Raw genomic sequence first — 57,413 nt, 5'->3', positions numbered from 1 at the left:
CCAGATCGACGCGGGTTGCGGTCCACTTCACTGCGCCAGTTTTACGCTCGACTATCTCATAAAGATTGCTGCCCGCAGGCTTCCAGTTGTAGGCCATGTCGGTGAGATTCACAAAGAAATCATTGGTTAACACACCCACTTTGTCGGTAAACACACCGTGACGCGTGCCGCCATAGTTAGTGCCTAACACCCGCATTCCCCCAATCAGCACCGTCATCTCATGGGCGGTTAACCCCATCAATTGAGTGCGATCGAGCATCATCTCCTCGGGCTGAACCACATAATCCTTTTTTTGCCAGTTACGATACGCATCGTGCAAGGGCTCGAGTACGGCAAAGGATTCCACATCTGTCATTTCCTGCGTCGCATCGCCACGACCGGGGATAAAGGGCACTGTGATTTTGACTCCCGCAGCGTGGGCGGCCTTTTCAATCGCTGCGGCGCCGCCCAGTACGATTAAGTCGGCAATGCTGACTTTTTTGCTTAGGCTTGCCTGCAGCTCAATCAATACTTTAAGCACTTTTTGCAGCCGCTCGGGTTCGTTGGCCTGCCAATCCTTTTGCGGTGCTAAGCGGATCCGCGCGCCATTGGCGCCACCACGGAAATCCGAGCCACGGAAGGTGCGGGCACTGTCCCACGCCGTTGCCACTAAATCGGATACGCTGAGCCCCGAGGCTAATAATTTCGCCTTCAGCTCAACAATCTCACTGGCATCTAAACGGTAATCGACGCTTGGGATCGGGTCTTGCCAAAGCAAATCCTCATTCGGCACTTCTGGCCCCAAGTAGCGACTCTTAGGCCCGAGATCGCGGTGGGTTAACTTAAACCAAGCACGGGCAAATACCTCGGAGAAATAGGCAGGGTCCTGATAAAACTTTTCGGAGATTTTGCGATACTCAGGATCCATCTTCATCGCCATATCCGCATCCGTCATGATGGGATTAAACTTGCGATTCGGATCGCCCACAGAAACAACTTTATCTTCCTCTTTGATATTAATGGGTTCCCACTGTGAGGCGCCCGCTGGGCTTTTTTTCAATTCCCAGTCGTAATTTAACAGTAGGTGAAAATAACCGTTATCCCACTGGGTGGGATGAGTTGTCCAAGCACCTTCGAGGCCACTGGTCACGGCATTCGCGCCTGTGCCCGGGCCTTTTTTGTTGAGCCAACCCAAACCTTGGGCCTCAAGTTCTTCGCCCTCTGGCTCGGGGCCAAGATCCTGCGCCTTACCATTACCATGGCACTTACCGACAGTATGGCCGCCGGCGGTTAAGGCCACGGTTTCTTCATCATTCATCGCCATTCGTGCAAAGGTGACACGCACATCTTGGGCGGTACGCAGGGGATCGGGTTTGCCATCAACCCCTTCTGGATTCACATAAATCAACCCCATCATCACGGCGGCCAAGGGGTTTTCAAGGTCGCGCTCGCCAGAGTAACGACTATTGGGATTTTCCGTCGGCGCTAACCATTGTTTTTCAGAGCCCCAATAAATGTCCTTCTCTGGGTGCCAGATATCCTCTCGGCCACCGGCGAATCCATAGGTTTTTAAACCCATAGACTCGTAGGCCACATTGCCCGCGAGGATCATTAAATCCGCCCATGAGAGTTTGTTGCCGTATTTTTTCTTGATCGGCCAGAGCAGGCGACGGGCTTTGTCGAGGTTGGCGTTATCAGGCCAGCTATTGAGTGGCGCAAAGCGTTGATTGCCCGTTCCCGCGCCACCACGTCCATCGGCAACTCTATAGGTCCCGGCCGAGTGCCATGCCATACGGATCATCAGGCCACCATAGTGACCCCAGTCGGCGGGCCACCAATCTTGGCTGTCGGTCATTAAGGCATTGAGGTCGCGCTTCACCGCGGCGAGATCTAAGCTGTTGAAGGCATCGCGATAGTTAAACTTAGGATCCATAGGATCCGTCTTCTTATCGTGCTGGTGCAAAATATCGAGATTAAGCGCCTTAGGCCACCAGTCCATATTGTTGCTGGCGACCGCTGAATTCGCCCCATGCATCACGGGGCATTTACCTTGGGAGCTTTGCGTCTTGTCCATTGAATATTCCTTTACTTAGCTTGCACTAACGGGAGTAGCGCGCCCTAAAACTCTTGCTAGACACACTACGGTCGAAACGAGAGCCTTCACAGTTTGCCAAGGCTTGTTGGCAATCTTGTGACAGCAAAAAAGACAAATTTGGTAACAAAGACAATGCCATCACTAGGGATTGGCCTAACCATTAACCCTAGGCTAGATTCAACAAAACACAATCGAAATCGGTCAAAAGTCGCTATTTTGTGAACCAGTTCAGGATTAAAAATTAGCCAATTGAGGATAACAAAAATAGTAACAATGAACAAAAAAGCCGCTAAATGAGTTAGCGGCTTAATTTGATTGAGCGCTTTGAACGATTAGTTGAGCGTCTCCAACTCGCCGTTACGCCAAGGTTCAATCACAACCTTAATATGTGGATTCGGTTTCATTAATTGCTTGAATGCCCCCGATACCCCATCCATCCCCACTTTTCCCGTGAGTAGCTTACGCCAAGGAATAGTGCCCTGTGCTAATTCCGCTAAACAGGCAGCGAATTCATCAGGCTGATAGTAGTAAGAGAAACGCATATCCAGCTCTTTCACTGTGGCATAGGCGTAGTTGATATTCGCTTCTGCGGTGTGAATACCGGTCACAACGATAGTTGCCTTAGCTGGCGCACGCTTCACAAAGCCTTCAATCAACTTGTGAATACCCACGCATTCGAAAATCACCACACGATGACCCTCGGCAACTTCGGCGGCATAGGCGACTTCGTCCTGCTCACCAGGGTTCACAGTGTGAGTCGCACCAAATTCACGGGCTAATTGCAGTTTTTCGCCCTGTAGGTCGGCCGCAATAATATTGCGCACACCACGTAGGTGAAGCGCAGAAATTGCCGCTAAACCGATAGGACCACAACCCACGACTAAGGCAGTGTCTTCAACGCCCACATCACCACGGTTTACTGCATGTAAACCCACAGCTAATGGCTCAGTCAGCGCAACCGCTTCTGGCGGCAGATGCTCTGGCACTGGCATTAACAGGGCTTCATCGAGAATGAAGTACTCAGAGTAAGCACCGTTTACACCAGGGGTAACACCGACACCAGCGCCATTTTGGCTCATCAGGATAGGTACTGAAGTTACGCGAGTGCCGACTGCTAATGTTTGTTGCGTTTGCGGACCGAATTCTACCACTTCAGCGCAGAACTCATGGCCAAGCATCACAGGTACATGGTCATCTACGCCTTCTGGCATAACGCCAAGCTTGCGGTAGAAGCTAAACACTTCACTGTAGTGGCGAGTAATGTGGATATCTGAACCACAGATACCACAGGCAAGGCTACGAACTAACACTTGGCCAACCTGTGGTTTAGGTAAATCGACTTGCTGCAGGGTGACTTCGCCGTCCTGCATCACGATTGCCTTCATGGTTTGGGCATTCATCATGCTCATAGCCAAATCCTTATTCTGCGTCGCTCATACGCGCTTGAGCACCTGGTTTGATGTAACGAGCAGTAAAGCCTTGCGCTTTAGCCGCAGCAACAACAGCTTGCTCAATCCAACCTGCATCCATAATAAACATAAAGTTACCATCGGCATCGAAGTTAACGTTCACCCCGGTAATCACCATCACACCATCGGCACCTTCGGAATCCGCTGGGCAATGGAACGTATGGATAGAACCGCCCGGCTCGTACAAGTAGCTGCCCGCGGTTTGCGGTTGGTCTGGGTATTCGAGATAGTTCCAGCGACCCGCTAAGGTATAGAAATGCACTACACCCGTGTGGAAATGCTTAGGTAAGGTAATACCCGGCTTAAACTTAGCGCGGATCACCCAGATACCGTTTTCAGGATCTAAAAATAACGGGTACACATCAACGCCCGGCAGCGCATCTTTGATGATCTGCTCCTCGTTGGTATTGAGGGTTAATAAAAAGTCTTGATGATTAATCACTTCGGGTAGAGCCATGTTTGCATTCCTCATTGTTGTTATTGTGTCGGGTCAAGCTTCCACTACCCCAGCAGTGGATATTTAAAGTTTTCAAAGCCGTCGGAGGCGTTCACTGTGCAGCCATTGATGCAGTTGGCCTCGTCACTAACCAGAAACGCCACCACATCGGCAATCTCATTCGGTTGGGTAAATTCTTGACGCATTTGCTCTTTACGAATGTGTTCCCACAACCCGAGCGCCTCGTATTGACGCAGCATAGGTGTGTCGACACGGCCCGGCGCCACGGCGCAAACCCGCACGCCAAGCGGCGCCAGTTCAAGCGCGGCGCATTTGGTCATCATGTCGACGGCGGCTTTACTGACGTTGTAGGTGAAAGTCATTTCTGAGGCGATCTGCGCGTAAACCGACGAAGTATTTAAAATCACGCCCCGAGAGCCTTGGGCTTGGAATTGACGGCCACCGGCAAGGATGCCGTGGTACACGCCTTTTTGGTTTACATTGGTGACAGGTTCAAAATCATTAATAGGATCATGCTGTAACAGCGGCTTAGCCAAGCCTATGCCGGCATTATTGATCAGAATATCGAGCTGACCGAACTGGTCAGCCGCATGCTTGACCATGGCTTCAACTTGCTTGTAGTCGGTCACATCGACGCTAAAAGTCACCAACTTATCGGCGGGAAAATCGTTAAATACTTTGAGCGCATCGGCCGACAGATCGGCAGCAACAACGCGAGCCCCTTCGGCGAGTAGTTTACGGATGATCGCTTGCCCTATGCCCCCGGCAGCCCCCGTCACCACCGCGGTTTTATTCAGTAAACGCATAGCTGTCCTCTTTTTATATTTATCAATTTCATTATTAAGACGTTGTTAATTTAGATGGTTAATTGCACATATTCTTGACTTATTACGAGCCAAATTTGATATATTGCGAGTCTTATAACAAAGTGAACTAAGCATCCCATGTACCTAGTCCGAAGTGGTGCCGTCGCTCAATTCGAGCAACTGGTCCTAGAATTGGGGGAAAACCCCATAGAAATGATCCATCAGGCTGGATTGCGTCAGGCGCAGTTTCGCGATCCCAACACCTATATCGCTTATCCGCGGCTAGCCGAGTTATTGGAAATTGCTGCGCAGCGCTGTCAGCACCCCTTGTTTGGCTTAATGCTGGCCCAGCGACAAACTTTGCATGTATTGGGTGATTTACCTATGCTGGTTTCCCGCGCGGCCACTGTGGCCGATGCGCTGGCCCGCGTGAATGACTATCTGTATCTGCACGCCTCAGGCGTATCATTACAACTGCAATCTCAGGGTGAAATTGTCCGCCTTGCACTATCGATGAATGTTCACAGCCCTAGGGGCATAGAACAACTGATGCAAATGAGCGTGGCGCAGCTGGCAATGTTTGTCTCGAGCCTGCTGAATATCAATATCAGCAACGTTCCTTTGTATTTATGCCAAAACAAACCCAGCGAACAGGAATCTCAGCGCCTTACCCACTCGGTGCGTTTTCGCGAGCCCTTTAATGGCGTAGTGGTCAAGGCCTCGCAACTGACGGGGCGTAACTATCACGATGAAGAGGCGCTTAATCGCCACCTCCAGTCGCACCTGCAATATTTACAGAGCCGCTACCCCGACAATCTTGCCGACCAAGCACGGGACTTAATCCATCGGCTGCTGCCCACGGGAGAATGCTGCATCGAAAGGGTATCGACGGCGCTGGGTTTACACGAACGCACCCTACAAACGAGGCTGCAAGAGACGGGGCAAAGCTATCGACAATTACTACAGGATGTTCGGCAAAATATCGCCCAACAGCAACTCAGCTACGGCACGCAAACCATCACCGAACTCGCACTGCAACTCGGTTATGCCGAAGTCGCCGTATTTAGTCGCCACTTTAAAACTTGGACAGGATTTTCCCCAAAACAATGGCAACAACAGTATCGTAAGGGGCGAATTGAGGATTGAAGGCTGATAAAAAAGCCCCGCTAAGTTGCCTTAGCGGGGCTTTATTCACTCTGTGTAGTCACTTTACGCGACTACACAACCACCATTAGCCGCGGCTAGCGCGCTTACGGTCGTTTTCAGTTAAGTGTTTCTTACGAACACGGATGCTCTTAGGTGTTACTTCAACTAATTCGTCATCATCGATAAACTCAAGTGCTTGCTCAAGAGTTAAGGTGATTGGCGTAGTCAGTACTTGAGCTTCGTCAGTACCAGAAGCACGCATGTTAGTCAGCTGCTTACCTTTCAGACAGTTAACTGTCAGGTCGTTAGAACGTGAGTGGATACCCACAACTTGACCTTCGTAAACTTCGGCAGCGTGGCCGATAAACAGACGACCGCGGTCCTGCAGACCGAACAGTGCGAATGTTAGCGCCTTACCGGTCGCGTTAGAGATCAATACGCCGTTCGCACGTTGACCAATGTCGCCACCTTTGTGCGGACCGTAGTGATCGAATGAGTGGTAAATCAGACCAGTACCAGAAGTTGCCGTTAAGAACTCAGTTTGGAAACCGATTAAGCCACGGCTTGGGATGATAAAGTCAACGCGCACGCGGCCTTTACCGTCAAGCTGCATGTCTTTCATCTCAGCCTTACGTACACCCAGCTTCTCGATGACTGTACCTTGATGTTCTTCTTCAACGTCAACGGTCAGCGTCTCGTATGGCTCACACAGTTCGCCATCGATGGTTTTTAAGATAACTTCTGGGCGAGAAACCGCTAATTCGTAACCTTCACGACGCATGTTTTCGATCAGGATAGATAAGTGTAATTCACCACGGCCAGATACCGCGAAACGGTCTGGGCTGTCGGTTTCTTCAACACGCAGTGCCACGTTGTGCACTAATTCTTGTTGCAGACGCTCAAGAATGTTACGTGAAGTCACGTACTTACCTTCTTTACCTGCGAAAGGTGAAGTGTTGACTTGGAAAGTCATGGTCAGTGTTGGTTCGTCAACAGACAGGGGTGGCAGCGCTTCAACATTACCTGCGGCACACACAGTGTCAGAAATCTTCAGCTCACCTAAACCAGTAATCGCTACGATGTCGCCAGCGTTTGCTACGTCAACTTCGGTACGCTCTAAGCCCATGTAACCTAATACTTGGCCCATTTTACCGTTACGAGTCTTACCATCGGCGCCGATCACGGTCACTTGTTGGTTAGTCTTGATGCTACCACGCTTGATGCGGCCAACACCGATAACCCCCACGTATGAGTTGTAATCGAGCTGAGAAATTTGCATCTGGAATGGACCTTCAGCGTCAGCTGCAGGTGAAGATACTTTTTCAACGATAGTTTGGAACAGTGGCGTCATGTCGGTGCCAACTTCGTCCGGATCTAAGGTTGCAAAGCCGTTTAACGCAGAAGCGTAAACCACTGGGAAATCTAATTGCTCGTCAGTCGCACCTAAGTTGTCGAACAGGTCGAATACTTGGTCGATAACCCAATCAGGGCGAGCACCAGGACGGTCAATCTTGTTGATAACAACGATTGGCTTTAAGCCTTGGGCGAACGCTTTCTTGGTTACGAAGCGAGTCTGTGGCATTGGACCGTCAACGGCGTCAACCAGCAGTAATACTGAGTCCACCATAGACAGCACGCGCTCAACCTCACCACCGAAGTCGGCGTGGCCTGGGGTGTCTACGATGTTAATGCGGTAGTCGTTCCACTTGATGGCAGTATTCTTTGCCAGAATCGTGATCCCACGTTCCTTTTCAAGATCGTTGGAGTCCATCACCCGCTCAGTAGCTTCTCCCCGGGTTGCAAGGGTTCCTGATTGCGACAGCAGCTTGTCAACCAGGGTCGTTTTGCCATGGTCAACGTGCGCAATAATGGCGATGTTACGTAAATTCTCTAGCACGGATAAACCTCTTACCATCAAACAAAAATAGGGATATTTCAATATTCGTTATAGCAATCTACGTTGAGTCGCCATAAAAAAGCGTGACATTCTACTCCAGAGCGGCCTCGCCGCACAGGATTATTTTTGAACACTTATAAAACAATTTTTTGAGCACAGTGCTCAAAAGCCACTCTCTTGCCCGAGTCAAATAGCCTAAATGCACCGTTAATGCGCAGGCGATTCGCCAGTTTATCTTGTTATCGACTAAGCTAAGCAGCTGAATTCACTGTTTTTCACTCAGTGCTACTTTTGCCGCTCGGCCCAAAGCCGCCATAAGTATAGTCAATCCACGCCATCAAGCCGTGACGCCCCAGAATGAGCAGCGAAATAAGCCCGGCTGGCGCCATTTAGCGATTTCAGCGGATAACTTTGGCCTCAGTTTCAACAAACTCTATTCCCCATTGCGAACAACAATTTTAATGTATTGATAATTAAGCATTACTCAATATATACCCCCATAACCGTCCCGCTAAAAACAGCTTAGGTTGCCACAGTTTTGTGACATTATTGCGTGCGATTGAAATAGTGAGCTTGCACGGTTATCTCGCCTCACTAATGTGCTAGATTCATTGTGCTTTGTTTGGTTTCGAAAGCTGTCAAAAGCCAGAATTGAGATATCAATCCGGCTTGTCCATGAGTTTAATGGGCCGACGAGTTCGGGATAAATGGGCGTGATGAGATTGCACTCAAATACCGTGCACTAAAATGGTGTTGTAACGGTGCGCACCAAAATGGATTAATGCACCAAAATGCCACATACAAACGCACCAATATAGTGCAGCGCAAAGTAAATTGTTGTGCACTAAAATATATAGCCTTTTATTATCAACACCTTAAATTGTTGGCATAGATATCGCTATATAGCTTGTAAGTTTGGCTCAAGCACGACTTGAGTTAAAAGATTATAGAAGGGACATCCCTTTACCCTACCGGAGACTTGAGAATGTCAGTTGAATCAGTTTTAAAGCAACTTGAAGAATTAGAAGTTAAGTTTGTTGATTTACGTTTTACCGACACCAAAGGTAAAGAGCAGCACGTATCTATTCCTGCTCATCAGGTAGACGCTGATTTCTTCGAAGACGGCAAAATGTTTGACGGTTCGTCAATCGCTGGCTGGAAAGGCATTAACGAATCAGACATGGTGCTGATGCCAGACCCAACCACGTTTGTATTAGACCCATTCACCGAAGAAACCACTGCACTGATCCGCTGTGACATTCTCGAGCCAGGCACTATGACTGGTTATGACCGTGACCCACGTTCTATCGCGAAAAAAGCGGAAGAATACTTACGCTCTACCGGTATCGCTGACACTGTATTAGTTGGACCAGAACCAGAATTCTTCCTGTTCGACGACGTACGTTTCGGTACTGACATGTCTGGTTGTTTCGTGAAAATCGACGCTAAAGAAGCGGCATGGAACTCTGGCACTAGCTACGAAGGTGGTAACACTGGTCACCGTCCATTCGTGAAAGGCGGTTACTTCCCAGTAGCTCCTGTTGACTCTTCACAAGACTTACGTAGCGCTATGTGTTTAGTGCTCGAAGAAATGGGTCAAGTAGTTGAAGCTCACCACCACGAAGTGGCGACTGCGGGTCAAAACGAAATCGCAACTCGCTTCAACACTCTGACTAAGAAAGCGGACGAAATCCAAATTCTGAAGTACGTAGTACACAACATGGCTCACGCCTACGGTAAGACTGCGACTTTCATGCCTAAGCCAATCGTTGGCGACAACGGTAGCGGTATGCACGTTCACCAATCTCTGTCTAAAGACGGTGTGAACCTGTTCGCTGGCGACAAATACGCTGGTTTAAGTGAAACTGCACTGTACTACATCGGTGGTATCATCAAGCACGCTCGCGCACTGAACGCCTTCACTAACCCAAGCACTAACTCTTACAAGCGTTTAGTACCACACTTTGAAGCGCCAGTGATGTTAGCTTACTCAGCACGTAACCGCAGCGCTTCAATCCGTATTCCAGTGGTACCAAGCCCTAAAGGCCGTCGTATCGAAACTCGCTTCCCAGATCCACATGCAAACCCATACTTAGGTTTCGCAGCGCTGCTGATGGCGGGTATCGACGGTATCCAAAACAAGATCCATCCAGGCGAAGCTATGGATAAAGACTTGTACGATCTGCCAGCGGAAGAAGCGGCTGAAATCCCACAAGTAGCGACTTCATTAGAAAACGCACTTGAGAACCTGCAAGCTGACCACGAGTTCTTAACTCGCGGCGGTGTATTCAGCGAAGATTTCATCCAATCTTACATTGCACTGAAATCTGCAGAAGCTGAGCGTGTAAGCCGTACAACTCACCCATTAGAGTTCGAGATGTACTACAGCCTGTAATGGCTAACGGCATCGATTAGCTGCACAACATCTAAAAGCCCCGACAGTCTTCTGTCGGGGCTTTTTTGTCTCTATCGTTCTGTGACTCCTAATTATTCCCCCTGCATATTCGACACCTCTACACACATAACCCCTGACCTCTCGTTGTTATTTACCCATTTGTTGTCATCGAGTGATTTACAACGTGTAAAAAAGTAAAGGCTTTGTAAATTCAATTAATAACAATTCTCAATTACAACTATAATAATGCGTCTTTTTTGGAGCCAAACACGGAATACTCTCCATTCACATTCAGTTAGCGCATTGAATTCAAATCATTAAAAACGCTTTCTGGGTCGCGAGAAAATGGCACCACAATGCTGTCCTTTTGGCTTCTCATGTACCTGTTGTTTTTGATGGAGAATGCTATGCCTAAGTCTATGGGGCCGATAAGCCTAGTCGCCGCCGCAGTTATCTGCCAACTGGGGCTTATTAATGTGGCGACAGCCGCTGAAAACGAGATGGAGCGCATGGTGGTCTCCGCCACCCGTTCACCTACCCAAATCAGCGATCTATCCAGCACAGTGTGGATCATTGATGAAGCCAGCATTCGCGAGCAAACCGATAGCGGCAAAGGGATTAAGGAAATGCTCGCCGCCTTAGTGCCGTCGATGGATGTGTCCAGCCAAGGGCGCACCAACTTTGGCCAGAATATTCGCGGTCGCGCCATGGTGGTATTAATCGATGGCGTGTCGATGAACACCTCTCGCAGCATCAGCCGTCAGCTAGACAGTATCGATCCATTCAATATTGCGCGCGTCGAGGTACTGGCTGGCGCGTCGGCTATCTATGGTGGTGGCGCACTGGGCGGTGCCATTAATATCGTCACTAAAAAAGCGGCTGACAGCAGTGATACCTTCGAGGCCGAAGCAGGATTTAAGTCCGGCTTTAATAGCAGTGATGATTTAGATTATCGCACCGCGCTGGCGGTTACCGGGGGCAGTGATTCGCTTAAGGGACGCTTCAGCGCCGCTTGGCAAGAAAACGGCCAGTGGTTTGATGGCAGTGACAATCCTGTGATGCTGGATATCTCGCAAACCGGAATGCAGTACACCCAAGGTTATGATTTGATGGCGAATATGGATTGGCAGCTTGCCAATGACGCCAGCCTCAGCGCCATGGCGCAATACTATCGCAATGGTTCAGACGAAGAACATGGCCTGTATATGGGTGAGAACTTCTCCGGTGTCACGGGCGATGCCTCAGTGCTGGAAACCCGTAAAGGATTGGACGCTGACCGCAGCCCCGCCACCGAGCGTACTTTACTGAATCTGTCCTACTCCCAGGATGAGTTTCTGGGTCAAACCCTGTATTTACAAGGCTTTTATCGCAAAGAGAATCTGGATTTCCACCCGTTCCCCTATGTCAATGAAACCAGTGGCGTCTACAACTTCTCTGCATCGGCCCAAAACACCAGCATCTATGGTTTGAAAGCGGTCGTAGAATCCAAACCCGTCGATAGCCTCACACTCACTTGGGGACTGGATTGGGATAAAGAAAGTTTTGATTCGAACCAAATGAGCTTCGACCTCAATGCCGCCAACCAACACGGCGGCTTAGTGATGCGCGAGCTGTTCACTACCGGCCGTTATGTCGACTTTACGGTCGAGTCTATTGCGGCATTTATCCAAAGCAGTTGGGAGATGAATAGCTTTTTGGTGCTAAACGCTGGCTATCGTTATCAACACATGGAAAACAGCGTTGATGATTTTATCGGTTATAACCAGCAGGTGGCGATCGCCTCCGGCAAGGCTAAGGGGGCCGATGCCATTAAAGGCGGCAGCACCGACTATAACATCGGCTTAGTCAACCTTGGCTTGGTGGCCAAGTTGAGCCAAGACCAACAACTCTGGCTTGCCTATTCCCAAGGCTTTGAGCTGCCAGACCTGTCGAAATACTATGGCCGCGGCACCTACAAGGCCGATGCCGATGGTTACTTACAGCTGCAAAATAGCATCAATATCAATGATACCCGTCTTGACGGGATCAAAACCGACTCCATGGAGCTGGGATGGCGTTATCTTGCAGACCGTTGGCAGGCGCAAGCCAGCGTCTACTATGCCGTGTCTGACAAGGTCATTGAGGTTAACAGCAAAGATCTGACCATCAATGTCAAAGACCAAGATAAGCGCAGCTATGGCCTAGAGGCACAGCTTAACTTTGATATCACCTCAGATTGGCAAGTCGGCACCAACCTGCATCTGGTACGCAGTGAAGTGAAGGATGAAGATCGCTGGAACGATGAAACCGTCACTTATGCCTCACCCTCTAAGGCCACTGCTTTTATTGGCTGGCGCGGCGAGACACAGAAGATCCGTTTACAGGCAGAGCACAGTTTTAGCGCCGAATCTGACTATCGCTTCAAAACCGACGATGGCCTAGCGAGTGAGCTTGATAGCTACACAACGCTGGATTTACTGGGCTCTATCGATTTACCCGTCGGTACCTTGAGCTACGGCATCGAAAACCTGCTCGATAAAGACTACAGCACCCTGTGGGGCCAAAGAGCTGTGTACTTCTACAGCCCAACCTACGGCCCTGAGTCTATGTTCGACTACCACGGCCGTGGCCGCACCTTTGCCCTCAATTATCAACTGAGTTGGTGATAACAGGCTAAAAGGCATCAATCACTTGTGTCAGCCTTCCCTTAAGGCAGGCTGAGCAAATGCCACAAACAAAAAACGGTCCCCAAGTGGACCGTTTTTTATGCCGATGCAAGCAGAATCAAGCTGATTATTTGCAACGACCAATGCGCGAACCCGTGCTCGTGACTTTGTCGCAATCTTTTTTGGTGACTTTCTTCTCGGCGCTGCTTGCCACCGTCGAATCGGTATCTGTGTCATTTACCGATGCGCAGCCACTCAAACCTAATACGGCAACGGGTAACAGTATCGCAATCCATTTTTTTAGCATTTTATTCATCCCTGATTAAATAGTAATTTTGGCCTTGGGTATTTGCATGCAACCCAGAGTGGTTAAGCTAATCAATAAACGAGTGTGGCACAACGCTACAAACGAGCCTAACTAGGTAAATACACCTTTTTACTGACGTGCACTCGCCGTGTGGCTAATACGTCTAAACAGAAGCTATCGCGTTAACCAGAGCCGTATCGTCCAAAATCGGATGAAGAAGAGACTCAAGCACGCTGGTTACCCGTGAACCCAAAACCCAAACCAACCCCAAGCCCAAGCCAAAGCCAAAGCCAAAGCCAAAGCCAAAAAACAGTTTATTTCCAATCCCTTCTTGCACTTATTTACATGACTCGCTAGCTTGAGCATGTCCATGCTGCATGATTGTTCCCTTTCATTTGGGCGCTCCTAATGACTCACCGAAACAATGATAAAAATAATAGGCGCTTAGCTATGTGGCAAAAACTCAAACCCTATCAAGACTCTATTGTGCTACTCAGCGCATTATTACTCGGCGGCATTATCGGCATCTATTGGCCATCCTTGGCACTCAAGCTCAAGCCATTAGGGCAAATCTTTCTGAATCTGTTGTTCATGATTATCGTGCCCTTGGTGGCGATCAGCGTGACCTCATCAATAGCCCGCATGACGGACTTAAAAAAGCTCGGGGCGATTTTAGCGTCGATTATGGGCGTCTCGATTCTGATGGCGATTATTCCCGCCGTCGGCATCACCTTACTAGCATTGGTGTTTGATCCAGCCCAAGGCGTGACCCTCGATCTTAATCAAACCGTTAGCGATACCTCGGGGAAGATGGATTTTGTGGCGCTGCTGACCACTAATGACTTTTCTGGATTACTCTCCAAATCCAATATCTTGGCGCTTATCATCATGTCGGTGATTGCCGGAATCGCCATAGGTCAATCGGGGGAAGATGGCCGTAAAGTTTCGGCACTGCTCGACAGTTTTAATACCGTGATCATGAAGATTGTCAGCATTATTATGCTGGCAGCCCCCGTCGGCCTTGGCGCTTACTTTGCCTCCACCATGGCGAGTCAAGATCCGCAGCTTGTGGTGACCTTTGCCCGCGCCGTAGGATTATTTTTAGTGGCCTGTTTTATCTACCTTACCGTCGGCTCCACCTTTTATGCCTGGCTTGGTGGTGGCATGCACGGGATTAGACAATTTTGGCGACACGCCCTCGAGCCCGCAGTGACTGCATTAGGTACTACCTCCTCCCTCGCGACCCTGCCCGTCACCTTAAGGGCGGCGCTGAAGATGGGGATAAAACCCGAAATAGCCGATATCAGCCTGCCGCTGCTGGTGAATTTAAATAAGGGCGGCGCATCCATTATCACCGCCTTGAAGATTGTATTTATTTACTCTCTGCTCGGTTTAGATTTTACGGTCGATGTGTTTATGGTGACCATACTCATCTCAGTCCTGTCCGCCTTCATCATTGGCGGCGTGCCGGGCGGCGCTTTTCTCGGGGAGATTTTTATCGTCACTGCCTTAGGGTTACCAATGGAAACCATCCCCATTTTGGTGGTGATAGGCGCCATTACCGACGCACCTTCCACCGTGATAAACGTCGTCCATGATCTGAATGCCAGCCAGATTGTTGAACGCCTCAACTGCAAACGGATTGAGTCATAACAGGGCAATTGCCAAATAATTGACAACGAAACTCATCTGATTAGAATGCCAAACCATTGAAACAGAGCACATTTGTGCCGAGTAAAATCCGCTATGCTGCCACAGTACCAATACACTTAGTCGATCAAACGAGTCAGTCACATAGAAGCAATGCGGTTTTTCATACATAAACAATGGAGTGGTTATGCGTTGGTTGGCTTGGTTAGTTGTATGCGGGTCTCTCACCGGATGCGCAGCGGTAACGTCGAGAATGGGAGCAGATTCAACCTGGGGTCACTCTTTTTCGAGTGTGCAAACGGCTGTCGATAATGGCGAGGAGTGTGTGGTGATATCCGCGATATCCGCTCCGCCTCTGCTGCTGTTTACTATCCCACTGACACTGGTGGATATGGGCGGCTCACTGGTAGTCGATGCAGTGATGCTACCCGCTGATTTGGCGATCACCCCAAGCAATCCTGAGCTTCGCACTCCGCGGTCTATGTTCTGTCGCTATAACTACAGCATTTAAGCGCATCCGCCACCCATAAATTACCTTAGCCTCAACCAGTGAGACTAAGGGTTGATGTTATATCGGCATTGGGGTAACTAGGTCGACTTAGCGCACCCCATTCATAGCCGCTTCGAGCAAGCCCTGTTCAATCCGTTAACGATGGGCTCTTATTACCTCCAGCAATTTCGCGATATCGGCCTCATCGTTATAGATATGCGGCGATACGCGTATTCCTAAACTGCGGGCATCGACACTGATATTCGCCTCCGCCAACGCCGCCATGATGGGTGCTTGGCGCTCGCCAAATTGTAGGATCAAGGTGCCACTGCGTTTATCGGCTTCCCGCGGCGAGACCAACTCAGGCTCTAATGTCTGTACAACTGCCTCCATCAACTGCAAGTTATGTTCACGCATCGCCTGTGAGCCAATATTGGCAAAATATTGAATGCTGTGGGCAGCAATCGCATAGGGCGCGATAGAAGGTGTACCACCCCAAAACCGCAGCGCAGTTGGGTGATAGCGAAAATCATGGATATCAAAGTCGAAGGGATTTTCATGGCTAAACCAACCCACATCCTGCGGCTGACACTGGGGCAAAATCGCCGGATTGACCCACAGATACGCAGCCCCAGGGCCTGAGCATAACCATTTCACACTCGAACCAATCATAAAGTCCGGCTGTAGCTTGGCTAAATCCAGCGGCAAAACCCCAGCCGATTGCGCCACATCCACTAGGCTCAAGCAGCCACGCTCACGGGCAAGGGGAATGATCTGCGCCAATGGCGCCTGCTGACCCGTATTGGAATAAGCATGGCTAACAAAGACTAAATCGACATCGGCACAAATATGCGCGTCCCACACATTGGGGTCGGTGACATCTAAACCCTTGGGAATAAAGCGCAATTCACAGCTTGCGGGCAATGCCTTTTTCAGGGCAAACCCCATGCTGGGAAAATCAATCTCGCTCATCAGCACCACGGCGCCATCGCGATTTAATCTATCGAGGGACATCACAATTTTGGTCAATGCGCTCGATAGATTCACCTGCGGGCAAAAATCCTGTGGTTGACCATTGAATAGGCTCGCCAGCGCCGCGGTAAAGTTATCGATGACGCCCAACCATTGACCCCAAGGCTCGCGGCCAGACTCTTGCCAGGGCGCAAAAAATGCCTGCTTAAATGCCTGTTCGGTCGATTTGAGTGGCCGCCCCACTGAATGGTTAAGCAAATAGCCTGGGCCTGCGAGGCAAAAGTCTTGTTTTACATTTAGCAGCATGACCTTACCTTAAACTGTCTTTGAGTTTCTTCAGATCGTGATAACGGGTGCGAATATCGTGTCGCAACACCGCGGCGCGTCTATCCCTTAAGCGCTCGAGGGAGCCGAGCAGCACATGCAATGGTGGGCCACTGGCGGTGACCTTGGCTAAATGTTGCTGCTCCATATTCACCGAAGGCTCGGCAATGTATTTAGTCACTAACTCATTGTGGTGTTGAATGGCGGTTTCGCCATGTAATTCACAAACTTCGATAAACAGCTTGAGGTTTTCCTGATACCAATCCTGCTGCACGCAGGCCTTCGATTGTAAAAAGTCATCCATCAAATTCGGGCGACGCATACACTCCCGCAGGATTTGTTGGTCCTCTGGCATCATGTATAAAAACTTATCCACCAGCATTTGCGAATAGGCCGATTCGTTGGCAAAACAGAGACCTAAGGTTAAATCGATAACGTTAATCCCGGCAAAGTCGCCAGCATTGGCGCCGCGATATACCACAGAGCCAACTCGATAGGGTTTGTAATAGGGACGCACACAATAGAAAAAGCGGTCGGTATCTAAACGTTTGAATAATTGCTGATTTGACTCAATCACATCCTGCAATGCCTGCTTGGCGACCCGCAATAAATCGTGGCTAATCGGATGAGAGATCCCCAAGGGCTGGATTTTTAATAAGGCATCGCTGGCGCGCTTATAGGCCAAGATGCCCTTAGTGTTGTAATCCACAAACAGCTTTTCGTCGGGCAGATCGGTAAAGCGTTTGTAGATACCATTGTGGGCACGGTTATGGGTGGTTAAATGAGCAGTAGCAAAGCGCGGCGTCACGCCGATGGAGGCGCCGATATGCATAGCGAGCGCCGAAGCTTCTACCAGTGGCGAAGTGGTTTCCCGTGTCGGTTCGGTAATTTCATGGCGACGGCAGGCGGCCATATACAGGCCGACATTCCCCAGCAGATCGAAGGCACTGTCGAAGCCTTCATCGGTATTGCCTTCATCGAGCAGCGCCTTAATCAGTTCGCGCCCTTCGCTTTCTAGTGTTTGCTTAAGCTCGGTGCCGATATCTTGCACATTGGCACGGTCGCTCTGCTGGTAATAATGCTGTTCGAGCTGGGAGTTGAGTTCCACAAAGCGACTGCGGATCCACTCATCGAAGGCTTCGGTGTTATAGGTGGCAGGTTTCACTTGGACATCCTTGGAAATTGTTATGGTTATTTTTACCAGAGCAAGTACTGATAGACGCGTTTTTACTTGGCGACTGGCGTCTTTAGCGTATCCGAGTTAACAAGAATGCAACTTCTGCTCGCGCGTTTCTAGCGCTAGCTCAAATTTATGAAAAATCCAATGCCACTTTTTATTTACACCTTGCGCCAGCGCAAGTTCTCAAATCCATTCCCCTCGCACAATAGCGCCAAATACAGCTAGTTCTAATGCAAATCGCGCGGCAGGTTCCGCAGGGGTGAATCAAATGATTTTAATGGAGTTTATTGTCGTACTCGGCTGTTTACTGCTCGGTACCCGTTACGGTGGTATGGGGCTCGGGTTGATAAGTGGTATTGGCTTATTTTTACTGACATTTGTGTTTGGTCTCGCCCCCGGACAACCGCCAGTACAAGTGATGCTCACCATTCTTGCGGTGATCGGCTGCGCCTCAGTACTGCAAACCGCAGGCGGTTTAAATGTGATGATGCAGTTTGCCGAGCGTTTACTGCGCCGCCACCCACAATACATCACCATTCTGGCGCCGCTAACCACTTGGACCTTAACCTTCTTATGCGGAACTGGCCACGTGGTTTACACCATGTTCCCGATCATCTCCGACATCGCCCTGAAGAAAAATATTCGTCCAGAACGCCCGATGGCCGTGGCCTCGGTCGCCTCGCAAATGGCGATTTGCGCCTCTCCGGTGTCGGTCGCAGTGGTTTCTATGGTATCGATTTTGGCGGCGCAGCACGGCGTTGGTCATGCCTATAGCATGCTGGAAATTTTAATGGTGTCCGTACCAGCATCCCTTTGCGGCGTGTTAGTGGCGGCACTCTGGAGCCTGCGTCGTGGTAAAGATCTAGATAAGGACGAAGAGTTTCAGGCGCGAATTAAAGATCCCGAACAAAGGGCATTTATCTACGACAAGAGCGAGACTCTGCTGGAACAAACCTTTCCTAAGGAAGCCTATTGGGCAACGGGGATTTTCTTTACCGCTATCGCCGCCGTGGTGTTACTCGGTTCCTTTAGCGAACTGCGGCCTGTGTTTGAGGTAAAGGGCAAGTTGGCGCCGCTGTCGATGAACTTAGTGATCCAGATGATGATGTTGATCGCTGGGGCTTTTATCTTAATGAGCTGCAAAGTCAAACCCACAGAAATTGCCAATGGCCCAGTGTTTAAAGCTGGCATGGTGGCGATTTTCTCGGTATTTGGCGTGGCTTGGATGAGTGATACTTACTTTATCAGCCATATGGATGTGCTGAAGGAAAACCTCTCCCATGTGGTGCAAAACCAACCTTGGACCTATGCCTTAGTGCTGTTTTTAATCTCAAAACTGGTCAACAGCCAAGCGGCGGCGCTCACGGCTATCGCGCCCATGGGCTTGGCTTTAGGCGTTGATCCTAAGCTGTTGATTGCCTTTTTACCCGCAAGCTATGGTTACTTTGTACTACCTACTTATCCAAGCGATTTGGCCTGCATCGGCTTCGACCGAACTGGCACCACCAAAATTGGTAAGTTCATCATTAACCACAGCTTTATTATTCCGGGATTGATCGGTGTGGGTACGGCGTCGACCGTCGGTTATCTGCTGGCGACCACCTTACTGTAAGCACGGTTTGAAGCGATAAAACACATAAGGCCGATAATGTGAAAGTATTATCGGCCTTATGATTGATACGAAAGAAAAAACTAAGCGCGATACATGGCGAGAAACATACGGATATTGGCATCGATAATATCTTGTTGGTACTCGTCATGACTTTTCATATGGAACAATTTAGGCCAAAAGGCGAATGCCTTAAACATGCCCCAAAACTGAGTGGCCGCCAGAGGGATATTATCGATTTTCAACGCCTTATGAGCCACGGCTCCGGCAAGCCACGCCTCTAATCCACCCTCTTGCTTGGCTAATCGTTCCATGGCCTCGGTCGCTTGAACCGGTGACCGAATAAACTCTGCCATCACTACCCTTGCCACTCGCAGGAAATCCGGTTGCTGATACAGCTCCCAGCAGCGGCGCGCGATGTGTTGCAATTGAGACTCAAGGCTTTGCTCGGGATTAAATGCCAAGGTGGCCGCTTCCTTGGTCCGTGCCCACAGGTCACTTGTTGTCGCCTCGAATAACACTTCTTTGCTGGGGAAATGGTTGTAAACGGTGCGCTTGGAGACATTGGCACGCTGGGCAATTCTATCCATGCTGGCGCCGGCAAAACCATTGACCATAAATTCTTCCTGTGACGCGTCGAGGATCGCTAAACGCTTCAGTTGGGAATGTGTCAGTTTCACTGCTTTTTCTGCCATTGCGGTACGCCATCAAAATATTTGCCGATATTTTACACTATTGAGTTTACTTTTGCACAACCCTGAGTAAACTACACTGTGTAGTTTACTTTTATCAAGTTTACAATGCGACTCAAAATCACCTTGGCCCTACTGCTACTCGGGAGCGTTATTATGACCTTAGATCCCAATATCATTGAAACTAGCCCATCGGAGGGTCAACGCTTTCGTAATGAAGCGCCAAATGCTCACAGTGGTGAAGGTAATCTACCAGCCATTTTATGGCGTTATGTCACTGAACGCATTCCCGACAAGAGTCCAAACCAGCCGCTACCGATTCAGTCAATGCGGCTGCCTGCCACGGCTGATGACACACCTATGCTGTATAAAATCAGCCACTCGACCGTGCTGTTACAGCTAAACGGCCAGTATTGGTTAACCGATCCTGTGTTTTCAAAGCGCGCCTCACCTAGCCAATGGTTTGGCCCAAAACGCTTCCATACTCTGCCGATTGAGCTCGAAAACATTCCGGCACTCGCTGGGATTATCTTGTCCCACGATCATTACGATCACTTAGACAAGCAGAGCGTGTTAGCACTCGCTGCGCGCACTCAGAAGTTTATTGTGCCACTGGGCGTCGATAAGCATCTTATTGGTTGGGGTATTCCTAAGGAAAAAATTGTCGCCCTCAACTGGTGGCAAGCAACCGAGCACCAAGGAGTGCGCTTTACCGCCACCCCAGCGCAACATTTCTCGGGCCGTGGGCTTAGGGATAAGAATCAAACCCTGTGGGCCTCTTGGGCGATTCAATCCCCTGAATTAAACATCTTTTTCAGTGGTGACTCTGGGTATTTTGATGGCTTTAAAAAAATTGGCGATAAACTGGGCCCCTTCGACCTCACCTTAGTCGAAACTGGCGCCTACGATGAGATGTGGGCCGATATCCACATGCAACCTGAGCAATCGCTGCGGGCGCATTTAGATCTACAAGGCCAATACCTTATCCCAATCCACAACAGCAGTTTCGACCTAGCGCTGCACAGTTGGTATGAACCCTTAGAGCGGATCGCCGCAGCGGCGAAGGCCTATGCCGTTCCTCTGCTGACCCCTGAGTTTGGTCAAGGGATTAATCTCAATGAGTTAGCCCACAGCCCAGCGCTCAATCAAGGGTGGTGGAAGTCATACTTACCCAAAGACAGGCCCGAGTTTGAAGTGGTTCCAGTCAAACTTGCCTCCAACAAATAATCATAGCCGATGCCTCCTTAGCGGCACTTAACCATTGCGCCGCTAAGGATCTCCCCACCAATAGCCCAACGAAAGTATTAAGCTCCTGGCAAACCGCCAGTACGCCTAGACGTTTTTAGCGACAACAGCATACAATCCGACCTTGTATCCTGCTGAATCAATTTATCTTTTGAGAATGTCGTACTAAAGATGGTCAAAGGTTTTCGTTTATTGCTACTCACAGTAAGCCTAGTCTGCGGTCTTGGTTATCTCGGCTACCACGGGCTGACTCGTTATAACTTAAATACGGACTATCAAGTGAGTGATGTGCTCGACTCACTCAATGGCGTCGAGATTTATTATAACGGCGGCGTCAACACTAACGAGGGGCGCAACCTCTCCCTCGACGGCTATAATCTGGGTATCAAATACCAATGCGTAGAGTTCGTTAAACGTTACTTTTACCTGCGTTATCAGCACAAAATGCCCGACAGTTTCGGTCACGCCAAAGACTTCTTCAATGACCTTTTGCCCGATGCGAGCTGGAATGAAAAACGCGCCCTACGGCAATATACCAATGGCAGCCAAAGCAAGCCGATGGCTGATGATTTACTGGTATTCGCGCCATGGGTGTTTAATCCCTACGGCCATGTCGCCATTATCGCCAACGTCACAGAAACCAGTATCGAAATTGCCCAGCAAAATCCCGGCCCTTTTGCACCGTCACGGGAGGTTTTTCCCTTAGTGCAACGTGAAGGCCTGTGGTATATCGATGCCCCTCGCACTAAGGGCTGGTTACGCTGGGAAGCTCCAGCTGTCACGATGATGAAGGGAAGTGCTGAGGATAATGTGGAGCCAAATATCCAAGTTAACCAACAAGCTATTCTCCTTAAACTGTGAATGTCGTAGAGGTAAAAATGAGACTACTCGACTGGCTAAAACGACACCTTGGCCCTAAGGCAAATACGGACTCACAGACTACGGATCTTCAAGCAATTTTTAGCGAAGCACTAGCGCCAAGCCTGTCTTTGCCCAGCCAGCAAGTTTATCCCATCGTCACCCCTGCAATGCGGCCAGACTTAGCCGCCTATCAAGTTCATTGTTTGTTGAACAAGCAAGATAAACAACGACTCGATGCCTTGCTCAGCGACACAGGATTTGATGAAGGAGTGAGTCTAGATACAGTATTCAATGGTGTTTTACATCACGCCGATAGACCAACTAAGGTATTTCTACATCAATATGCTGATTTTGCGGGGATCTGCGTGCTACTGATCAGCAATGATATCGCGCTGCTGCAACGGCTAATCGCCTTTAAGGCCGCGCCACCTGCACCGTGGGAAAGCTTTCCCGAGGTCGATCCTGATACGCTCGGTAGTCTGCAGGGCAATATTGAGTTTTGGTGTGATACGTTTTGGCGACCTTACTGGTTATCAATCAGTGAGGCCGAGCGCAGCCAGTATCCCGCTAATTGGCATGAATTCAGTGAGTTTCACTAACAGCGTTATACCGAGGTCAAAATGAAGCTCAAATTCATTACTCTTGTTATCGCACTTTTTATCCTCGCAGGATGTTTAGTGCCAGAACAGCCCGTCATCCCAGTCAAAGGCGCTAGCAATAAAGACTGGAATAGCCAAACCTTTTGGTATGAACCCTGGGGCAGCTCAGGCACCCACAAAGGCATTGATATTTTTGCCGCAGCCAATACGCCCGTAATCGCGCCAACGCCACTGTTACTGCTGTATAAAGGGGAGTTTTTTAAAGGTGGCAAAGTGATCGTGGGACTCGGCCCGAAATGGCAAATCCACTATTTTGCCCACCTCGATAGCATTAACACATCGGCAGGTTTATTTGCTGGGCGCGGGGATGTGCTCGGCACCGTCGGCACCACGGGGAACGCCCAAGGCAAACCACCCCATTTGCACTATTCCATTGTCAGCCTATTGCCTAGACCTTGGCTGATAGACACTTCCACCCAAGGATATAAGAAGGCGTTTTACTTAAATCCAATCGACTATTTAGACCCTAAGTAGAGGGTTGGTCGGTTAAGCATTCTCGTTAGCGACGAGCTCTGTGGATTGTTCAATGGGTTGTGTCATCTCGGTTTCTGCCGCGATGGCCTGTGCTGCACGCTCGGCTTTAGAAACATATTTAGGCTTATTGCTGCTATGCAACTTAGCATTGGCTTTTTTCGCCTTCTGTTTAAGCGTTTCGTTAATCTTCTTTTTGCGGTTCATATGGGCACCAAGGCGAGAAAAAGGTCGCCATTATAAGCTTCCTTCGACGCGGCAACAAATCGGGGGCTCAGCCTACAAACAAACCCTCAATCTAAATGCACCTATTTGTTCGCCGAATCACAACTCCTAAAAATTGCCACTTTTCCCACGCATTTTATTTACAACTCGACTAGACAAGCCCAATTCACTTCCTTAAAATCCACAGCAATAAAAATCGTTATCATTTGCAATGTTGTTTAACGGAATAGTCTGATGCCAAGGATATCGGTGTAGCAAATTCACTCGCCCTTAGCAGGAAGTTATATGACGTTCAAAACCTCGTTTGTTGCCCTCGCCGTATTTGCGGCCCTCACCCAGTCTGCCGTCGCTCAAGAAACCCCTGATACGGGAACGAATAAGAATAAAGACATCGAAAAGATCACTGTCACCGCGAGCCGCATGGATAAATCGCCAAGCTCGATCCCCAATACAGTGACTATTATCGACCGCGTGCAACTCGAAGAGCAGTTCCGTACCACTAAAGATTTGTCGACTATTATCGGTAACTTAGCACCTAGCTTTTCACCCAGCCGTCAGAAGATGAGCAACACGGGCGAAACCCTGCGTGGCCGTCCGCCATTAATCATGATCGATGGTGTCCCCCAATCCAACCCACTGCGTAGTGGTGGCCGTTCGGGACAAACTATCGACCCCGCGATGATCGAGCGTATTGAAATTATCCACGGCGCCAATGCGATGCACGGCTTAGGCGCGCAGGGCGGCATCATCAACTACATCACCAAAAAACCAACGGGTGATAACCAGCACGTGGTTAGCTTTGATGCCACGGTGCCCGATTCGCTCAAATCTAACGGTGTGAGTTTTGGTGCCAGCTATGCGTTTTCGGGCGAATCCGATCTGATCGATATGTTGGGTTCGGTGAGCTATCGCAATAACGGCGTGTACTACGATGCAAATCACGATGTGATTGGTGTGGACACAACGCAAGGCGAGTCCATGGACAGCCAGAGCAAGGACTTCTTTATCAAACTCGGCCACAACTTTGCCGAATCGCGCTTAGAGTTGATGGTTAACCATTACAACATGGAGAACAATGGCGATTGGATGCCTGTGAAAGGCGATATCACCACTGGCAAGCCCACGGGCGCAATCGAAGAAAAACAACCTTGGGAAGCGGCGAACAACCAAGTCACGACGACTAGCCTCACTTACACCCACGAGAACATTGCCGGCCAACAGCTGAGTGTCCAGCTATTCAATCAGGACTTCGAGGCAGTGTATGGCGGTGGCTGTAACAAGACCTTCTACGATCCTGCATTGGCAAACAACAGTAACTTAGTGCAATGCGAAGGCCCTAAAGGCGAGAGCTGGTACTATGAGCAATCGCGCAACTCTTCGGTCAAATGGGGCTTAAAGACCTCGTTAATTGCGAAAAATATTGCCGATACGGGTATCGATGCCGCCTATGGTATCGACCTATTCCGCGATACCACTGAGCAGGCTTTAGTGCAGACGGGTTTATCGTGGGTGCCTGAAAGCACCTATGACAACTTCGCGCCTTATTTGCAGTTAGATTATGATTTAATTACCGATCTTACCCTATCGACTGGCGTACGCTACGAGCACGCTAAGCTCAATGTCGATGACTACAAGACGCTCTATGGCGCGGGAAATAAACAAATCGAAGGGGGCGAAGCGAGTTTCGACGAAACCCTATTCAACATAGGTATCTCCTACAAGATCACTCCAGATATCCGCGTTTACACTAGCTATAACCAAGGCTTTGGTATGCCTGATATCGGCCGTATTCTGCGCGACGGTAACAGCTTCCCTGGAGCGAACCCCAGCATCAGCGACTCCCTATCTCTTGCACCTATTGTGACGGATAACGTGGAGTTTGGCGCCGATTACCAAGGTGAATACTTAAGCGCTAAGATTTCGTACTACCGCTCAGCCACGGATTATGGCGCCCGTTTAGCCTTAAACAGCGATGGCTTCTACGACGTTAAACGTGAGAAGAGCGTGATTGATGGTATCGAAGCCAATATTACAGCTTACCTGACCAGCAACGATGATCTGGGCATGAATCTGGCGATCCAGCGCGGTGAATACGATTCGAATGATGACAACAAAACAGATACCGATCTCGATGGTGCCAATATTTCACCAAATCGTATCAACCTGTTCTGGACCCATAATTTCGATAACGAGATGTCGACGCGCGTACAGGCAAACTACTTTATGGACCGTGACTTCGAAGATGCCACAGGCGAGAAATATGCCGAGTTTGATGGCTACACGACTGTCGATGCGTCATTCTCTATGCCGCTCTACACTGGCACCTTAACCTTAGGCGTGCAAAACCTGTTTAATAAGGATTATTTCAACTACTACTCACAAACCATGGGTACAAATGATCGTTATTTCAAAGGCATGGGCCGCACTGCGACTATCGGCTATACAGTGGCATTCTAATTAGTACGCTAAATTTACCGTATAAAAAGCGCAACCTAGGTTGCGCTTTTTTATTGGATTACTAGAACCACTAATCTTTAGTGACCACCCAGAGGGCGTGTAATAAACCGGGAAGCCAGAAAAATAAACACAGCACAATGTTAATTAATAGGTCTTTGCCTGCGCCCGCCTTTAAAAATACCGCAACGGGTGGCAAGAGAATCGCAATAATAACTAAAAGTAATTTGTTGGTATCCATAACGAGCTTGCTCCTATACAAGGAAAATCATCACACTGCTAACTTCGCAGGAAGACTCAGGATTTGCAAATATTTTATCCCGCTACACACGCATTCAATACTAACAAGGCGCAACAAAACTAATCCTTAGAAGGCCAGTCGAGCGAGTCTGGCTCACGCCACGCAGCCAATGCCGCGGTTACCGTCTCCTCTGCAAACGCCTCACCCTGCTCAGGCGTATCGAGATACACATAATCCTGCCAGTGACCCTCCTCATGTTGATAGCGAAAATGCAGACAATAGGCGTGCAGATAACAGCGGTCGGCGACATCTGAGCCATATAGGGCATCGCCTAAAATCGGCACCCCAAGGCTAGCAAGCGCGACCCGTAACTGATGGGTTTTCCCCGAGAGGGGTTTGAGTAAATAAAGCCTAAGCCCTTCGCCAACACTGGTGGAGAAGAATTGGGTTATCGCAGGATTTTCTTTGGTTCTAAGCAACTTAAACATGCTGCGGCGGGATTTGGCCATATCGCCAATCACCCAGCCTTGCTTCTTTTTCGGCTTGCCTTTGGCGAGCGCAAGATAGTATTTCTGCACTCTATGGGCGCTAAACAGCTCAGTCAACTGCCGAGCCGCCGCCGGATGTTTGGCTAACAGTAACAGCCCTGAGGTGGGCGTATCGAGCCGATGCACGGCAAAGAGTTTTATCCCTAAATCCTGCTCCAGCTGCGCCACGACACCCGCAGTGCCATCTTGGCTGTGAAAATGCACATTCGGCGATTTAGAAATAACAAGAAAATCAGCCTCATCGGCTATGATTCGGTACATGGGGTTCTCAACAGTGTCACGCGGATATCGGCCTAAAACTGAATGGTCACCACTAGGCCGGGATGATTATCCGAAAGAGTAATTTGCGCATTGTGCCGCGACATAATCGCTTTTACCATAGATAATCCTAAACCCGTGCCCTGCAAATGGCGGCTGGGGTCGAGACGCACTAGACGCTCAAACACTCTTTCCTTGCTGTCATCGGGGATCCCTGGGCCGTTATCGCAAATCTTAATTTTAGCGCCGGATTGAATAATATCGATGCGAGCGCCTTGACCTGAGTACTTCATCGCATTGTCGACCAAGTTATATAAGGCTTGGAACAACAAGTACTTGTCACCATAAATCTTATGATCCGATAGGAGCGACAGACTCAAGGTTTGCTCATTCGACTCGGCGACCGCGTCGGCCATGTCCAACAAATCGGTACATAGCTGCGCCAAACTCAGCTCCTGCAAATCTAAGGTTTGCTGCCCTTCCTCAATGCGTGTCAGCGAGAGCATGGCATCGAAGGTCGCAAGACAATGATCGAGCTCTTCGGTCAAAATCGCGCAACCTTCGCTGATTTCATCGGGGGATTTGGCCGCCAACTCCTCAAGACCGATGCGAATATGGGATAAGGGCGTGCGCAAGTCGTGCGCAATATTATCTGTCACCCCGCGCACCGCCATCAGGTTATTCTCAAGAATATCCAGCACGTTATTAAACTGCAGCGCCAACATATCGAACTCGTCCTGACGCCAACTGAGCGGCAGACGCGTGTCGTAATGCCCCCGCTCAATTTGCTCACTCAAGCGATTGTACTGCACTAAGCGGCGCAAAATCGCCTTAGAAAACAAATAGCCCAACGCTAAGGTTAACACTATGGTCAACATCACGGCCGTGGCCGCCGCACTGATAAATTTATCGATCAAGGTGGCTAAGTTATCGGTACGGGTGGCGATGAGCACAGGGCCATAGCGAGTCATCACTAGGCCGCCGGTGAGGATATGCAGCTTATCAGGGCCACCAGTTAAAATCGGGAAATCCCGGGTTTGCGGCAGCATGGGCATGCCTTCAGGCATAAAGCTTAAGGCACCAACCATGTCATAACTGTTACGCCAAGCGATGAGCGCCGTCTGCGGATCGGCTGCACGAATTTGTGCCGCAAAACTGCGGCGATCAACTGTAAGCGCAAGCTGTTGATAGCGTTGGGTTTCTGACTCAAGATACTGAGTCACTTGGTACTGCTGTTCGATAATGAGTTGCCGATAAAGGGCAAACAGCAAAGCGCCTATGATCACAGTCACTAAGGTCGAGAAGATAATAGTGATGCGCCAGACGCTGCTTTGGTAAGGCTTAATGCCTTTGGCGTAAGCGATAACCCGCTCCCCTTACGGTTTCAATCAATTCACCGTGGCCTAACTCTTCAAACTTGCGACGTAACTTGGCGATATGCACGTCGATCACATTGGTGCGGGGATCGAAGTGATAATCCCATACAGCTTCGAATAATAGCGTGCGGCTAATCACCTGATTGGCGTGCTCCATCAGATACTTAAGCAGTTGGAATTCTTTGGGTTGCAGCATTAAATCGTGGCCATCTAAGGTCACGTTGCGGGTGAGCAGCTCCATTTTTAAGCCACCGACTACCAGATCTGTGGTAATTGGCACGGATTGGCCCCGTTGCATCAGTTTTTCGGCACGCACCAGCAGCTCCGAAAAGGCAAAGGGCTTAGTCATGTAATCATCGCCGCCCGCACGCAGACCTTTCACCCTTTCATCCACATGGGCAAGCGCCGACAGGATAAGCACTGGGGTTTGGTTACCCGTGGCTCTGAGGGCGGCTAGCAGCTTCAAACCATCGAGTTGGGGCAACATGCGGTCGAGTATCAAGAGGTCGTACTGACCACTGGTGGCTTGCAGCAGGCCTTGATGGCCGTCGCTGGCGGTCTCAATATTATGCCCCTGCTCAAGAAATCCTTTAACGATGTAGTCGATCGTTGTCGCATCATCTTCAACTAAAAGTATTTTCATCTGTATGCTGCGCTCCCCTGTCTTCACTTAGCGGTGATGCTCAGTGCTAATCCCACTTAAGTAAAGGTAGTTGCCGTAAATTTTCAATATCGAATGCCAATTTATACTTACCAGTATCATCCAGCAACTTTAACTCTAAGTAGCTGATACCTAAGTCATGATCTAACTTCGCATCGGTCAAAAAGGCCTTATGGTCCTTAGTCGCCATCGCGATAATGCCGGAGAAGGTTTGATGCTTAGTGCTGATAAGGCGTGCGGCTTCCACTTCGCCAACATCGTCGGCGGTGACTTTACCCGCTTTTTGTTTCAATAACTTACCATCTCGCGCCCGATATTCGAAACGGGTAATCGCATTCGCCAGCGGATTAATCAACTCAAATTGGTAGACTAATTCGCCTTCCTGCATTTCCATTTCAAACTCGGCAATCACGCCAGGAAAATCCTTCTCAATTTGCTGCATCACGCTTAACGGCGGCAGATATTCACCGCTCGAAAGCATCGAATACATGCTCTGGGCTGCGGTAGCAATCCCAGATACCAACATGAATCCTAGCAACCATAGTCTCATGGCTCCTCCATAAAAATCGGCTAAGTTTGTATCTTATGAGACAAACAGTTAGATGTCGATGGCGTGCCAAAGCTACCATAATCTCTATCACTGTTTGTCCATGACGGCGCCTAGTTCATCACCCATGTGGATTGCTTAATCCGATTGATTCAGGCTCGGCCAACACTGACGAATGTATTCAGTTTACCTAATACCTACTGAAACACCGATGGAAACAAGATTAAGCTTTGATCATCTAGGGATTTAACGGCAACGCAGCTTCGCAAATCAAGCTGAGTTATTCGTTAATGGAGAATAGATTTCGCCAAATGCGGGAAAAACTTAGCTACTCTAAAATATGAATTTGTTCAGATTTAAGCGCGACTGTGGTTTGCATCCCCTTGGTTAAGCCAAGCTTCTGCGCAAGGTGGAGTGACACTTCCGTATTAAGTTGTAGCTCAGTCCCAGTGGCATAACAGACCACGCGCACCGACTCGCCCATCACCAGTAAGGAGTCGATGGTGACATCTAACTTATTAAAACTGCGGCATAAACGTCCATTTGAGATGGCGTTAAATCTGATGCCTTGATTCGGGATCACCCAACGCACTTTACTGCCCACGCTGCGGTCTTTGCCAAAATCACTGGCGATCAGCTGCTCACCAAATTTGAGCCAAGTGATGTCTTTAGTGCGGTCTTGGAACACCACTTCGCCGTCGAAAATATTTCTTAAGCCCATCTGCCGCGCAACCGCCTCGTTACGTGGACGCGATAACACCTCAAACGGCGCGCCCTGCTGCAACATCTGACCTTGGCTAATCAAGATCATCGAATCGGCCAGCAGCAGCGCTTCGTTTAAATCGTGGGTCACCATAATCACGGGGCAAAGTAGCTGCTCTTTTAGGCGAGCAAGCTCGAGGTATAAACGCTCGCGGGTTTCTCTGTCCACTGCCGAAAAGGGCTCATCGAGTAACAACACCGACGGTTCACGGGCAAGGGCCCGAGCAAGCGCAACCCGCTGGCGTTGACCACCAGAGAGGTGCATAGGCAGTCTATCGGGCAACCCATGCAAATTGACCCGTTCTAACCAGTCCTTCGCCCTCGCAATTCGCTCCGATTTGGGAATATGGTCAAGCCCTGCAACCACGTTCTCGAGCGCGGTAAGATTAGGAAAAAGCCCAAAATGCTGTGGCATATAGCCGATATGGCGCTGCTGCGGCGTTAGTGCGGTGCGACTTTGATGGTCGAACCATAGCGTTTCACCAAACACAATACTGCCCGCATCGGGATGATTCAGCCCTGCGATCATCCGCAGTAACGTTGTCTTACCGCCCCCCGAAGGCCCGACGACAGCCAACACCTCACCCGCCTTACAGCTAAATTCGGCGCTCAGTTTAATATGTTTATGGTTTTGGATCTGGCAATGCAGATCAGCGATGATTTGCGCCACGCTGACCTCCTAAACGCCGCGATAAACTGGTGGTGAGGGCCAATGCCGTAATCGCAAATAACAACAGCACCAATGACATAGTGCCTGCTGCGCCAAAATCAAAGGCCTGAACACTGTCGTAGATGGAAATCGAGATAGTCTTGGTCTCGCCGGCAATATTCCCGCCCATCATCAATACGACCCCAAACTCACCGAGTACATGGGAGAAACACAGCACTAAGGCGGTCAATACCCCTGGCCATACCATAGGCAATTCAATTTTTAGCAGAATTTTAAGTTTGCTCATGCCGCAACAGGCTGCAGCATCGCGCACATCATGGGGAACTGCTTCAAAGGCGCGTTGTATCGGTTGCAACGCAAAGGGGATATTCACCAACACGGACGCCAGCACTAACCCCGAGAAATGAAACACTAATTGCTGCCCGGTTAAGCGCTCTAACCATTGCCCTAACCAGCTTTGACTGCCAAGCCCTACTAGCAAGTAATAGCCAATCACAGTCGGCGGTAAGACTAAGGGCACCATGATGAAGGCCTCAACCCAGGACTTACCCACAAACTGACGATAGGCTAAGGCTCGCCCCGCCAGAATCGCCAGCGGGATCAACACCAATACCGTGATGCTACTGAGCTTGACCGATAACCAGAGTGCCTGCCAATCCATGTCTAGCCTTACCGAGCGGGTAGACCAAATCCGTATTGCAGGAATACGGCTCTAGCGGCATCAGATTGAAGATATTGATAAAAGCGCTCTGCTGTTGCTCCCGCTTTGGGCATCAAGGCCATGCGTTGATTGAGTGGACCATGCAATTCTTCGGGCAAGGCAATCGCCTGACCTAAGGCCTTAAACTGTGGCGCTAAGGCAAGGGATAACGGAATAATACCGCCTTGGGTGGAACCACTCACGGCAAATTGCGCCGCTTGGGAGGCATTTTCGCCCAGGATTAACTTAGTTTGTAGGCCGTCCCACAAACCTAATTTTTGTAGGAGTTCGCGGGCACGCTCCCCATAGGGCGCATGTTCAGGGTTTGCAATCGCAAAGCGCTCCAGCTTGCCCGCGGCGAGCAAGCTTTTTACGCCATTCAGCTCGGCATCTAAGGTTAAGGGGGACTTATTTGGAGCCACTAAGGCTAGGCGACCGACCGCGTATAGCACCCCAGCATCTCGAGTAAAGCCCGCTTTTTGCAGCTCATGGATATAACGCTCATCGGCGCTGAGCAACAGCTCAAACGGCGCACCATGTTGAATTTGCGCTACAAAATTACCCGATGAGCCGTAGGAGACTCGCACCTTGAGCCCGGTTTCGGCACTGAAGTTTTTAACAATATCATCGAGGGCAAACTTGATATTGGCGGCGGCCGCAATCGCAGGCACTGTCTCTGCGCGACTAACGGCTGGCATAAAGGCAACACTGCACGACAATGCCAGAGCAAATACTAGACTCCAGATTTTGCCTAACCCTGTCACACCATGCATAAACTCACCTCTCTCGCCTACTGCTAGCTCAGTCTTACGTTAGTCTTTGTGTTGCCACAGTTGCGCCGCTTGCTCATCGGCGTCCTTGGCTTCGACCCAATTCTTGCCCTTATCCCCGGCTTCTAATTTCCAGAAAGGGGCTTTGGTTTTCAAAAAGTCGATTAAGAATTCGCAGGCCGCAAACGCCGCCTTGCGATGGGCACTGGTGACACCAATAAACACAATTTGCTCACCCAGCGCCATAGTACCGACGCGGTGGATAACCGTAACTTTATTGAGCGGCCAACGCTCACGCGCTTCGGCCACAATTTGCTCGAGCACACGCTCAGTCATACAGGGATAGTGTTCTAAGGTCAGGTCGGTCACCACTGAGCCGTCGTTAAAGTCGCGCACCTTGCCCACAAAGGTGACAACGGCGCCATCGCTATTGTCTTGGGCTAATTGGTGGTATTCATCGGCCACATTAAAATCGACGGTTTGCACCCGCACATTTGGCAGTAAACGCATATCAACCTCCTGTCACAGGCGGGAAGAAGGCGACTTCATCACCATCGCTCACACGGGTATCCCACTGGCTGATGGTTTGATTCACCGCCACCAGCAATTTGTCCGAGGCTAACACTTTGGCCCATTTATCGTCGGTGGCCGCGAGTGTTGCGCGTAATCCTTCTGCGGTTTGTGTCTGCTCGCTCGCTTCAACACTCAGTTGGGCAGTTCCTAAAAGCTCACGAACTTGGGCAAAAAACAACACGTTAATCATATTCTTATCTCGCTTTACGTTATTCAGCTTTAAAGTGCCCCGACTTGCCGCCGCGTTTTTCGAGCAGGCGCACCTGTGAAATCACCATGTCTTTCTGCACGGCTTTACACATGTCGTAAATCGTCAACGCCGCGACAGAGGCCGCCGTGAGCGCCTCCATTTCGACACCGGTTTTGCCGGACAATTTACACAGGCTAGTGATGCGCACGCGATTATGTTCAGGCTGAGCCTCGAGCTCGACTTCGACCTTGGTTAGCATTAACGGATGGCATAACGGAATTAAATCTGAAGTCTTTTTCGCCGCTTGGATCCCCGCGATACGCGCAGTGGCAAACACATCGCCCTTATGGTGGCTGCCGCTCATGATCATCTCGAGTGTCGTGCTCGCCATCTCAATAAAGGCTTCGGCACGGGCCTCGCGCTCGGTCACGGCTTTCTCGGTCACATCGACCATATGGGCATTGCCGTCGGCGTTAATATGGGTAAATACATTGCTCATTGAAGCGATCCTTTAAACTGATGCCAAATTCAAGCATAGGGAAGTTAAGCGCCATCGCGAAATCTAACTTAATGAAAGATAACGCGATAAGCAGACTAAAACCTAAGTTAGATTAACCGCCAATCGAGGCCAGATGTTGCGTCACACCGGTAATGCCCTGATGCAGATAATGGGTTTCCTTCTTCTGCGCCAGTTGACCGTGTAACCGCTCGATTAATTCCGCTTGCTGACTCGGGTGTTGCAGTAGATCACGCAAATCAATGCCAGACTCGGTAAAGAGGCATAAGTGCAACTTACCCTTGGCCGAGACCCGCAAGCGATTACAGCTCGCGCAGAAGTTAGTGGCGTAGGGCATGATCAAGCCGATACGGCCCTTAAAGTCACTGTGGCTGAAGTTTTGCGCTGGGCCATCGTCGGCACGGGGCGTATCTAATTGCCAACCCTCAGCTTGCAGCTGCGCTTTAATATCGGCCCCCGCCAAATGGTGAGCTTGGAAATACTCGCGGCCAAGGCCTGTTTCCATCAGCTCGATAAAACGCAGATCGATGGGCGTGTGCTTAATCCAATTCAAAAAGCGCGGTAAATCTTTATCGTTCATACCCTTGAGCAATACCGCATTGACCTTCACGCGCTCAAACCCCGCAGATAAGGCGGCATCGATACCACGCATCACCTCGTCGAACTTATTCTCGCCGGTGATCTGGTAAAACATCTTAGGATCTAAGCTGTCTACCGACACATTGATACGGCGTAGCCCCGCGTCGAACCACTCTTGGGCATGCTTCTCGAGCCTATACCCATTAGTGGTAGTTGCTACGGTATGAATACGAGGATTGTCGGCGACCACTCGAATGATATCGGTAAAATCTTTGCGCAGCGTGGGTTCGCCGCCAGTGATACGGATTTTTTGAGTGCCAACCTGGCTAAATGCGGACACAAGGTTTTCTATCTCACTGAGAGATAAAAACTGTTGTTTGCCATTCGGATGATAACCATCGGGGAGGCAATAACTGCATTTGAAGTTACAAACGTCAGTGACTGACATTCGTAAGTAATGAAATTTACGACCAAAATTGTCTTGCAATTGAGACATGATCACCTTTCCAAGTGTGGGAGGCGAGTGCATTTCTTTACTCACCCCAGTGGCCTTATTACCACGGCTACACCCCCATATCTGTCGACTTAGGTAGGCAAGCTCGGAGAACCGTCATTCGTGATTATAAGCCGAAAGTACTGCCTAGCTATACCCCTAAACAGGTATTTCTTGATCCGCTTCAAGTGAGCGTGAACAATCTGTGACAGTGCTCACCCAAAGATTTGTCATTCTTTAGGCTAAACAGCCCGCTTAGCCCCTGTGCCCTGCGATGATTTTGAGGTAAGGTGGACATCAGCAATAAAACGCCCGTTTACAAACAAACTACAACACCCGGTAAAAATCGGGGATATGCGAAGGAAGAGGTGAACTGATGGAACGCGAATCAATGGAATTCGATGTTGTTATCGTCGGCGCAGGCCCAGCTGGCTTGGCCACTGCGTGTCGGTTGATGCAGATATCACAGAGTTCAGGTAAAGAGATTACCGTCTGCGTGGTAGAAAAAGGCTCCGAAGTGGGTGCGCACATTCTATCTGGTGCCGTATTCGAACCACGAGTGTTAGATGAGCTATTCAGCGACTGGCGCGATTCAGGCGCTCCCGTCACCACAGCTGTGACTCACGATGAAATCTATCTACTCAATTCCGCCACCGACAGCAAGCTGATGCCCAATGCGTTTGTGCCTAAAACCATGCACAACGAAGGCAACTATATTGTCAGCGTAGGTAACCTCTGCCGTTGGCTCGCGACCCGCGCCGAAGCGCTCGGCGTAGAAATCTTCCCTGGCTTTGCTGCCAGCGAATTACTCTTCAATGAAGATAACAGCGTGAAGGGTATCCTGATTGGCGATATGGGCGTCGGTGCCGACGGCCAGCCGAAAGACAGTTTTATGCCCGGCATGGAGCTCCACGCTAAATATACCGTATTCTCAGAAGGTTGCCGCGGTCACTTAGGCAAACAGCTGATCGCGAAATACCACTTAGATAATGGCAAGACACCACAGCATTACGGCCTGGGCTTTAAGGAAATCTGGAAAGTTCCCGCCGAACAACACGAGCAGGGTAAAGTGGTGCACACAGGTGGTTGGCCATTAACCGATGGCGCATCGGGTGGCGGCTTCCTCTACCATATGGAAGACAACCAAATTGCCGTGGGTCTGATTATCGACCTCAACTACAAGAATCCCCATTTAAGCCCGTTCGATGAGTTCCAACGTTATAAGACTCACCCAGTTATCGCCAAATACTTAACTGGCGGCGAGCGTTTGACCTACGGTGCTCGTGCAATCACTAAGGGCGGGTTGAACTCACTGCCGAAGATGAGTTTCCCCGGCGGTCTGTTGATTGGTTGCGATGCGGGAACCTTAAACTTTGCCAAGATCAAAGGCACCCACACCGCCATGAAGAGCGGTATTGTCGCGGCTGAAACCTTAGCCAAAGCGATGCTGGCCGAGGTTGAAGGCGGTAAAGATCTGGATTGTTTCCAAACCCATTTGGAAGAAAGCTGGTTACACGAAGAGTTGTATAAGTCGCGCAACTTTGGCCCAGCAATGCACAAGTTTGGCACTTTCCTCGGCGGCGCATTTAACTACATAGATCAAAACTGGTTCGGCGGTAAGTTCCCCATCACTCTGCGTGATGAGCACCCAGACTATGCACAAATGGCCCCTGTCAGTGCCTACAGCAAGATTGATTATCCCAAGCCCGATGGCAAACTCAGCTTCGATAAGCTCTCTTCAGTTTACCTGTCGAGCACTTATCATGAGGAAGACCAGCCTTGTCATCTGCGCTTAAAAGACAACAGCATCCCGCTCGGGATAAACCTGACGCAATTTAACGAACCCGCCCAGCGTTACTGCCCTGCTGGCGTGTACGAAATCGTTGAAGAAGCAGGCCAGCCTAAGTTTGTGATCAATGCGCAAAACTGCATCCACTGCAAAACCTGCGACATTAAAGACCCGAGCCAAAACATTACTTGGGTGACGCCTGAGGGTGGCGGTGGTCCAAACTACCCGAATATGTAACTCAACCGGAATAAGGCGCTCATTGAGCGCCTTATTTTTGCTTGCCTTCACGCCACACTTTGGTCACAATCACGCCATAAAAATCACATGCTTCAAATCAGCAACTCATTTCCATCTATACTCTACATAACAAGATCTACCGCAAGAGCAACAGGTTAGGCCCAATAAATGTCTTGTACGCTGTTTTATTCGGCATTCGACCTAAACAAAGGTTAACTTTTAACATTTCTGTCCGATACTTGTTATTGGCTAGAAAACGTCGACCGATATTTCTAAACGTCTAACACAGGCATATTGATATTTATGATATTGAATAACCTTACTATTAAGCAGAAAATCCTGCTGACAGTGACATTTGCTGTGCTGCTGTCGACCATACTCGTGGGCGTCCTCAGCCAACGCAGTGCAAAAAGCGTGGTACAGCAGCGTATGCTCGGGTCGGAAATGCCCAGCCTAATGATGCAGATCCGCAACAAGATTGAGCTAGATATTTCGAGCTTAATGAATGCCGCCGAACAACTCGCCAGCAGCCGCATGTTACTGCAATGGCTTGAAAACGGTCGTCCGCAGGAGCAAGAACCGCAAGTCGTTGCCCAACTGAAGGACATCACCCGCCAATATCATTTGGCCCAAGCCTCCTACGCCGATAGACAAACCGCCGCCTACTACACCCAAGATGGTTTTTTACGTGTACTCACCCCTGCGCAGGATGGTTGGTTTTTTGGTTATCGTGACAGCGGCCAAGAGCGGATGCTTAACGTGTTTACCGAAGCCAATGGCGAAGTAAAACTCTTTATTAATTATCAGCAACCTAATGGCCGCGGACTCGTTGGCCTCGCCAAATCCCTCGATGATATGGTGCGTCTACTAGGTTCCTTTAAGATTGAAGAAACTGGCTTTGTCTACTTAGTCGATGCTAAAGGTGAGGTAAAACTGCATCCCGACGCCAGTCAAATTGGCAAGAGCAGCCTCAAGAGCTTGTACTCGGGTGCGAATATCAGCTCATTGCTCAATCGTAGCGACTTCAACCTGATCGATACCCAAATACAAGGTGAAAACACTTTCGTAGCCAGCAGCTATATTCCCTCCATGGATTGGTATTTAGTGGCACAAGTGCCCGAAGCCGAAGTGTTCGCCCTGTTGACGGATGCCGCCTACCAGATCTTAATTTGGACCTTAATCATTGCCGCGGGCTTTATCATGCTGGCAATTGTGGTGGCCGGTTCAGTAAGCCGCCCTATCGCACAAGTCGCAGCCATGTTCCGTGATATCGGCGAAGGAGAAGGCGATTTACGTCAGCGCCTCCCCGTTAAAGGCGAAGATGAAATTGCCCAACTGGCACAAGGGTTTAATAGCTTTATCAGCAAAATCCAAGACTCAGTGATTGAAGTTGCGCAGACCAGCGAACAGCTTGGCTTCTCGGCGAAGGATGTGTCGAATCAGGCGCAGCAAACCCTTGAAGACAGCCATGAGCAAAAAGATCGCACTATGATGGTTGTGACCGCCATCAATGAGATGGGCGCAACGGTGAATGAAATCGCCAGCAATGCCGCCCAAGCAGCTGTTGCGGCCAAGGATGCCGATACCGAATCCAATAGCGGCCAAGTGGTGGTGACCCGTGCTCGGGATACCATCAATCAACTCTCCCAAGATGTGGAACAAGTCGGTGAAGTGATTGAATCCCTTGCGACTCATACCAAGTCTATCGGCGGCATTCTCGATGTGATCCGCGCGATCTCTGAGCAAACTAACCTGTTAGCGCTGAACGCCGCGATTGAAGCCGCCCGTGCCGGTGAGGCGGGACGAGGCTTTGCCGTGGTAGCCGATGAAGTCCGTAATCTGGCATCGCGCACCGCCGCATCGACCAACGAAGTCCAAGGAATGATCGACAAGTTGCAATCCGAGGCCAGCCGAGCAGTGAATGCCATGGCCCAAAGCCGTGCGCGCTCCCACGAAGGGGTGGCCGCCGTCGATGAGGCCAGCCAATCTCTGGTAGGCATTAGTGACCGTATTGGCCTGATCAGCGATATGAACATTCAAGTCGCAGCGGCGACGGAAGAGCAATCGACCGTAGTGGAAGACATCAACCGTAACGTGACCGAAATTAACGAGATCACCCAGCGCACCGCCAGTACGGCACAGGCTGCGGCACAGGCGAGCTTAGCGCTAAACCAACTCGCCCACCGCTTAGACACCTTAGTGGCGAAATTTAAGGTGTAAGCCCAAGATAGGTTAAAACCAAACAAAAACGCCTTAGCGAGTTCTCCCTAAGGCGTTTTTATTGAATCACTTTAAAAGCAATTAGTTATCGGAAAGGAACTTAATCGTCAGCGGATAACGATACACTTGCCCTTCACTCGCCTTAATGATCCCAAGAATGGTGCAAACTAAGTCGAGAATGCCGAGGATGATCAAAAAGATAAACCCAATGCCCACGAAGGCTAACAGCCCGCTGATAATCACATAGATCAACAGGCTTAATTTAAAGTTCAAGCAACTACGGCCGCATTGGTCGACAAAAGCCGACTCTTCACGCTTCATCAACCACATAATCAGCGGTCCGAGAATTGAGCCTAATGGCACTAAATAACCGATTAAACTGGAGGCATACACCAGTAAGCCAAAATCTCTTTCACTCTTAGTCACTGACTCTATCATTACACTTTCCCTGTATTATCGTTTGAAAAATAAAGTTTATTTGCCTTTTGGCCCATACAAGCGCATCTGCCAATCTTCGACTTGCTGTGTCGCTAAGCGCCGCTGTAGGCTATTCACCCAGCTTTGTGCCAACCCTTCACAGGAGGCGAGTCTATCATAGGCTTTGGCATCGTATTCGGGTGAGAAGTACAGTGCCATGGCCTCGGCGACACTGATATCGGTTTTACGCTCGACTAATTCTATCCTGTCGTTTAGCTGAATCACACCTGGAGTTAATACTCTGTAAAACCAACCGCATAGCTGACTCTGCTGCATGGCAAGGGCGAAGTCTCTATGGCCAAATTGCAGGTTTAATTTAAAGCAAGGTGAGCGCGGCTGAGTCACCTGCACTGTGACGGCACCGATTTGCAGGATATCGCCGATATTGACCTCGGTTTCATTCAAACCAACCGTGCTGATGTTTTCACCCATGCTCGGCGCATCTTCGAGTTGGGTGATTAAATCCCAGCGACGGTACTGACCATAATGCTCACGGGGGAAATGATGCAGCACTCGGTCGAGCCCGCCATGGTGCTTAGGATCGGCCTGCGCATCGCCTTCGACACGGTCGATATTCACTCGCAACTGCTGCGCCGATTTTTTACCGTCGATACCAGTAGAAACACCGTCAATCTCTTGCAGAACCGCCCCTAAATACAAACCCGATAATCTATTTACCAACAAGGTCGACATTTGTTACTCCTACTTCATCGCAATCCGTCACCTACCTCTGCCCGAACGGCTTAACCACTCAAACGCGGCCTTAAGCAAAACAATCCCCTTGGCAGATTCGGCCATCATAGCAGCATACTACTGATTGAGAACCACTTGATTGCGCCCCGCTTCTTTCGCCTGATACAGGGCGAGATCCGCTCGCTTAATCAAATCTTCCGCAGGCTCGAGTTTTTGGTATTCGGCAACCCCAATACTCACAGTAATAGCAATGTGCACGCCATTCACTTTAAGCTCCCGTTGGGAGATTAAATCGCGAAATTGTTCTGCCAGTTCAGCAGCCTGACTTAAATCCTGCTCTGGCACTAATATCAAGAATTCCTCACCGCCCCAACGACACAGCACATCCTGGTTTTTTAGTTGACTTCTTAGTAGGTTAGCCACTGTTTTTAATACTAGGTCACCAATGCTATGACCATAGCTATCGTTTACTTTCTTAAAATGATCGATATCGACAAGCAGAATGGAAATCGGCGCTTGGGATAGCTTGGCCTTCTCTAATGCCTGATGAAAATACTCTTCAAACACCTGGCGATTAGCGGCCCCAGTGAGTTTATCGGTTGAAGCCATGACCTCAAGTTTGCGCTGATAACGACCTAAGGTCATGTTTGAAATCAGTAAAATCCCAATCGTCACCAATAAACTTAAAGCTAAGTTACCCCAAAAGGTATTGAGCAGCTCTTGCTCCTGCGGCGCATCCTCCTGCTCTACGATAAGATACCATTTAAATTCAGGTACTAAGCGGCTGTTTAAGTAGGCGGTTTTACCGTTGCGTTGGTAGCTAAAGGCCGCACTCGGGCTGGTTAAAATCCGCGTAGCGAGTTGCTCAAGCCCAGCGCTGGTTTGCAGCGAATCGGCACCATCATACTCATCGCCATGGAGCGTGACACGACCTTGTCTATCGGTGAAGAACACCCGACGGTTGTAGCGCTTCTGATAGAGTTCAATCAATGCCTTGACCTTCTCAACCGCAAGGCCAACGCCAGTAACACCAATAAACTTACCTTCAAAATCGAACACTTTATAGTTAACAAATACGGTTGTCTTAGTGCGATCCGCGGTGTCTGAATCGATATTGATTTCGTAATGCTCAGACTCGGGTAAAGAACGTACGCGAAAATACCAGGCATCATTTGGATCGATATCTTGGATTTTCTTCAATATGCCCGTCGAATGGTAATAGTTGCGACTCTGCTCAGAGACAAAAAAGCTGGTGACTGTATCGTATTTTTCTTGAATTTCTTTGAGGTAACGGACCAGTTTTTCGGGTTCTTGCTCATGATTCAACATCCAGTCACGCACAAAGGTATCCTGCGCCATCAGCGAGGAAATAAAGATGGGGCGCAGCAGATCCTGTTGAATTTCTGAATAAATATTATCGCTGGTTAGAGGTAAAGTATTGCTCTCAATCTGCTGACTCAAGGAGTCGTGGGCCACTTTATAACTAATACCACTGGTGACTAAAAAGGCCACCAGCAACAGCACTGACAGTAGCCAAATAAACTTCTTTTTATCATTCCAAACGTGATTGCCCATTTCCAACTCCAACAACGGCAGGCTTATTATTTTATTTCAACGAGATGCGTTGCCTGAATGTTAACGTAATCCCTTGCCGACCGCACAATATTTCCACAATATGAACGTTCGGTAACGGAATAACATTATTCGAGCTAAAAAAATGCCCCGTTGGGGAAACGGGGCAAACATGCGAACCAACAAAATGGGAGAAAAGCACAAGAAAACGTTAAGGGACAAGAGCTATTCGTCACTGAGCACACTCTATCAAGCCCAGATGACAGAAAGATGACTCCCTTTTATGCCCTGCTATTTATCTCCCAACTTATGCTTCTAAATACTGCTTCAATGCATCGCCAGGGATAGAACTGTCGGTAGCCACGGCAAATGCCGCCCAAGTCGCACCTTCGGCCATGGCTTGGGTAATGGTTTTTCCGGCGCATAATCCATGGATAAGCCCTGCGGCATAGGCATCACCAGCCCCTGTGGTATCGACAACCTCAGCAGGCACAGCCGGGACATGCTGCACATCATCTCGGGTGTACACCTTAGCGCCGCGCACACCGTCGGTGACGACAAAATAGCGTAGTGATTCACCGCCAATGCTCACGCCATAATCCCAAGAAGCGACATCACAGCGGCCTTGCATATCACTCACGGAAGCCAGCAACACGTGGCAAGGACGAGGTCTGTCATCCTTCGCTAGCTGCGCGATCACAAGGCAGTGATCCAGTGCGGTTTTCGCCCAACTAACCGTGCCCTCAGCCGAGGTATTAAAATACAGCGCATCCCAGTGTTGCCATTTAGGCGGTACGGATAACTCAAAAATAGGCCGCTGCGGACGAATGATGGTGCGCTCACCATCGGGCGTCATCACCAGCAACATTTCACAGGTATTTCCCGCGCGGCGCTGCACTAAACGACAATCTAGCCCTTGAGTACTCGCCTCAGCGATAACCCAGTCGCCCATTTCATCCCGCCCGACTTGGCTCACGAGGGCAACCCTATGGCCCGCCCATACCAGTCCAAGCCCAGTATTGGCGCCACCACCGCCGAGCCTTTGTCCGCCATCTTGATAATGAAAGCGACCGCCTGTTTTCAGCGGCTTATCAAGGATCAACACCCGGTCACAGTTAAGATTGGCCACCAGCAAAATATTTGCCATGACAGGACTCCATAATGAAAAAACGGACCGCGCGAACTCTCGGCGAAGACTCGGTTAAAAGAGCCCTCAATCTAGACCAAAACCTCAGGTGACACAATCGTAGCTATCAAGGTGTTGAACCCCATCACGGCAGCCAATAGCAGTTTTTGCTGTAAGACTTTATCCATATTTGAATTCAGCGAGACAACCCACCCGGCACCTTAAACGCTAAATGCAATCACACAACATTTTGATAAATAATAAAAATATTCTTCAATGTGTGATTTTTAGACATTTATTCATAAAAGTGTCATCAAATGCCATTCCACACTAGATTAGAAAAAGGTTAAGCTGGTGCTTCAAGGATGAAAAACTGAAGGAATTTGTATGCTAATGGAATGGCTACATAGGGACATTGATGGTGAAGAACAACTCCGCCGCTATCGCGAATGCTTGGAGGAATTTAACGAGTTGGAATTTCATGATGCGTATGTCACGAAGATTCAACACGAATATCAGTTACTACAAGTGTTGTTTGAAGAGCAGTCGGTTCAACATTTTGAGCCTAACTGCTCCGAAAAGTAGGATTGACGTTAATCGACCGTCTTAAAGGGTGAAAGTGAGGTAAACTTTACATCCAACCGCCAATCTTGGATCACCATCTCCGAAGGTTGCCAGCTGTCATCAACCCACTCGTAAATAAGGCCAGGATCTTCCTCCGCATTGACTAGCAAGCGACGGCCATCCTTTAACACAACCGTATAATCAAGTCCTTGAGCATCAACACTTTCAATATCCCCCAATACTTTGTGATGAATGCTTGAAATTGCGCCTGTCGCTTTCACTGCGTCAGTTTCTTTCGCGCCGCTGTAAAATCTCAGTGCCTCATTGGTAGCGGGTTTATGAAATACAAACTCTTCAGTCACGCCCACAACGATCGACGGATCAAGCTCATACCAAGCGGGTATCCATAATGCGTTCATTGCCATCCCGTTATATCCTGCATAATAATTTTACGGACGAGAACATTCTGCCTTAACCTTGGCAGATAAAATACTGGTCAGGGATAAAATAATTTTAACCTTCTGCAGTCATCTTTAAAACGGCAATCAATTTCAGTAAATACCTAAAGTTAGGTTAGCAATCCCGATCTTAACCAAAAGGGTTTATCCCTAAACCATTGCGTGCAAACCCATTTATGACCAGATGTTACTTCGCAACCGCGATGCAAAGAGGAAGGTATTGGTTTGCCTGACTTATCCGTATTATCAAAAACTAAAATAGCAGCAGCCTGAGGCTTTACTTGAATATAAGGCGCTTTGAACTCGGTTTCTCCCCCTTGAAAATCATCATTAAGGTATAAAATACCTGTTCGGCACCTTTGCCCAAAACGTTCCAATTCAGCTTTAATCTCGGAAGTGTGCGCATGTATTGCATCATAATGCCATTGATAAAACTGACCCGGCTCGTACCGTAACACCACCATTGGCTCTGCATAGGCAATCTTTATCCCTGAAAATTTTGCTGTCACTCTTTCTGCACAAGCCAGTGCAACGCTTCCATTAGGTATGGGTGTCGGATAATGCATATTGTTACGGATCCCAGCTTCAATACTCCCCTTACCTTGATGTCCATAAACTGTAATGGGTTGTAAATAAGGTAATGAGGATTCCTTAACCTCTTCTAATAGGTTCGAAGGTAATTGGGAGTAAAACAACTTAGCCGATTGTAGCTGCTGTCCAACTGATATAGGACTTTGCTCAAAAGCCAATAAAGCAGAGAAGACACAAATAGCATCGGCATGATAAGGGGAGATGGTTGTTAACCAAGGGTTCAACTCACAAAAACGCGCTTTCAAACGTTCATGTTGTTGAAGACTTTCAATCACAACATAATCATTCCAGAACGCTTTTAAGCGAGAAAGCTCTTCTAACTGCCACTCTGCACTAAAAAACAAAGCCAATGCCAACTCTCTTTCTGAAGCAGAACTCCGCACACAATGAACTAGCCAAAAACGAACAAAATCAGCTGATTCTGTTGCAAATTTCATAACGACCTTTTCAGGAAGTCGGTTGAAATAACGTTCTTCTAATAATTGAATGAATAGCTGCTGCATAAAACGAACGTCCTCTTTCCGACACTACAAATACTATATCCATTAAAACTGAACCACACTTTCAATGAAACATTTTATTTACAATCCATTCTTTAATGGCCGCATATAAGCTATCCGTATTGAGCATAAAAACACGTGAGCAGTTTCACCTACCCCCTCATTTCTGTTAGCTTGAAAAAACAGCTCAATAACTGCCACATTTTGTTGATAGAGTGATCCAATAAACCCGCGCCGCGTATTGAGTCTGACAACCCATAGCCACCACTATGGCACCAGCTTGCCCTATGGAGAAATCGAATATGCCAGTTTTGCAAACACTCAAACTTACGGGTGAGAATGAGGCGCTGAAACGTCAAGAGCTTAAACAATACTTCAATCAAACCTGGGCACTCTATGAATCCCTCTTCGAGCGGATAAAGCACGACGAGGCTTATTACGTCAAAGCCGAGCCACTGCGCCATCCGTTGATTTTTTACTTTGGCCATACCGCCACTTTCTATATCAATAAACTCAAGCTGGGTAAGTATCTCGATGAACGAGTAAATGATCACTTTGAATCTATGTTTGCCATCGGTGTGGATGAAATGTCTTGGGATGACCTCGACGAAACCCACTATCAATGGCCAAGTGTCGCTGAGGTAAAAACGTATCGGGATCAAGTCAAACAGGTCGTCAATCAACTGATTGATACCATGCCAATCACACTGCCGATCAGCCAAGACAGTCCCGCTTGGGTCATCTTGATGGGCATAGAACACGAGCGTATTCACCTAGAGACCTCTTCCACCATTATTCGCCAGCTTCCATTAGAGGACGTGAGTGCCAATGCTCAGTGGCCAGAGTGTCAGGATGTTGGCAGCGCCGAGCCAAATCAACTACTTGCCGTGGCGGGTAAAAAAATCACCTTAGGTAAAAAAGAGCAAGACAACACCTATGGCTGGGATAACGAATACGGTAACAAGAGCTTTAAAGTCGCCGACTTTAAAGCCTCAAAGTACTTAGTGAGTAATCAAGAATACCTAGTCTTTGTCGAAGCGGGGGGCTATCAAACCCAAGACTATTGGAATGAGGAAGGCCAAGCTTGGCTGGCGTATACCCAAGCCCAAATGCCACGCTTTTGGCGTCGCCGCGATGATAAATGGTGGCAACGTAACCTCACCAGCGAAATCCCTTTGCCGCTCAATTGGCCCGTCGAGGTCAATCAACTCGAAGCTAAGGCCTTTTGTAATTGGAAGGCGCGCCAAAGTCAGAGCAATATTCGCCTGCTCACCGAAGCAGAATGGTATATCTTGCGGGAAAATGTACCGAGCGATGCCCCCGATTGGCATGAAGTCCCTGGCAATACCTCGCTGGCTTATTACGCCTCTTCCTGTCCGGTAAACCGCTTTAAACACAATGATTTTTATGACATTGTCGGCAATGTCTGGCAATGGACCGAAACCGCTATCGACGGTTTTAATGGTTTTGCCGTACATCCGCTCTACGATGATTTTTCGACGCCTACCTTCGATGGCAAACACAATCTGATTAAAGGTGGTTCGTGGATTTCAACGGGCAATGAAGCTATTGCAGCCTCACGCTATGCCTTTAGGCGTCACTTTTATCAACATGCCGGATTCCGTTACGTCGAGTCGTTGCAAAATCCAGAACAGATGGCCGAGGTTAATCTGTACGAAACCGATGAACTGATTTCCCAGTATTTAGAATTCCACTATGGCGCCGAGTACTTTGGTGTACCGAATTTTTGCGTTAATGGGGTACAACAAGCACTCAACGAGATCCAACTCGAGCACACCACCAAGGCCTTAGATATTGGTTGCTCTGTCGGACGCGCCAGTTTTGAGTTAGCCAAAGTGTTCGACCATGTGGATGGCATCGACTTTTCGGCACGCTTTATCCAACAGGCCTACGCTTTGACAGAGCAAGGCGAAAAACGCTACACCATTCGCACCGAGGGAGACTTACAGGAATTCAAGAGCGCCAGCCTTGCTAAACTGGGATACCTTGGCGAAGCTAAAAAAGTCAATTTTATCCAAGGGGATGCCTGCAATCTCAAGCCAATCTACACAGGATACGATTTGGTCTACGCCTCAAATCTAATCGACAGATTGAACGACCCGCAACACTTCCTCACCAATATTGGGCAACGCATCAATCAAGGGGGATATCTGGTTATCGCCTCACCTTATACTTGGCTCGAAGACCACACGCCAAAGGAGAAATGGCTTGGGGGGATTAAAGTCAAAGGAGAAAACTTCACAACTTTAGATGGGTTAACCGAAACCTTGATAGGCCAATTTGAACTGGTTGCGGTGAAAGAAATCCCCTTCGTTATTCGCGAAACCAAGCGTAAATTCCAGCATTCGATTTCAGAGATGACGATCTGGCGTAAGCGTTAGTTTTGCAAGATTAATAGCCGCCCTAAAGAAAAATCCGCCAGATAATCCTTTCTGGCGGATGCATAACAAACGGCGAATGCTCGGCACTGCTTACTCATGCCTTGCACAGCGTCTTAGACCTTAAACTGAGCCGTTGTTAAACCAAGTTGATTCGCTAGCCCTAACAGGCTGCGGGTACTGGCGGCTACTTGACTGATGGCCGCGCTATTTTCCTCCGCCGCCGCACTGAGCCCCGCAATGCCCTGAGCAATCGTCGCCGACACTGTGGTTTGTTCCTCCGCAGCCGTTGCCGTTTGGATCATTAAGGCTTTGAGTGTATCGAGCCGCTTGGCAATATCATCCACCGCCGCTTGCATGCCTTCGGCATCCTCTGCGGTTTTAGACGCCTCAGATGAACAAGTCACACTATGCTGCGCCAGTACACCCGATTGCTGCTGAATGCCTTGCAATACCTTTCCAATATCCTGCGTCGCCTCTTGTACCTTCACGGCGAGTTGCCGCACTTCATCGGCGACTACGGCAAAGCCACGGCCATGCTCGCCGGCTCTGGCAGCCTCAATCGCCGCATTGAGGGCTAATAGATTGGTCTGCTCGGCAATCGCATTAATCACATCTAGAACACTGCCGATCTTTTGGCTGTCGGCCTCAAGATTACCCACCTGCTGATGAATGGCGGCGAAACTTGCTAGCGTCACCTGCAAACTTTGACGGGTACTCGCCAGATTCTGCGAGAGAATGCCACTCGATTGAGTACAGGAAGAAACCTCATCGGAAGATTTCATGGTATTGGTGCTGATCTCTGCGGCGGCATAACTCATTTCCTCCACGGCCGTGGCTAACATATCGGTTTCTCTGGCCTGCATCTGAATACTGCTGTCGGCTTGGCTCATTGCCGCCGAGTTTTGCTCTGCGGCTGATTCCAACTCATGGCCCATCCCCACCAATTGGCTAATAATTTCCTTTAATTTGGTCTGCATCCTCGCAAGCCAGCTCATTAAATGATTATCGGCATGGGCGTGGGAGAGACTATGGGTTAAGTCCCCGGAAGCGATAAGGCTGGTCAAATGGCACATATCCTCGGGCTCACCGCCTAGAGGTTTAAGCACAAAGCTGGTGACTAGTTTTGCGGCCGCAATAGCCAGCACTATCGATAGCCCGCACACCACGAGTCCGATATACATCATATGGTAGGCAGGCGCGGCGATTTCACTCACATCAATCTCAGCCATTAAGCCCCATTTGAGTCCCATCTCAACGACAGGCGAGTAGGCCGATAGCACTAGATTATGATTGTAATCATATATCTGCATAACCCCCTCTTGCCCAGCTAACGCAGCCTTTACCGCCAAGGTATCAACCCCATTTTGGGCGATTGTGCCCGCAAAGGAGGCCGATACGGTGCGATTTTTAGGATCTAAAAAGGAGTCGGAACGCATTCGATTATCGGGGCCGATGAGATAAGTTTCCCCTGAATCCCCCATCCCTTCACGGATTTGCATCACGCGGTTAATTCGCTCGATAGACACCTGCGCCGCCACCACAATGCGCTGTCCATGGTACTGAATGCTTTGACCAATAAAGGCGGCCGCTTGTCCATTCGATGGCGCATAGGCGGAGAAATCCTGTAAAAACACGGTATCCGAAGTTGCAGAGGCCTTATCGAACAGTTGAGCCAGCCCTGAAGTTCGGTAAGGGCCGGTACGCAGATTAGTGCCATAGTCTGGTTCTTTCGCCACTGTGTAAAAAACCGAACCGTCATCGGAGATGATAAACAAATCATAAAAACCCAGCAGCTTGTTGAGGGATTTGAGCGTTGAGTCTAAATCGCTCAGGGTTTCTAGATTCGGCTGACTGGCGATCACCGCACTGACAGACTGTAAGTTATCGGAGAAGTCTTGGAACATGCCATTGATCTGTCGCTGCTTAATTTCCCGCACAGCCACTAAACGTGACTGAGCCTCGGCAAAGAGTTCATTTTTAGCAAGATAGGTGACTATCGCTGTCGCAAGTACAAGCGGCAAGAGGACAATCAGTAAACTGATCAATTGAATTTTACGCGTAAATCCCATGGAGACACTCCTTGTCGCACTCAAGATTCCATAATTGCAGGCAAAACAACTCCCGTTAAAACTATAGGTGAAGATTGAAACCTCGACCAAGTGAGGCCATTTTTTTATTCAGTACGCAACTCCCTAATTGAGTAGCCATTAACCTTACTCAGACGCTTTTATGCAAACCGTCCCCAAAACGTGTACTGCGCGATGAAGCAGACCCGCTAAGTGGTTTATGAAATTAACGATGAAAATTTTCACATTGACAACAGCATAAAAATCACATTAAATTGAATACAAATTCAAATTACACACTTTGGGAGCGAAAAATGGAGTTAATCGAGCAAGTCTCAGTCGCGAAAAAAGCCAATATTTACTTTGAGGGTAAAGTTGCCAGCCGCAGCGTATTCTTCAGCGATGGCAGCAAAAAGACCTTAGGTGTGGTCCTCCCTGGAGAATATGAGTTTTCCACCTCTCAGGGTGAAATCATGCAGGTCACCAGTGGTAGTTTCGAGGTATTACTGCCCAATAGTACAACTTGGCAAACCTTTAGCGAAGGTAGCCAATTCGAACTTGCAGCCAACGTCAGTTTCAAAATCCGTAACAATGCAATAGCCGAGTATTGTTGCAGCTACCTGTAACCCCCTTACCGAGGAATGCTTAATCAACTTAGGCATTCCTCAATCAGTTGCTCTCCACTATTGATATAAATTAGAACACTAGACGACTGGTCTAATATATTTTATGCTCCTTCGCCATGAAAACAGAAACCCAATCGACGCGTCAGCATATTCTCGACGTTGGATACTCACTGATCCTCAAACAAGGCTTTTCGTGCCTAGGTTTAGCCCAATTACTCAAGGCAGCCCAAGTACCTAAAGGCTCGTTTTATCACTACTTTAAATCCAAAGAGCAATTCGGTGAGGCCTTGTTAGCAGGGTATTTTGAGCAATACCAAGCAGAACTCGATAGCCTGCTCAACGAGACTCAACTCTCAGGCTTTGAGCGCCAAATGCAGTACTGGCAAAAATGGTTGCACGTGCAGCAGGACGGTTGTGTCGATCAAAAATGCCTAGTCGTTAAGTTAAGTGCAGAGGTAGCCGATCTCTCTGAGGCCATGCGCCTTGTGCTTTTAAAAGGCTCGGCTGGCATCATCGAGCGCCTAACCCAGTGCATTCAGGCGGGGATTGCCGATAAATCCATCTGTGAACAGGATGCCCAGGCAACGGCAGAGTTGCTGTATCACATGTGGCTTGGCGCCAGTTTGATGAATAAACTCGGCCACAGCCATGCCGCTTTAGCGCGCGCCCTTGCAGTGACCGAATCTATTTTAAAGACCAAAACCATGGGTTAATGCCTGCAACGCTGGCACACCAATGCATCAGCAACCCGTTAATGAACAATGAAATATCGCCTCATCGGCCTGATTTATCATTTAGTAGCCAACCAATCTAGACGACTGGTCTACTAAAATTATTTTCCAACCATAGGACACATAGCAGTATGTTCAATTTCGCCTACTACAACCCAACCCGAATCCACTTTGGTAAAAACACCATAGCTGAAATCGATACCTTAGTACCTCGCAATGCCAGAGTCATGGTGTTATTTGGCGGCAGCAGCGCCAGACGAACAGGCACCTTAGCCGAAGTAAAACAAGCGCTTGGAAACCGTTTTGTGGTCGAGTTTGAAGGAATCGAGCCTAACCCAACCTACGAAACCCTGATGCAGGCTGTCGAGCAAGTTCGTGAATTAAACATCGACTTTTTACTCGCAGTCGGCGGCGGTTCTGTGATCGATGGTACCAAGTTTGTTGCTGCGGCAGCGGTATTTGAAGGCGAGCCTTGGGATATCCTCACCAGCTGGGGCGCGAATGTGACTCAAGCCATGCCATTTGGCTCGGTATTAACCTTGCCTGCGACGGGTTCAGAGATGAACAACGCCAGCGTGGTGACCCGTAAATCGTTAAAAGCTAAACTGCCATTCCGTAACGACTTGGTTTATCCGCAATTCTCAATCCTCGACCCTACTAAGACCTTCACCCTACCAGAAAGACAAGTGGCGAACGGCGTGGTCGATGCCTTTGTGCATATCACGGAGCAGTACCTCACCTATCCGGTCAATGCAGCTGTGCAGGACAGATTCGCCGAAGGCTTACTGCAAATTTTGATTGAACTTGGGCCTCAGGCACTCACACAGCCCGAAGATTACGATATTCGCGCCAACTTGATGTGGGTCGCGACTATGGCACTCAATGGCACGATTGCGACAGGTGTACCCCACGACTGGGCAACACATATGATCGGCCATGAACTCACAGCCTTGTATGATATTGACCATGCCCGCACCTTAGCCATTGTATTACCAGCATTATTGCGCTGCACTAAAGCCGCTAAGCGTGAAAAGCTGCTGCAGTTTGCAGACAGAGTGTGGCATATCAACACTGGCTCTGAAGACGAACGTATTGAGGCCGCCATTGCGAAAACCCAAGCCTTCTTCGAGTCCATGGGCATTGCAACTCATTTATCTGCCTACGATTTAGGAAAAGAAGCTGTCGATGCTGTCGTCAATCAGCTTGAACAGCATGGCATGGTTGCCCTAGGCGAGCATGGCAATATCGATCCCACTATGAGCCGCGATATTTTAACCCTAGCGCTCTAAGCTTTGGTTGCCGCCGTCAACGCACCATAGTGGTGCGTTGACTCTCCCCTAAAAGAGGCAAACTCCCCTGCGCCTCAACATCAAAGCCGCTCTCACCTTTCCCATACAAAACATTTGCCGCCAGAACCACGCTCGCCGAAGATTTAAAGGCATAAAAACAAACCCGCGTTTATTCCCACGCTAAACCTCAAGCGAGCTGAATAAACACCATGATTTTTGGTGAAAAAACGACTAATCTTGTAGAACTTCATCTCCAAGGCAAAAGGACTTTCGCATGCGTGCATTAACCCTCATCAGCTTATTGCTGCTCAGCCTGTTCGCCCAGGCAACAGTGTACAAATGGGTCGATAAGGATGGAAAAGTCCATTATTCAGATGAACCACATCCCAATGCCGAGGTTGTTGAGTTAAAAGAGAAAACGCTCAATCAAATTGCACTCCCCCCCGTAAAAAATGATGCGGATGACTCGCAAGTGATCCAACAAATCCAGTATCAAGTCGTCATCACTTCCCCTACGGAAGAGGAAACCGTGAGAGACAATAACGGAGACTTTCAAGTCACCGCCACTGTCACCCCAGAGATCAAAAGCCAGTATCTGATGGCACTCAAACTCGACGGTCAAACGGTCGGTCAGCCTCAAGTGGGTGGCATCTTCCAACTTAAGAACATCGACCGAGGTGAACATACCATTGTTGTCGATGCCATGACTCAAAACGGCAAAGTCTTTGCATCTAGCTCTCCACGAAAGATATTTCTTCATCAAGCGGCGATGAATCCAGTCCCGAAAAAACAACCAAAATCTAATTAAACCATTTAATAACAATTGATTAGGTCGTTTTTACTCAATCTAGCCCTTTGATGAAGTCGAGTTGCAGCCTGCACCAAATCGGTGCAACATAATGGTGCAACCCTATTTTCAGGAACGGTAGATGGATAAAGAGACTCTGCTTAATCATTTAGTCACCGCGGTACTTGTCATCGATAAGGATCTTAAGCCTTGTTATGCCAACGCCGCAGCAGAGCAACTGTTAGGTGTCGGTAGCCATAGGTTAGTCGAGCAAGCCCTGCCGGAGCATTATCAAGCACTTGGTGTTGAAGCGCAGATCCTGAGCGATGCGGTGAAAGCCGGCCAAGGCCTTACGGTCAACACCGCCACCTTAGTGACCTTAGATGCACAACATCATACCGTCGATCTGACGCTGATCCCGCTCGAAGATGAAGCACAACTGAGCCTACTTGAACTGAGACAGGTCGACCAACAACGCCGGATCCACCAGCAACTCAGCCAAGATGCCCAGCAACAGGCGGCGCAATTTCTCGTGCGAAATTTAGCCCACGAGATCAAAAATCCCCTAGGCGGCCTGCGTGGTGCTGCGCAATTGCTCTCGCGGGAATTAGACGATCCGGCACAAAAGGAATTTACCAATCTGATCATTGAGCAGGCCGACCGCCTGCGCAGCCTAGTGGACAGATTGCTCGGCCCGCAGCGACCGACCCAACATAGCCTGCACAACATTCATCAAGTGGTGCAGAAGGTCTATAAACTGGTGGAAATGGCTCTGCCCGCCAATATTCAGCTAAAGCGCGACTACGATCCCTCAATCCCCGATATCGAGATGGATCCCGACCAAATGCAACAAGCCGTGCTGAATATTTTGCAGAATGCGGTGCAAGCCCTTGAGCATACAGGTGGCGAAATCCTGATCCGCACCCGCACGCAACATCAGGTCACTATCGGTTCGCAGCGTCACAAGCTAGTGCTGACCCTGTCCATTATCGACAATGGTCCGGGCATACCACCAGAGCTGATGGACACACTGTTTTACCCCATGGTCACCAGTCGTGAGCAAGGTTCGGGGCTAGGCCTATCGATTGCCCATAACATTGCCAGATTACACTCGGGCAGAATCGATTGTGTATCCAGCCCTGGGCATACCGAATTTATCATTTCGTTACCGATTTTAAGCGCCAAATAATCAAGACAAACCAACACATACCGTATGAGGAAGCAAAATGCGAATGAGTGAACAAGTGTGGATCCTCGACGATGACAGTTCGATACGTTGGGTGCTCGAAAAGGCGCTCCAAGGCGCGAAACTCAGCACCGCCAGCTTTGCCGCGGCCGAATCACTTTGGCAAGCATTAGAGATTTCCCAGCCACGGGTCATAGTCTCAGATATTCGCATGCCGGGCACAGACGGCTTAACCCTGTTAGAAAGGCTGCAAATCCACTACCCGCATATTCCCGTCATCATCATGACTGCACATTCGGATTTAGACAGTGCCGTCAGCGCCTATCAGGCGGGGGCATTTGAGTATTTGCCCAAACCCTTCGATATTGATGAGGCGATATCCTTAGTCGAGCGCGCCCTAACCCATGCGACCGAGCAAAGCCCCGCACCTGCGGCGCAGGAGACGCAAGTCAAAACCCCCGAAATCATAGGTGAAGCGCCCGCGATGCAGGAGGTGTTTCGCGCCATTGGCCGGTTATCACGCTCCTCAATCAGCGTGCTCATCAACGGCCAATCGGGTACGGGTAAAGAGCTAGTCGCAGGTGCATTGCACAAACACAGCCCGCGCAAAGACAAGCCCTTTATCGCCTTGAATATGGCGGCAATTCCCAAAGATTTAATCGAATCGGAGCTCTTCGGCCATGAAAAAGGCGCCTTCACCGGCGCGGCCAACGTGCGCCAAGGACGCTTCGAGCAAGCCAATGGCGGCACCCTGTTTTTAGATGAAATCGGCGATATGCCGCTGGACGTACAAACCCGTTTGCTGCGGGTACTCGCCGATGGACAATTTTATCGTGTCGGCGGCCATAGCGCCGTCCAAGTGGATGTGCGCATTATTGCTGCCACCCACCAAGATCTGGAGCAACTCGTGCTCAAAGGGGGATTTAGGGAAGACCTATTCCATCGGCTCAATGTTATCCGCGTCCACTTGCCGCCGCTGTCACAACGCCGTGAGGATATTCCCCAACTGGCAACCCACTTTCTAGCCTCCGCCGCTAAGGAGATTGGTGTCGAGGCAAAAATCCTCACCAAAGAGACCGCCGCCAAGCTATCGCAACTGCCATGGCCTGGGAACGTGAGACAACTCGAGAATACCTGTCGCTGGCTCACGGTAATGGCCTCAGGGCAAGAAATCCTGCCCCAGGATTTACCCCAAGAGCTACTTAAAGAACCCGCCAGTATTAATCCTATGGCGAAAGGCAGCCAAGATTGGCAATCGGCACTCACAGAGTGGATTGACCAAAAACTGTCTGAGGGAAATAGCGATTTATTAACTGAGGTTCAGCCGGCCTTTGAACGTATTTTGCTCGAAACCGCATTACGCCATACCCAAGGGCATAAACAAGAAGCGGCAAAACGTTTAGGTTGGGGAAGAAATACCTTAACGCGAAAACTCAAAGAATTGTCTATGGATTAAGCATCCATTAAAAAGCAAAAAAGGGATATCACTATCCCTTTTTTATTATTTGGATTAACTCTAAATCATTAGAACTGGTAATGTACACCAATCGCCAGTTGCTTCATATCGGTGTCGATATCTTTCATATTCAAATAGCTGTGGTCAGCATCTAAATCACCTGTGGTGACATCGTAGCTAAAGCGCACATTTAAACGTTCGGTCACGGCAGCATTAATACCTACGCCATATGTCCAACCAAAACCAAGTGAAATCTTCATCGAAACCAAAACCGTCAAAATTCATAGCCATAGATGCAACACCAACTTTTGCATAAGCTGAGAACATATCATTGATTTGCAAAGTAAACTTAGGCGTGAAGGTTAATGCGCCCGCGGTGACATCCGTATCTCTGTCGCCCAAATCGGCCGTCGCAAATAAATTGGCTTCTAAACCAAACCACTCGTTGAAGTTGTAACCACCGTAAACACCGAAACCTGTGCCAGTATCTGAATCATCAACAACATCCACAGCTACGCGGTTTAGTGCGCCACCCACATAAAAACCTGTAGTATCGGCTGCCGCTGAAGCTTGGCCGGCCACTAATGCAGATAATAAAGATACCGCAACTAAAGATAGTTTTTTCATTATATTTTCCTAATGAGTTAACTTGAGTAGTAAACGCGGCGGATATTACAACAAACAAATAATAAGAGTGACATTTTGTAAAAAATAAATACGTTTTATACAGGAAGTATTCAGCTTTAAATTAAACAATAACAAAATTTATATACTTAAGTATTAAATAACATACTCAATATTAAATACTAAGTATTAACTGATTATACGTAATAAATTCATTATGCCGAAATAACACCAACGAATTATCGAACGGCGTTTTCGTTCATCGAGACATTCAATAATCACCACCTTCCCCGACTGCTCGCAGGTCACACGGCTGCGCCACATCAACAAGGGCCAAATATGCAGTCGGTAGCCGTGCTGCGCGATATTAAATGGGATCGTTCTCGGCCAATAATATAAAGATTGACGCAGGATAAGCTCGCTCCAAACGCCCATAGGAGGATTGGCTAAATACGGTTCGGGGAGTTTTGAATCAGGCCCCGCGCTAGCGGCGGGGGCATGTTCGGCAATCAACTCAAAGCGGGTCGATAACCTATGATAACGGCAGATGAGCCGAGTCTGTTCGGCTAAGGGGTGAACCTGTTGCTGCGTCCATGACATAACCATTCCTTTGGCTGTTTAATAACGATTCAAACTTATTATGATGAGGCCGCAGCACTAGGTTCCACCTGCACAGGATCTTGGTGAATAATCACCTCGGCATCTTCAAAGGCGGCTTTCACCCTCAGTCCCGTGGTATCGGCAATACTGTGGGCTTCGTTCAGACTCAAATTGCCATCCAACTCTAAATGGAATTGAATAAAGATAGTCTTACCCGCTTGGCGTGTGCGCAAATCATGCAGCCCTTGGACTCGGGAGTCTTCCTTAGCGATTTGTTTAATCCGTTGACGAGTGTCCTCATCCAGCTCACGGTCGAGCAGCGCTTGAATAGAGCGGTAACCTAGGTCAAATGCCTGTTGGCCGATATAGCAAGCGATAAGCACAGCAAAGAGCCCATCGGCCCACCACCAGCCATATTGGGACAAGACGAGTGCGAGCAACACGGCGCCATTGAGGAATAAATCCGACTTATAGTGCAACGAATCGGCTTCAACTACCGTGCTATT

52 protein-coding genes, 1 pseudogene and 1 riboswitch (2 of these 54 cut by a window edge) are annotated in these 57,413 nt (G+C 49.1%); of the genes and pseudogenes, 21 read left to right on the top strand and 32 right to left on the bottom strand.

Translation table 11 applies throughout. The annotated features are described in order from the left end of the window. The 4 genes from katG to SHEWANA3_RS01620 all read right to left on the bottom strand — a co-directional run. Positions 1–2,053: the 5' portion of a catalase/peroxidase HPI gene (katG, locus tag SHEWANA3_RS01635; RefSeq protein WP_011715540.1), read on the bottom strand. It extends 134 nt beyond the left edge of the window; the window shows 2,053 of its 2,187 coding nt (coding positions 1–2,053); its start codon is at positions 2,051–2,053; its stop codon lies off the left edge, out of view. Positions 2,054–2,406: 353 nt separating this feature from the next. Then, positions 2,407–3,483: a zinc-binding dehydrogenase gene (locus SHEWANA3_RS01630; RefSeq protein ID WP_011715539.1), complete on the bottom strand. Its 1,077-nt coding sequence runs from the start codon at positions 3,481–3,483 to the stop codon at positions 2,407–2,409. A gap of 10 nt (positions 3,484–3,493) precedes the next feature. Continuing rightward, the gene (locus SHEWANA3_RS01625) at positions 3,494–4,000 is read right to left on the bottom strand and encodes a 2,4'-dihydroxyacetophenone dioxygenase family protein (protein ID WP_011715538.1); all 507 of its coding nucleotides are present in this window, start codon (positions 3,998–4,000) and stop codon (positions 3,494–3,496) included. Between the two features lie 44 nt (positions 4,001–4,044). Next, on the bottom strand, positions 4,045–4,806 hold the full coding sequence (locus tag SHEWANA3_RS01620; protein WP_011715537.1) for an SDR family oxidoreductase: 762 nt from the start codon (positions 4,804–4,806) through the stop codon (positions 4,045–4,047). 138 nt (positions 4,807–4,944) lie between these two features. Here SHEWANA3_RS01620 and SHEWANA3_RS01615 point away from each other — a divergent pair, with 138 nt between their 5' ends. Continuing rightward, positions 4,945–5,952 (top strand): AraC family transcriptional regulator, encoded by a 1,008-nt coding sequence (locus tag SHEWANA3_RS01615; RefSeq protein WP_011715536.1) that lies wholly within the window; start codon positions 4,945–4,947, stop codon positions 5,950–5,952. A gap of 85 nt (positions 5,953–6,037) precedes the next feature. On the opposite strand, the gene typA is transcribed toward SHEWANA3_RS01615, so the two are convergent. After that, positions 6,038–7,849 (bottom strand): translational GTPase TypA, encoded by a 1,812-nt coding sequence (gene typA, locus SHEWANA3_RS01610; RefSeq protein ID WP_011715535.1) that lies wholly within the window; start codon positions 7,847–7,849, stop codon positions 6,038–6,040. 985 nt (positions 7,850–8,834) lie between these two features. On the opposite strand from typA, the gene glnA reads away from it, so the two are divergent. Both glnA and SHEWANA3_RS01600 read left to right on the top strand, forming a co-directional pair. After that, the gene (gene glnA, locus SHEWANA3_RS01605) at positions 8,835–10,244 is read left to right on the top strand and encodes a glutamate--ammonia ligase (protein WP_011715534.1); all 1,410 of its coding nucleotides are present in this window, start codon (positions 8,835–8,837) and stop codon (positions 10,242–10,244) included. A 407-nt stretch (positions 10,245–10,651) separates the two neighbouring features. Next, a complete protein-coding gene (locus tag SHEWANA3_RS01600; RefSeq protein ID WP_011715533.1) occupies positions 10,652–12,889 on the top strand; it encodes a TonB-dependent receptor in 2,238 nt (745 codons plus the stop codon). 127 nt (positions 12,890–13,016) lie between these two features. Here the strand turns inward: SHEWANA3_RS01600 and SHEWANA3_RS23545 are convergent, their stop codons facing one another. Next, positions 13,017–13,196, bottom strand: a complete 180-nt coding sequence (locus SHEWANA3_RS23545; protein ID WP_166485339.1) for a hypothetical protein — start codon at positions 13,194–13,196, stop codon at positions 13,017–13,019. 450 nt (positions 13,197–13,646) lie between these two features. On the opposite strand from SHEWANA3_RS23545, the gene SHEWANA3_RS01590 reads away from it, so the two are divergent. Together SHEWANA3_RS01590 and SHEWANA3_RS01585 are read left to right on the top strand one after the other, a co-directional pair. Further along, positions 13,647–14,849, top strand: coding sequence for a dicarboxylate/amino acid:cation symporter (locus tag SHEWANA3_RS01590; protein WP_041412508.1), 1,203 nt, complete (start codon positions 13,647–13,649; stop codon positions 14,847–14,849). Positions 14,850–15,099: 250 nt separating this feature from the next. Beyond that, entirely contained in the window at positions 15,100–15,357 is a 258-nt protein-coding gene (locus SHEWANA3_RS01585; RefSeq protein ID WP_244096592.1) for a YceK/YidQ family lipoprotein, read from the top strand. A 135-nt stretch (positions 15,358–15,492) separates the two neighbouring features. Here the strand turns inward: SHEWANA3_RS01585 and SHEWANA3_RS01580 are convergent, their stop codons facing one another. After that, positions 15,493–16,614, bottom strand: coding sequence for an aminotransferase class V-fold PLP-dependent enzyme (locus SHEWANA3_RS01580; RefSeq protein ID WP_011715529.1), 1,122 nt, complete (start codon positions 16,612–16,614; stop codon positions 15,493–15,495). 4 nt (positions 16,615–16,618) lie between these two features. Continuing rightward, the gene (locus tag SHEWANA3_RS01575) at positions 16,619–17,797 is read right to left on the bottom strand and encodes a monodechloroaminopyrrolnitrin synthase PrnB family protein (protein ID WP_011715528.1); all 1,179 of its coding nucleotides are present in this window, start codon (positions 17,795–17,797) and stop codon (positions 16,619–16,621) included. Positions 17,798–18,080: 283 nt separating this feature from the next. Here SHEWANA3_RS01575 and SHEWANA3_RS01570 point away from each other — a divergent pair, with 283 nt between their 5' ends. Beyond that, entirely contained in the window at positions 18,081–19,424 is a 1,344-nt protein-coding gene (locus SHEWANA3_RS01570; protein WP_011715527.1) for an anaerobic C4-dicarboxylate transporter, read from the top strand. Positions 19,425–19,504: 80 nt separating this feature from the next. Here SHEWANA3_RS01570 and SHEWANA3_RS01565 read toward each other — a convergent pair whose 3' ends face one another. Next, complete coding sequence (locus SHEWANA3_RS01565; protein WP_011715526.1) at positions 19,505–20,116, bottom strand: TetR/AcrR family transcriptional regulator; 612 nt, start codon at positions 20,114–20,116, stop codon at positions 19,505–19,507. Between the two features lie 153 nt (positions 20,117–20,269). Between SHEWANA3_RS01565 and SHEWANA3_RS01560 the strand changes: the two genes are divergently transcribed. From SHEWANA3_RS01560 to SHEWANA3_RS01545, 4 genes are all read left to right on the top strand, one after another. Further along, positions 20,270–21,340 (top strand): MBL fold metallo-hydrolase, encoded by a 1,071-nt coding sequence (locus tag SHEWANA3_RS01560; protein ID WP_041412506.1) that lies wholly within the window; start codon positions 20,270–20,272, stop codon positions 21,338–21,340. 189 nt (positions 21,341–21,529) lie between these two features. Then, entirely contained in the window at positions 21,530–22,219 is a 690-nt protein-coding gene (locus SHEWANA3_RS01555; RefSeq protein ID WP_011715524.1) for a CHAP domain-containing protein, read from the top strand. Positions 22,220–22,236: 17 nt separating this feature from the next. Then, complete coding sequence (locus SHEWANA3_RS01550) at positions 22,237–22,818, top strand: hypothetical protein (protein WP_011715523.1); 582 nt, start codon at positions 22,237–22,239, stop codon at positions 22,816–22,818. 21 nt (positions 22,819–22,839) lie between these two features. After that, positions 22,840–23,352, top strand: a complete 513-nt coding sequence (locus SHEWANA3_RS01545) for a M23 family metallopeptidase (RefSeq protein WP_011715522.1) — start codon at positions 22,840–22,842, stop codon at positions 23,350–23,352. Between the two features lie 12 nt (positions 23,353–23,364). Here SHEWANA3_RS01545 and SHEWANA3_RS01540 read toward each other — a convergent pair whose 3' ends face one another. Further along, positions 23,365–23,556 (bottom strand): DUF2986 domain-containing protein, encoded by a 192-nt coding sequence (locus tag SHEWANA3_RS01540; protein ID WP_011715521.1) that lies wholly within the window; start codon positions 23,554–23,556, stop codon positions 23,365–23,367. 303 nt (positions 23,557–23,859) lie between these two features. Here SHEWANA3_RS01540 and SHEWANA3_RS01535 point away from each other — a divergent pair, with 303 nt between their 5' ends. Continuing rightward, a complete protein-coding gene (locus SHEWANA3_RS01535; protein WP_011715520.1) occupies positions 23,860–26,031 on the top strand; it encodes a TonB-dependent receptor in 2,172 nt (723 codons plus the stop codon). 70 nt (positions 26,032–26,101) lie between these two features. Here SHEWANA3_RS01535 and SHEWANA3_RS23095 read toward each other — a convergent pair whose 3' ends face one another. From SHEWANA3_RS23095 to moaA, 12 genes are all read right to left on the bottom strand, one after another. Further along, positions 26,102–26,269, bottom strand: coding sequence for a YqaE/Pmp3 family membrane protein (locus SHEWANA3_RS23095; RefSeq protein WP_011621091.1), 168 nt, complete (start codon positions 26,267–26,269; stop codon positions 26,102–26,104). Between the two features lie 119 nt (positions 26,270–26,388). Then, on the bottom strand, positions 26,389–27,078 hold the full coding sequence (locus SHEWANA3_RS01525) for a TIGR01621 family pseudouridine synthase (protein WP_011715519.1): 690 nt from the start codon (positions 27,076–27,078) through the stop codon (positions 26,389–26,391). Positions 27,079–27,110: 32 nt separating this feature from the next. Then, on the bottom strand, positions 27,111–28,367 hold the full coding sequence (locus SHEWANA3_RS01520) for a HAMP domain-containing histidine kinase (RefSeq protein ID WP_041412505.1): 1,257 nt from the start codon (positions 28,365–28,367) through the stop codon (positions 27,111–27,113). Between the two features lie 49 nt (positions 28,368–28,416). Continuing rightward, a complete protein-coding gene (locus SHEWANA3_RS01515) occupies positions 28,417–29,094 on the bottom strand; it encodes a response regulator transcription factor (RefSeq protein WP_011621087.1) in 678 nt (225 codons plus the stop codon). A 46-nt stretch (positions 29,095–29,140) separates the two neighbouring features. Further along, positions 29,141–29,662 (bottom strand): hypothetical protein, encoded by a 522-nt coding sequence (locus tag SHEWANA3_RS01510; RefSeq protein WP_011715517.1) that lies wholly within the window; start codon positions 29,660–29,662, stop codon positions 29,141–29,143. A 325-nt stretch (positions 29,663–29,987) separates the two neighbouring features. Further along, the gene (locus SHEWANA3_RS01505; RefSeq protein ID WP_011715516.1) at positions 29,988–31,091 is read right to left on the bottom strand and encodes an ABC transporter ATP-binding protein; all 1,104 of its coding nucleotides are present in this window, start codon (positions 31,089–31,091) and stop codon (positions 29,988–29,990) included. Continuing rightward, positions 31,072–31,752 carry a molybdate ABC transporter permease subunit gene (gene modB, locus SHEWANA3_RS01500; RefSeq protein ID WP_011715515.1) on the bottom strand — a complete coding sequence of 227 codons (681 nt, stop codon included), beginning with the start codon at positions 31,750–31,752 and terminating at the stop codon, positions 31,072–31,074. The genes SHEWANA3_RS01505 and modB overlap by 20 nt, the downstream gene beginning before the upstream one ends. 8 nt (positions 31,753–31,760) lie before the next feature. Next, entirely contained in the window at positions 31,761–32,564 is an 804-nt protein-coding gene (gene modA, locus SHEWANA3_RS01495) for a molybdate ABC transporter substrate-binding protein (protein ID WP_011715514.1), read from the bottom strand. A 39-nt stretch (positions 32,565–32,603) separates the two neighbouring features. Then, positions 32,604–33,071 (bottom strand): molybdopterin synthase catalytic subunit MoaE, encoded by a 468-nt coding sequence (moaE, locus tag SHEWANA3_RS01490; protein WP_011715513.1) that lies wholly within the window; start codon positions 33,069–33,071, stop codon positions 32,604–32,606. A gap of 1 nt (position 33,072) precedes the next feature. Further along, positions 33,073–33,324 carry a molybdopterin synthase sulfur carrier subunit gene (gene moaD / locus SHEWANA3_RS01485; protein WP_011621081.1) on the bottom strand — a complete coding sequence of 84 codons (252 nt, stop codon included), beginning with the start codon at positions 33,322–33,324 and terminating at the stop codon, positions 33,073–33,075. A 19-nt stretch (positions 33,325–33,343) separates the two neighbouring features. Continuing rightward, the gene (moaC, locus tag SHEWANA3_RS01480) at positions 33,344–33,823 is read right to left on the bottom strand and encodes a cyclic pyranopterin monophosphate synthase MoaC (protein ID WP_011074083.1); all 480 of its coding nucleotides are present in this window, start codon (positions 33,821–33,823) and stop codon (positions 33,344–33,346) included. Positions 33,824–33,935: 112 nt separating this feature from the next. Next, positions 33,936–34,916 carry a GTP 3',8-cyclase MoaA gene (gene moaA, locus SHEWANA3_RS01475; RefSeq protein WP_041412503.1) on the bottom strand — a complete coding sequence of 327 codons (981 nt, stop codon included), beginning with the start codon at positions 34,914–34,916 and terminating at the stop codon, positions 33,936–33,938. Beyond that, positions 34,904–35,037, bottom strand: a riboswitch (molybdenum cofactor riboswitch). (Overlaps the previous gene by 13 nt.) Positions 35,038–35,289: 252 nt before the next feature. Here moaA and SHEWANA3_RS01470 point away from each other — a divergent pair. Both SHEWANA3_RS01470 and SHEWANA3_RS01465 read left to right on the top strand, forming a co-directional pair. Beyond that, positions 35,290–36,939, top strand: coding sequence for an electron transfer flavoprotein-ubiquinone oxidoreductase (locus SHEWANA3_RS01470; protein ID WP_011715511.1), 1,650 nt, complete (start codon positions 35,290–35,292; stop codon positions 36,937–36,939). A gap of 303 nt (positions 36,940–37,242) precedes the next feature. Then, complete coding sequence (locus SHEWANA3_RS01465; RefSeq protein WP_011715510.1) at positions 37,243–39,159, top strand: methyl-accepting chemotaxis protein; 1,917 nt, start codon at positions 37,243–37,245, stop codon at positions 39,157–39,159. Positions 39,160–39,240: 81 nt separating this feature from the next. Here SHEWANA3_RS01465 and SHEWANA3_RS01460 read toward each other — a convergent pair whose 3' ends face one another. The 4 genes from SHEWANA3_RS01460 to SHEWANA3_RS01445 form a co-directional block, all read right to left on the bottom strand. Further along, the gene (locus SHEWANA3_RS01460) at positions 39,241–39,597 is read right to left on the bottom strand and encodes a DUF4870 domain-containing protein (RefSeq protein WP_011621077.1); all 357 of its coding nucleotides are present in this window, start codon (positions 39,595–39,597) and stop codon (positions 39,241–39,243) included. Between the two features lie 36 nt (positions 39,598–39,633). Continuing rightward, positions 39,634–40,329 carry an MOSC domain-containing protein gene (locus tag SHEWANA3_RS01455; RefSeq protein ID WP_011715509.1) on the bottom strand — a complete coding sequence of 232 codons (696 nt, stop codon included), beginning with the start codon at positions 40,327–40,329 and terminating at the stop codon, positions 39,634–39,636. A gap of 117 nt (positions 40,330–40,446) precedes the next feature. Continuing rightward, positions 40,447–41,904: a diguanylate cyclase gene (locus SHEWANA3_RS01450; RefSeq protein WP_011715508.1), complete on the bottom strand. Its 1,458-nt coding sequence runs from the start codon at positions 41,902–41,904 to the stop codon at positions 40,447–40,449. A 304-nt stretch (positions 41,905–42,208) separates the two neighbouring features. Next, entirely contained in the window at positions 42,209–43,048 is an 840-nt protein-coding gene (locus tag SHEWANA3_RS01445) for a PfkB family carbohydrate kinase (protein WP_011715507.1), read from the bottom strand. Between the two features lie 366 nt (positions 43,049–43,414). Between SHEWANA3_RS01445 and SHEWANA3_RS01440 the strand changes: the two genes are divergently transcribed. Continuing rightward, on the top strand, positions 43,415–43,612 hold the full coding sequence (locus SHEWANA3_RS01440) for a hypothetical protein (protein ID WP_041412501.1): 198 nt from the start codon (positions 43,415–43,417) through the stop codon (positions 43,610–43,612). Positions 43,613–43,620: 8 nt separating this feature from the next. On the opposite strand, the gene SHEWANA3_RS01435 is transcribed toward SHEWANA3_RS01440, so the two are convergent. Continuing rightward, positions 43,621–44,016, bottom strand: a complete 396-nt coding sequence (locus SHEWANA3_RS01435) for a hypothetical protein (RefSeq protein ID WP_041412499.1) — start codon at positions 44,014–44,016, stop codon at positions 43,621–43,623. 143 nt (positions 44,017–44,159) lie between these two features. Further along, positions 44,160–45,143 carry a 2OG-Fe(II) oxygenase gene (locus tag SHEWANA3_RS01430; RefSeq protein ID WP_011715505.1) on the bottom strand — a complete coding sequence of 328 codons (984 nt, stop codon included), beginning with the start codon at positions 45,141–45,143 and terminating at the stop codon, positions 44,160–44,162. 299 nt (positions 45,144–45,442) lie between these two features. Between SHEWANA3_RS01430 and ovoA the strand changes: the two genes are divergently transcribed. Beyond that, entirely contained in the window at positions 45,443–47,542 is a 2,100-nt protein-coding gene (gene ovoA, locus SHEWANA3_RS01425; protein ID WP_011715504.1) for a 5-histidylcysteine sulfoxide synthase, read from the top strand. 113 nt (positions 47,543–47,655) lie between these two features. Here the strand turns inward: ovoA and SHEWANA3_RS01420 are convergent, their stop codons facing one another. After that, positions 47,656–49,611 (bottom strand): methyl-accepting chemotaxis protein, encoded by a 1,956-nt coding sequence (locus tag SHEWANA3_RS01420; RefSeq protein WP_011715503.1) that lies wholly within the window; start codon positions 49,609–49,611, stop codon positions 47,656–47,658. A gap of 311 nt (positions 49,612–49,922) precedes the next feature. Between SHEWANA3_RS01420 and SHEWANA3_RS01415 the strand changes: the two genes are divergently transcribed. From SHEWANA3_RS01415 to glnG, 6 genes are all read left to right on the top strand, one after another. Then, positions 49,923–50,234 carry a pyrimidine/purine nucleoside phosphorylase gene (locus tag SHEWANA3_RS01415; protein ID WP_011715502.1) on the top strand — a complete coding sequence of 104 codons (312 nt, stop codon included), beginning with the start codon at positions 49,923–49,925 and terminating at the stop codon, positions 50,232–50,234. 116 nt (positions 50,235–50,350) lie between these two features. Beyond that, positions 50,351–50,947, top strand: a complete 597-nt coding sequence (locus SHEWANA3_RS01410; RefSeq protein WP_011715501.1) for a TetR/AcrR family transcriptional regulator — start codon at positions 50,351–50,353, stop codon at positions 50,945–50,947. Positions 50,948–51,096: 149 nt separating this feature from the next. Beyond that, complete coding sequence (locus tag SHEWANA3_RS01405) at positions 51,097–52,254, top strand: iron-containing alcohol dehydrogenase (RefSeq protein ID WP_011715500.1); 1,158 nt, start codon at positions 51,097–51,099, stop codon at positions 52,252–52,254. 274 nt (positions 52,255–52,528) lie between these two features. Next, positions 52,529–53,062 carry a DUF4124 domain-containing protein gene (locus SHEWANA3_RS01400; protein ID WP_011715499.1) on the top strand — a complete coding sequence of 178 codons (534 nt, stop codon included), beginning with the start codon at positions 52,529–52,531 and terminating at the stop codon, positions 53,060–53,062. Between the two features lie 121 nt (positions 53,063–53,183). After that, on the top strand, positions 53,184–54,230 hold the full coding sequence (glnL, locus tag SHEWANA3_RS01395) for a nitrogen regulation protein NR(II) (protein WP_011715498.1): 1,047 nt from the start codon (positions 53,184–53,186) through the stop codon (positions 54,228–54,230). A 37-nt stretch (positions 54,231–54,267) separates the two neighbouring features. Then, positions 54,268–55,683, top strand: coding sequence for a nitrogen regulation protein NR(I) (gene glnG, locus SHEWANA3_RS01390; RefSeq protein ID WP_041412493.1), 1,416 nt, complete (start codon positions 54,268–54,270; stop codon positions 55,681–55,683). A gap of 68 nt (positions 55,684–55,751) precedes the next feature. Here the strand turns inward: glnG and SHEWANA3_RS01385 are convergent. The 3 genes and pseudogenes from SHEWANA3_RS01385 to SHEWANA3_RS01375 form a co-directional block, all read right to left on the bottom strand. Beyond that, positions 55,752–56,310, bottom strand: a pseudogene (locus SHEWANA3_RS01385) (porin family protein). Between the two features lie 186 nt (positions 56,311–56,496). Beyond that, complete coding sequence (locus tag SHEWANA3_RS01380; RefSeq protein WP_011715495.1) at positions 56,497–56,907, bottom strand: hypothetical protein; 411 nt, start codon at positions 56,905–56,907, stop codon at positions 56,497–56,499. Positions 56,908–56,945: 38 nt separating this feature from the next. Continuing rightward, positions 56,946–57,413, bottom strand: partial view of a cation diffusion facilitator family transporter gene (locus SHEWANA3_RS01375; protein WP_011715494.1) — the 3' portion only. The gene runs 432 nt beyond the window's last position; 468 of the gene's 900 nt are visible here — the last part of the coding sequence; its start codon lies beyond the right edge, outside the window; its stop codon occupies positions 56,946–56,948.

This window comes from Shewanella sp. ANA-3 (assembly GCF_000203935.1).
In the GTDB taxonomy this organism is placed as follows: Bacteria; Pseudomonadota; Gammaproteobacteria; order Enterobacterales; family Shewanellaceae; genus Shewanella.
This window is presented reverse-complemented; position numbering and strand designations above follow the sequence as displayed.

What these genes read in the sequence shown, in the direction of transcription:
- moaC (WP_011074083.1), bottom strand. Translation starts at nt 33,823, where the DNA reads ATGAGCAATGTATTTACCCATATTAACGCCGACGGCAATGCCCATATG.
- SHEWANA3_RS01600 (WP_011715533.1), top strand. Translation starts at nt 10,652, where the DNA reads ATGCCTAAGTCTATGGGGCCGATAAGCCTAGTCGCCGCCGCAGTTATC.
- SHEWANA3_RS01455 (WP_011715509.1), bottom strand. Translation starts at nt 40,329, where the DNA reads ATGTCGACCTTGTTGGTAAATAGATTATCGGGTTTGTATTTAGGGGCG.
- SHEWANA3_RS01415 (WP_011715502.1), top strand. Translation starts at nt 49,923, where the DNA reads ATGGAGTTAATCGAGCAAGTCTCAGTCGCGAAAAAAGCCAATATTTAC.
- SHEWANA3_RS01435 (WP_041412499.1), bottom strand. Translation starts at nt 44,016, where the DNA reads ATGGCAATGAACGCATTATGGATACCCGCTTGGTATGAGCTTGATCCG.
- SHEWANA3_RS01550 (WP_011715523.1), top strand. Translation starts at nt 22,237, where the DNA reads ATGAGACTACTCGACTGGCTAAAACGACACCTTGGCCCTAAGGCAAAT.
- SHEWANA3_RS01410 (WP_011715501.1), top strand. Translation starts at nt 50,351, where the DNA reads ATGAAAACAGAAACCCAATCGACGCGTCAGCATATTCTCGACGTTGGA.
- SHEWANA3_RS01590 (WP_041412508.1), top strand. Translation starts at nt 13,647, where the DNA reads ATGTGGCAAAAACTCAAACCCTATCAAGACTCTATTGTGCTACTCAGC.
- moaD (WP_011621081.1), bottom strand. Translation starts at nt 33,324, where the DNA reads ATGATTAACGTGTTGTTTTTTGCCCAAGTTCGTGAGCTTTTAGGAACT.
- SHEWANA3_RS01515 (WP_011621087.1), bottom strand. Translation starts at nt 29,094, where the DNA reads ATGAAAATACTTTTAGTTGAAGATGATGCGACAACGATCGACTACATC.
- SHEWANA3_RS01545 (WP_011715522.1), top strand. Translation starts at nt 22,840, where the DNA reads ATGAAGCTCAAATTCATTACTCTTGTTATCGCACTTTTTATCCTCGCA.
- SHEWANA3_RS01445 (WP_011715507.1), bottom strand. Translation starts at nt 43,048, where the DNA reads ATGGCAAATATTTTGCTGGTGGCCAATCTTAACTGTGACCGGGTGTTG.
- moaE (WP_011715513.1), bottom strand. Translation starts at nt 33,071, where the DNA reads ATGCGTTTACTGCCAAATGTGCGGGTGCAAACCGTCGATTTTAATGTG.
- SHEWANA3_RS01620 (WP_011715537.1), bottom strand. Translation starts at nt 4,806, where the DNA reads ATGCGTTTACTGAATAAAACCGCGGTGGTGACGGGGGCTGCCGGGGGC.
- SHEWANA3_RS01525 (WP_011715519.1), bottom strand. Translation starts at nt 27,078, where the DNA reads ATGTACCGAATCATAGCCGATGAGGCTGATTTTCTTGTTATTTCTAAA.
- glnL (WP_011715498.1), top strand. Translation starts at nt 53,184, where the DNA reads ATGGATAAAGAGACTCTGCTTAATCATTTAGTCACCGCGGTACTTGTC.
- modB (WP_011715515.1), bottom strand. Translation starts at nt 31,752, where the DNA reads ATGGATTGGCAGGCACTCTGGTTATCGGTCAAGCTCAGTAGCATCACG.
- glnA (WP_011715534.1), top strand. Translation starts at nt 8,835, where the DNA reads ATGTCAGTTGAATCAGTTTTAAAGCAACTTGAAGAATTAGAAGTTAAG.
- SHEWANA3_RS01420 (WP_011715503.1), bottom strand. Translation starts at nt 49,611, where the DNA reads ATGGGATTTACGCGTAAAATTCAATTGATCAGTTTACTGATTGTCCTC.
- ovoA (WP_011715504.1), top strand. Translation starts at nt 45,443, where the DNA reads ATGCCAGTTTTGCAAACACTCAAACTTACGGGTGAGAATGAGGCGCTG.
- SHEWANA3_RS01625 (WP_011715538.1), bottom strand. Translation starts at nt 4,000, where the DNA reads ATGGCTCTACCCGAAGTGATTAATCATCAAGACTTTTTATTAACCCTC.
- SHEWANA3_RS01580 (WP_011715529.1), bottom strand. Translation starts at nt 16,614, where the DNA reads ATGCTGCTAAATGTAAAACAAGACTTTTGCCTCGCAGGCCCAGGCTAT.
- SHEWANA3_RS01450 (WP_011715508.1), bottom strand. Translation starts at nt 41,904, where the DNA reads ATGGGCAATCACGTTTGGAATGATAAAAAGAAGTTTATTTGGCTACTG.
- SHEWANA3_RS23545 (WP_166485339.1), bottom strand. Translation starts at nt 13,196, where the DNA reads ATGCTAAAAAAATGGATTGCGATACTGTTACCCGTTGCCGTATTAGGT.
- SHEWANA3_RS01565 (WP_011715526.1), bottom strand. Translation starts at nt 20,116, where the DNA reads ATGGCAGAAAAAGCAGTGAAACTGACACATTCCCAACTGAAGCGTTTA.
- SHEWANA3_RS01380 (WP_011715495.1), bottom strand. Translation starts at nt 56,907, where the DNA reads ATGTCATGGACGCAGCAACAGGTTCACCCCTTAGCCGAACAGACTCGG.
- SHEWANA3_RS01540 (WP_011715521.1), bottom strand. Translation starts at nt 23,556, where the DNA reads ATGAACCGCAAAAAGAAGATTAACGAAACGCTTAAACAGAAGGCGAAA.
- SHEWANA3_RS01465 (WP_011715510.1), top strand. Translation starts at nt 37,243, where the DNA reads ATGATATTGAATAACCTTACTATTAAGCAGAAAATCCTGCTGACAGTG.
- SHEWANA3_RS01430 (WP_011715505.1), bottom strand. Translation starts at nt 45,143, where the DNA reads ATGCAGCAGCTATTCATTCAATTATTAGAAGAACGTTATTTCAACCGA.
- SHEWANA3_RS01440 (WP_041412501.1), top strand. Translation starts at nt 43,415, where the DNA reads ATGCTAATGGAATGGCTACATAGGGACATTGATGGTGAAGAACAACTC.
- SHEWANA3_RS01460 (WP_011621077.1), bottom strand. Translation starts at nt 39,597, where the DNA reads ATGATAGAGTCAGTGACTAAGAGTGAAAGAGATTTTGGCTTACTGGTG.
- SHEWANA3_RS01560 (WP_041412506.1), top strand. Translation starts at nt 20,270, where the DNA reads ATGACCTTAGATCCCAATATCATTGAAACTAGCCCATCGGAGGGTCAA.
- SHEWANA3_RS01555 (WP_011715524.1), top strand. Translation starts at nt 21,530, where the DNA reads ATGGTCAAAGGTTTTCGTTTATTGCTACTCACAGTAAGCCTAGTCTGC.
- SHEWANA3_RS01570 (WP_011715527.1), top strand. Translation starts at nt 18,081, where the DNA reads ATGATTTTAATGGAGTTTATTGTCGTACTCGGCTGTTTACTGCTCGGT.
- SHEWANA3_RS01630 (WP_011715539.1), bottom strand. Translation starts at nt 3,483, where the DNA reads ATGAGCATGATGAATGCCCAAACCATGAAGGCAATCGTGATGCAGGAC.
- SHEWANA3_RS01585 (WP_244096592.1), top strand. Translation starts at nt 15,100, where the DNA reads ATGGGAGCAGATTCAACCTGGGGTCACTCTTTTTCGAGTGTGCAAACG.
- moaA (WP_041412503.1), bottom strand. Translation starts at nt 34,916, where the DNA reads ATGTCTCAATTGCAAGACAATTTTGGTCGTAAATTTCATTACTTACGA.
- SHEWANA3_RS23095 (WP_011621091.1), bottom strand. Translation starts at nt 26,269, where the DNA reads ATGGATACCAACAAATTACTTTTAGTTATTATTGCGATTCTCTTGCCA.
- SHEWANA3_RS01470 (WP_011715511.1), top strand. Translation starts at nt 35,290, where the DNA reads ATGGAACGCGAATCAATGGAATTCGATGTTGTTATCGTCGGCGCAGGC.
- SHEWANA3_RS01535 (WP_011715520.1), top strand. Translation starts at nt 23,860, where the DNA reads ATGACGTTCAAAACCTCGTTTGTTGCCCTCGCCGTATTTGCGGCCCTC.
- SHEWANA3_RS01405 (WP_011715500.1), top strand. Translation starts at nt 51,097, where the DNA reads ATGTTCAATTTCGCCTACTACAACCCAACCCGAATCCACTTTGGTAAA.
- modA (WP_011715514.1), bottom strand. Translation starts at nt 32,564, where the DNA reads ATGCATGGTGTGACAGGGTTAGGCAAAATCTGGAGTCTAGTATTTGCT.
- SHEWANA3_RS01400 (WP_011715499.1), top strand. Translation starts at nt 52,529, where the DNA reads ATGCGTGCATTAACCCTCATCAGCTTATTGCTGCTCAGCCTGTTCGCC.
- glnG (WP_041412493.1), top strand. Translation starts at nt 54,268, where the DNA reads ATGCGAATGAGTGAACAAGTGTGGATCCTCGACGATGACAGTTCGATA.
- SHEWANA3_RS01510 (WP_011715517.1), bottom strand. Translation starts at nt 29,662, where the DNA reads ATGAGACTATGGTTGCTAGGATTCATGTTGGTATCTGGGATTGCTACC.
- SHEWANA3_RS01615 (WP_011715536.1), top strand. Translation starts at nt 4,945, where the DNA reads ATGTACCTAGTCCGAAGTGGTGCCGTCGCTCAATTCGAGCAACTGGTC.